We start from the raw sequence: 57,671 nt of genomic DNA, 5'->3' as shown, positions 1-57,671 counted from the left end.
ACTGTTTGCATAGCAGCAACAGTACAAGCGGCAAGCAATGTGAAAAAGAGAATCTTTAAAAACTTTACGTTTAATCCAATAGCACGTGCGTGTGTTTCATCAAATAAAGAAACAAGGAGATCTTTCCATTTCAAAAGCAATATAAATAAAGAGAAAAAACCAATAAAAGCCAATTGTATAATATCTGACGAGCTGACTGCTAAAATATTCCCCAAAACAATCGTATCAATATTAACAGCCATTGGTTTTAATGATTTGAGAAACAAGCCAAAAGCAAAAAAGGAAGAAAAAATGAGACCAATAATAGTATCTTCTTTGAGTTTTGTCCTCTGATTAAAAAACAACATTGCTGCTGCAGCAAGTCCACCAGAAAAAAAAGCTCCAACTGAAAAAGGTAAACCTAGAAGGTAAGCTCCCGCGACACCAGGAACAATGGAATGGGAAAGTGCATCGCCAATGAGCGACCAACCTTTTAACATCAAAAAAGCAGAAAGAAAGGCACAAACACAGCCAACTAACCCAGAAACCCACATCGCATTAACCATATATTGATAGCCCAGTGGCTCAAGCAACCAAGAAATCATGCGACATGCTCCATTTTTTGAATATTTTCATGAACAGCGGACCGTTTTTCCCCCATAAAAACATCCTCTTTGTTCACACCTTGAAGATCAAAAATGTGATGATGCAAAGAACCACCAAAAGTTTTCTCCAAATTTTTCTTGGTAAAGACAGTTTCTGTTAGCCCTGAAGCCAAAACCGTTCCTTTGATTAAAACCGTGTGATCACAAAATTCACGAACAGAGCCTAAATTGTGGGTAGAAACTAATATTACAGCCCCCTCTTTACGAAGATCTTGTAACAATGCAATGATTTTATCTTCTGTTGTGACATCAACACCTGTAAATGGCTCATCTAACAAAATAGCTTTTGCTTGCTGTGCAAGAGCGCGCGCCAGAAAAACGCGCTTTTTTTGCCCACCAGAAAGTTCACCAATTTGGCGCTTAGCAAATGGCAACATATCGACACGTTCTAGTGCAACACGGACAGCTTCATAATCTCGTGCCCGCGCATAACGAAAGAAATTCATGTGACCATAACGTCCCATCAAGACAACATCTTCAACAAGAACAGGAAAATTCCAATCAACATCTTCACTCTGAGGAACATAAGCAATGAGGTTTTTTTTCAAAGCCGTATCAACAGGCAAATCAAACATACGAATTTTTCCTTTTGAAGGGCGCACAAACCCCATAATCGCTTTAAATAATGTCGATTTACCCGATCCGTTCACGCCAACCAATGCTGTAATAGAACCTGTCGGACTCTCAAAATTTACTTCTCGTAAAGCTGTATGTCCATTACGATAAGTTACTGTTACCCCTTGGGCAAATATTCCAGATTTCTTCATTGGCTTTTCACTCCCTCTAATAAAGCATTGCTAATGCGCCCACTTGTAACACGTAATAAATCAATATAAGTGGGTACCTCACCATTTTTCTCACTCAGGGAATCAACATAAAGAACACCACCGTATTTAGCCCCTGTTTCTCTGGCAACCTGCTTAGCAGGTGCAGGGGAGATAGTGCTCTCAGAAAAAACTGCATGAATATTGTATTTGCGAACCATATCAATAACGTGCTTAACTTGCTGCGGTGTTCCTTGCTGATCAGCATTAATTGGCCATAAATAAAGTTCTTTTAGATCAAAATCACGCGCCAAATAGCTAAATGCACCCTCACTGGTTACAAGCCAACGCTTCTCTTGCGGAACTCCTTCTAATGCAGCCCGAATGGGATCAATCGTTGCGCGAATCTTCTGCTTATAAATTTCAGCATTTTCCTTATAAATAGCAGCATGTTCAGGATCATATTTTACAAAAGCATCGCGAATATTATCAACGTAAATCAAAGCAGAGGTTGGTGACATCCATGCATGAGGATTTGGCTTTCCACTAAAAGGACCTTCACCAATTGTAATTGGTACAATACCTTTTGAAACAACAACACTTGGAACATCTTTGATATTTTGAAAAAACTTTTCAAACCAAAGTTCCAATTCTAATCCATTCCACAAGACAAGATTTGCACCTTGGGCGCGCATAAGATCGCGCGGGGTGGGTTGATATTCATGAATTTCAGCACCTGGTTTTGTAATGGATTCAACATCAGCGGCATCACCTGCTACATTGCGCGCCATATCAGCAATGATCGTGAATGTCGTAACAGCTTTAAATTTACCAGCACACAAAGCAAAATTTGGCGTGAAAAAAATAATACCCCCAAAAACTATGGTGAAAAACATTCTTATGTTCATTGATTTTCTCTTTCCTTTATATGCTTTCTCTTTATTGCGAATAATTCGCATTATCATTTAGCAATAGCAGTTATCTTTTATATATGCAATGAAGGATTCTGACAAAAAATAACTTTTCAAGATGTTTTAAAAATGTTTAAAAGAGCCTTTTTAACCTTGAAGAAATTGGGAATTTAAAGAAGTTCGCTTGTTTTGATAAAAAACCTTTTTCAAGAAACTCTACAGCTCTTGAATGCTAAGCAAAACGCGAGCATTCAAAAATGCTCCCACTTTATGAAAGTACCTTGCAAAAAATGAGAATATTCAACCGCGTAAACACGCACCTGTCACCTTAGTGACATTTTCTACCACTTTCAAAGCAAGCTCTTCTAGATCTTCATCCGTTAAGGTCCGTTCAATGGGTTGAATAGCGACTTCAATCGCAACAGATTTTTTATCTTCACCAAGGCTTGAATCTTCAAAAATATCAAAAATCTGCACTGAATGAATAAGTTTTTTATCCGCTCCACTTGCAGCACGTACGATAAGAGAGGAGGCAACCATTTTATCAACCACAAATGCAAAATCACGCCGCACTATTTGAAAAGGCGATAGTTTCAATGGAGAACGACTTTTGGTTACCTTTTTCTTAAACTCCGGAATTTTATCAAGAAAAATTTCAAACCCACATAAAGGACCATTTATATCTAACTTTTCCAATGTAGCAGGATGAAAAACGCCAAAAAAACCAAGAATAATCTTTGATCCAAGCTTCATAATCCCTGAACGACCAGGATGATACCAATTAGGTGCTCCAACTTCAATTTGAATCTTGCCTATATCCATACCACACGCTTCTAAAACAGCCAATGCATCGGCTTTGGCATCAAAAACATCAACTGTTGCAGCATCACCATGCCAAAAACGCCCTGCTCCTTCAAATCGTTCTGTTCCTCGGCGAACGCCACCAGCAACACATTGCTGTTTATCAGGTGTATCGCCTTCATAGATGCTGGACACCTCAAACAAAGCAAGATCTGGAAAACCACGATCAGCATTTCGTTGTGCTGCCATCAGTAAACTAGGTAAAAGAGAAGGACGCATCACGGACATGTCAGCAGAAATAGGATTTACCAATTTAAGCTGTTCTTGACCACCACCAAAAGCAAAAGCCTGACTTTCAGAAATAAAGGACCATGTCACGGCCTCCTTCATACCACGATGCGCTAAAGCTAAACGCGCAACGCGTGAATGAACCTGTGCGCCTGTCAAAACTGAACCTTTTCCCGCTGTAAAATCTGCTAACGGAATGGGTTTAATTTTATCCAACCCATAAATCCTCATCACCTCTTCTACTAAATCAGCTTTATCAGCAATATCAGGACGCCATGTTGGTACTTTAACGGTAACCACATCTCCTTCCCCTTCAATACGAAATCCAAGCTGTGTCAAAATAGTAATGGCGTGTTCCCGCTCTATTTCTAAATTTGTCAAACGCTTCATTTCAGAAAAAGGAAAAGCGATTTGTTTGATTTCCGGTTGCTGATAACCAACAACCTTCGTCTTGGATACCTCACCACCACAAAGGCGTAAGATTAATTCTGTTGCAATCTCAAGCCCTTTTTCCATAAAAGTCGGATCAACACCTCGCTCAAACCGATAACGCGCATCACTGATGATTCCTAATACACGTCCTGTCTGCGCAATACTCTTTGAATCCCAAAGTGCTGACTCAATAATAACGCGACGCGTCTTCTCATCACAGCTCGTTCTTTCACCACCCATAATACCGGCAATCGAAACAACTCCCTCTTCATCTGCGATGACACAATCTTTGACACCCAAATTATAGATTTTTCCATTAAGCGCTTGAAGTTGTTCATCTCCACGGCCACGACGTACACTCAAATTCCCTTTAATTTTATCTGCATCAAAAACATGAAGCGGACGACCAAGATCAAAGCTTATGTAATTGGTCATATCGACCAACGCATTAATAGGTCTCAAACCAATTGCACTCAAACGCCGCTGCATCCATTGCGGAGACTCCCCATTTTGAACATTACGTACTTCACGCCAAGCAAAACCTAAACATAGCGATGAACCTTGCAAAAAATCTAAAGAAACATGAAGCGGTGTTTCAAAAGAAGCGTCAAATTGTGGCAACGATAATTCTTTTAATCGCCCGATTCCAGTAGCAGCTAAATCACGCGCAATACCGCGAACACCTGTACAATCAGAACGATTGGGAGTTAAACCAATATCAATGACTGGATCATCTAAACCTGCATAAGTAGCGAATGAACCTCCTATAAGCGCATCCTCTGGGAGTTCGATAATCCCATCATGCTCACTTGATAATTCAAGCTCTGCCCATGAACACATCATTCCAAAACTTTCAATCCCACGAATTTTGCCTACAGACAAGGTCACATTAAGTCCCGGCACATAAGTGCCTGGCAATGCAAGAACCCCAACAAGTCCAGCACGTGCATTTGGTGCCCCACAAACAATTTGCATAGGCGTACCAAACCCCGTATCTACCGATAAAATCTGTAATTTATCTGCGTCAGGATGTTTTGTTGCTGTTAAAACTTTTGCAACCACAAAACCTTTTAAAGAAGAACGGTCATCAACATGATCAACCTCGAGACCGATCGCCGTTAGTTTATCACAAATTTCATTCAAAGATGCATCTGTCTCTAAGTGATCTTTCAACCAGGACAATGTAAATTTCATTTTAAAACCTCACATCAACGCTATGATAAGATCACACATTATTTAAAGCAGGAAAAAAAGCAGGCATATCAAAACAACGAAAGCCGTAATGATCTAACCAACGCAAATCAGCATCAAAAAAAGCCCGCAAATCAGGCATACCGTATTTCAACATGGCAATGCGATCAATACCCATTCCCCACGCAAATCCCTGATATTCATCGGGATCTAAACCAACATTCTTCAATACATTAGGATGCACCATTCCGCATCCTAAGATTTCCAGCCAATCCTGTCCTTCACCGAATTTTACTTCTGAACCAGAACGGTCACACTGGATATCCACTTCCATAGATGGTTCGGTAAAAGGAAAAAAAGAGGGACGAAAACGCATCTTCACAGATGAAACTTCAAAAAAAGCTTTACAAAAAGTCTCATGAAGCCACATCATATGTGCAATGGTAGAGGTTTTATCAATCACAAGACCTTCCACCTGATGAAACATTGGTGAATGAGTCGCATCTGAATCCATACGGTAAGTTTTTCCAGGAATAATGATACGTATCGGTGCTTTTTGTTTTTCCATCGTACGAATTTGCACGGGTGATGTATGGGTGCGCAATAATTTGCGCTCTCCTGCTTTATTGACATCAAAAAAGAAAGTATCATGCATTTCGCGCGCTGGATGACCTTCAGGGAAATTCAATGCCGTAAAGTTGTAATAATCTGTTTCAATATCTGGTCCTTCTGCAAGTGAAAAACCCATATTCGTGTAAATAGCTATAATTTCTTCAATCACCTGTGAGATAGGATGAATACGCCCCCGTTCTATAGGTGAAGAACGAACAGGTAAGGTTACATCAACCGTTTCGCTAGAAAGGCGCGTATCCATTGCTTGCTTTTTAAGAAGATCGCGTTTTTGCATCCATAACTCTAAAACACGATTTTTTAACCCATTAAGAGCAGGCCCCATTTTATGACGTTCTTCAGCGGTCATCTTCCCTAATGTTTTTAATTTTTCAGAGATGCTCCCTTTTTTGCCTAACGCCGCAATACGCACTGCTTCAAGTTCCTGTTCATCACCCGCTGCTTCTAAAGCTAAACAAATTTCTTGTTCCAGACGCTCAACATCGCTCATCTTTTTGCCTATGTTTTTAATAAAAAAAACCCGCACTCGTAAAAACCAGTACGGGACCCTGAATAAATGAATGCTTTAAGAGAACACGACTGGCTTACTTGACAGCGCTTTCAAAAGCATTAGGTGTCGTGTCTTTTAAATATTCCAAAGCCTTCTTTGCAGACACAACTAAAGTAGAAAACGCTTCTGTTTCGTGAATTGCTATATCTGAAAGAACTTTACGATCAACCTCAATACCAGCTTTCGATAAACCATCAATAAAGCGCGCATAAGTCAAACCTTCTGCACGAACAGCGGCATTAATTCTTTGAATCCACAAAGCACGGAAAGTACGTTTTCTATTTTTTCGATCACGATAAGCATACTGCTTTGAACGATCAACCGCCGCTTTAGCTGCACGAATAGTATTTTTGCGCCGGCCGTAAAAACCTTCAGCCTGTTTCAAAACTTTTTTGTGCTTAGCGTGCGCTGTCACACCTCTTTTTACACGTGCCATGTAATAATCTCCTAAAAATCAAAAGCGTAAGGTTTAAACACCATTTGGCAAATAATGCTGAATAACTTTTTTGGCATCTTGTTCGCATAAAACCATTGTTCCACGGGCATCGCGAATAAATTTATTTGAACGTTTAATCATGCCGTGACGTTTGCCTGCAGCTGCTACTTTAACTTTGCCTGACGCAGTGATTTTAAACCGCTTCTTAGCGGACGACTTGGTCTTCATCTTGGGCATTTTGCTACTCCATACAATTTTATTCATTCAAGTGGATCTATTCATTCAAGCGAACTAACGCCTGAATAAGCATTCAAACAGCCACGGCATGCCCTGCCGGGCGGCTCTAACAGCGTTTTCATAAGCTAGTATACACGAAATAGCAAGACCATATCAAAAAAAATCGGAGGTCCATTGCCTTGAACTTCAACCAAAGGTGCTGGAATTGAATTTGTTTTGATGGCTGCTTTACAAAGATCAGCAATAATACATTGTGTACATTGTATTTTACGAGCTTGGCAAATATAACGCCCATGCAAAATAAGCCAATGATGCGCATAGCGAAGATAATGTACTGGTATAATCTTTAGTAACTTTTCTTCAACAATCTCTGGTGTTTTGCCAAACGCTAACCCAAGACGGTTTCCAAGGCGAAAAATATGCGTATCCACCGCCAGTGTAGGCTGACCAAAAGCAACATTCAAAACAACATTAGCCGTTTTACGTCCTACTCCAGGAAGTGCCATAAGTGCTTCACGTTTATCAGGCACCTGACCACCATAGTGATCAATTAAAAAGTTGCAAAGTGCATAAACATTACGCGCTTTTGCACGCCAAAGACCAATTGTACGAATATGACGTGCAATTTCTTCTTCTCCTAATGCAACCATTTTTTCCGGTTGATCAGCGAGGCGAAACAATTCCTTTGTCGCTTTATTAACGCTCGTATCTGTAGCCTGAGCCGAAAGAACAACCGCAACCAAAAGAGTAAAAACATTGGTATAGATAAGATCACTCTTAGGAAGCGGACGTTGAACAGAAAAACGACGAAATATTTCTTCAATTTCGTCTTTACTATATAATATTTCAACAGATTTTCGTGTTTGTAACAATTTTATTTTTATTGTTCTTTGAGTCATTATTGAAGTCTCTATAATCTTCTCTCTTGAAGTTATCACCCACACTCGCCATATGAAAGAAATGTAGAAAACACTTTTTATAAAGTTTGGTCAAATAAAGCCGCTTTAAAGAGGATATTCACAATGACACATGTGACGCCTTTCTCCAATCCCTTTCTTTTAGGATTTGAAACGATAGAAAAAACACTGCGGCGTATTGGTAAAACCGATGAAGCTTATCCAGCTTATAATATTGAGCGTTTGCACAAAAATGATGAAGCAAATCATATACGCATAACTTTAGCTGTTGCTGGATTTAAAGTCGATAATCTCAATATTCTGCTTGATGACAATCAACTGATCATTCATGGTAAACAAACAGACAATCAAAATCACCAATATTTATATCATGGTATAGCAGCACGCCAATTCCAACGTATCTTTGTTCTCGCAGAAGGAATGCATGTTACAAATGCTGAGTTGAAAAATGGACTGTTATCAATTAACCTACATCAACCAAAGTTAAAAAAACAAACAAAACAGATTCCAATTAAAGTTAGCAATGGTGAGGTATAAAAGTTAAGGTGTAAAGGAATAAGAAAATGGGAGAACATAAACAGAACTTGTCTTTACAAAATGCGTTCTATCCTGATGCGGGGCAGATTGCTTATTTAAAAAAAGTTTGTACAGATGATTTGGCTAAAAATTTTCCAGATCTTCCGCCAATGACTCCAGGTATTACAATATGGGCTCTCTTTGGTGAAACGGGTTATCCAATTATTTTGTCTGATGAGCGCTCTATCGCTCTTGCAGGAGCTAATGAACATGAGCTACAAATTGTAACTCTACACTAAATTGCTTAATGAAAAACAGCGGAAACTATTGTCATAAATTTTGTCCGTTGTTTTTCGTACTATAGTATGGTGTCAGTTTCATTGGAGGTATCTATCTTTACAGTTGTGAGAGTATAAGAGACATATCACTCTTTTATTTGCCAACCCTAAATGTTGTATATTTCTTATTCAAAATATAAACTTTACTATGTACCGTTATCTTTACACTTATGAAGATACAATACCATTATTCTCTTTTTCATTTAAAGTGAATCTCATTCCTTGATTGGACTCTTCATAATCCTTTCTAACGCCACCCACATGCCCTTAATTGCCTATCATATTTTTGAGATATTTCTGCCATACGCTGTGCCGCTTGTGCAAGTGCACTACTATTTGCTTGTCCCCTACTGCGCGCATAAGCACCATGCCCCATATGATAATTTAAATAAAGGTTATACGCATCATCAAACCTCACACCATTGCGTTGAACACTTTGGCGATGGTACCAAGCAACAAAATCAGCGGCATCTGCAAAATTAGTTCTCCATGCAAAAGACCGTCCCGTAGAGCGGAGATACATTGCCCATGTACTGTCAAGCGCTTGAGAATAACCATATGCTGTCGATCGACGTTTCCATGGAATAAAACCAAAAAGTTTTGTGCGTGGAGGACGTGCATTGTGACGAAAATTTGATTCCATCTTAATGGTTGCAAGAATAATCGGCATAGGAATCCCATAGTGCATTGCTGCGCGTTGAGAAGCTTTTCCCCAATTATCAAAAAAACTATTTTTTTGTGCTAAAATAGCGCAAGCATTGTTTGTATAAATTGGGGAGGTTGTTGCACATCCCTCTAGCAGAAACACCAATGCCCCTAAAAACAAAAGGTGCCGCATATCTTCTCTTCCTCTCATTAGGAAATTAATAAGATATGGATACTAAAAAATTATTACCAATCAATAAAGAATATAGACATATTTGTAATTATTGGGAGCCTTGTTTTACTCCTCATCCACCAAACGCAATGTTTGAGATGGAATAGAGGCTGTCATTTTTGTTGGCTCATTTGTTGGCTCAAAGTTGTTCTCTTTTAACTCAAAAGTTTCAATGCGATTAGCTCGTTTCATAATTTTGGAGGATGATATTAAAATCCCCTCTATATCTTCACCTGCTTTGTAAAAATGCTTCTGTAACGCGCGAACACGCGTATCCATTCGTCCAAAATCTTCCATTAATTTTGCTACTTCTGACTGAATCAAATGTGCTTGTTCACGCATCCGCGCATCTTTCATAATAGTTTGTACAACCTGAACAGATAACATCAACAAAGATGGTGATACAATAATCACATGTGCTCGATTGGCTTTTTGTACCAATGGCTCAAAATCTTCATAAATTGTTGCAAAAACCGATTCCGAGGGTACAAAGAGAAAAGCAGTGTCATGTGTTTCTCCAGGAATTAAATATTTCTGTGCAATATCGCGAATATGAACTTCCATGTCAGTACGGAATTGGCGTTCTGCTTCCTGACGCTCTTGCGCTGATGTTGCTTTACGCATGGCATTCCACGCCTCTAGAGGAAATTTTGCATCAATCACAAGAGATGGTCCTTTATTTGGCATATAAATGAGGCAATCTGGGCGCTTTCCATTAGAGAGAACTGCCTGAAAAGCATAAGCATTTGGTGGTAGGGCATCAGCAATAATTGCTTCCATCCTCCCCTGACCAAAAGTGCCACGTGTCTGCTTATTGCTTAAAATAGCCTGTAACTGAACAACCTGTCCTGTAAGCGACTGAATATTATTTTGCGCCGCATCAATTACCGCTAAACGTTCTTGCAATCGAGCCAGATTTTCATAAGTAGATTTGGTCTGCACTTGAAGCGTTTGACCCAAATTGGCTGTCATCCCATTGAGTTGCTCACTGAGTGACTTATTCAACTCAGCCTGCCTTTGACCAAAAATTTCTGCCATAGTCTGCATTCGCCCTTGCATTTCAGCTTGTGTCTTTAGCAATGTATCCATCTGCATTTGTGCTTCACGAGCACGTTCAGCAGTTTTATTTTCCCAAAATGCCTTTTTCCGATGAGAATGTATCAGCATAAAAAATATCAAGCAAATGAGTATCAGTAAAAGCAGAGCACTTAGTTTAGCAAAAGACTGATCAGCGAGCATAAAAGAAAAAAACGAATCAAACATACCAAATAATATAATCCTCTTATCATAAAAAAAGCGCAAGAATCCGTTATTCAATATTGACCCATAACAAACCATTGATTAATCTATACTTATGTCAATTAAACCTTTAATTACTTTACCTGATCCGATTTTACGGAAAGTCTCCAAACCCGTCGATCATATTGATTCAACTCTCCAAAAGCTTGCTGATGATATGTTGGATACGATGTATAATGCCCAAGGTGTTGGTCTTGCTGCTATTCAAATTGGTATACCGCTGCGTATGTTGGTCATAGATGTCTCCAGAGATGATATCCCAAAAAATCCGCTTGTTGTTATTAACCCAGAAATCTTATGGCTTTCAGATGAGCGTAATATTTATAAAGAAGGCTGCCTCTCTATTCCTGAATATTACGCGGAAGTTGAACGCCCTAAACGCCTTTATGTGCGCTATCAAGATCGCCAAGGGAAACAAACAGAAATCGAGACAGATGATCTCCTAGCTACTTGCTTACAGCACGAAATCGATCATTTAAACGGTTGCCTTTTTATAGATCACATTTCAAAAATCAAACGTGATATGGTGATACGAAAATTTAAAAAACGCGCAAAAGAAGACAACGCACAGGAAGCACTTTTGTAATGGCATTACGGTTAAGTTTTATGGGAACACCTGATTTTTCTGTTCCCATTTTACATGCTTTGTTGAATGCGGGACATGATATTGTAGCTGTTTATAGCCAACCTCCTCGCCCAGCAGGTCGTCGTGGTCTTAAATTGATCCCCTCACCTGTTCAAAACGCAGCACAAGCAAAATGCATCCCTGTGTTCACTCCTCTAACGTTCAAAACGGTTGAACAACAAGCCCAATTTACAGCTCTTGGTGTTGATGCTGCTGTTGTTGTTGCCTATGGACTCCTCTTACCGAAAACTATTCTTGAAACACCACGTTTTGGTTGTTTTAATGCTCATGCTTCACTCTTACCACGTTGGCGTGGCGCTGCTCCTATTCAGCGTGCAATTATGGCTGGTGATAGAGAAACGGGAATGATGATTATGAAAATGGATGAAGGGCTTGATACAGGACCTATTGCTCTCTCCCACTCCATCCCTATTACTGATAACATGACGACCTGTGAACTTTCAGATAAACTTTCACATATAGGCGCAGAACTCATGATAAAAGCTCTGTCAGCTCTTGAAAAAGGTCAGCTTAAACTTACCCCACAATCAGCAGAAGGCATAACCTATGCCTCCAAAATCAAAAAGGAAGAAACCCGCATTGATTGGACAAAATCTGCAGAACTTATTCATAGGCATATTCGTGCACTTTTTCCCTCTCCTAGTTGCTGGTGCAACATGAATATCGGCGGACGAGAAGAGCGCGTAAAAATTCTTGGAAGTCGCTTAAAAACGGGAGCTTCTCTTGAAATTGGTCGGATAGAGCCAAATTCTTTGATCATCCACTGCGGACAAGGACGTTTAGAAATAACCCATCTCCAAAGATCTGGTGGTAAAATTCTTGATAGCGCCACATTTTTGCGAGGTGCTCATATTTCTGCTGTTTTTTAATATGCCACGTTTTAAACTCACCCTTGAATATGATGGCTCAAATTACGCTGGCTGGCAGCGCCAAACAGACCTCCGCACCATACAAGGAGCTCTTGAACAAGCTATTTTTCACTTTTGCGGCCAACAACTAACCATTACGACAGCTGGTCGAACTGATGCAGGTGTGCATGCTATGGGGCAAGTTGTACATGTTGATTTTGAAAAAAACTGGTACACACACACTATACGTGATGCGCTCAATGCGCATTTACGAAAACAAGGAGAAGATATTTCGATCTTAAATGTACAAAACGTCCCTGATGACTTTGACGCACGATTTTCCGCAATCAAACGCCATTATCTTTTTAAAATTCTCAATCGCCGCTCCCCACCAGCTTTAAACGCCAAACGCGTGTGGTGGTTGCCAAAACCCCTCAATGCACAAGCCATGCATGAAGCTGCCCAAAAACTTGTAGGACAACACGATTTTACTACTTTCCGCTCAGCTCATTGCCAAGCCAAAAGCCCTATTCGTACCCTCGAACGCCTTGATGTTCAAAGAGAAGGAGAAGAGATTTTCCTCTATGCACAAGCCCGCTCTTTTCTTCATCATCAAATTCGTTCATTTGCGGGAAGCCTCATGGAAGTTGGTATCGGTCGCTGGACAACACAAGATCTTGAAGCAGCTCTTCATGCTAAAGATCGCACACGTTGTGGTGTCGTCGCACCACCTTCAGGACTTTATTTGACTAAAGTGGAATATTAACTATCCTGCAAAAATTACTTCTTCAAAAGCAATTAAGGAAGCTTATAAAAGGAACGGATTTCTTCAAAAGCCTCCGCTGCGGTATTAACAAATGTCATCAGGGTGAGATCAGCAGGAGAGATCGTACCTTGCGCTGATAAATAATCAAAATTAATAACGTTTGCCCAAAATTCTTTGCCAAACATTAAAATTGGAACCTGTTTCATTCGCCCCGTTTGCATTAAAGTTAAAGTTTCAAACAACTCATCCAGAGTACCAAATCCTCCAGGGAAAACGGCCAATGCCTTCGCCCGCATTAAAAAATGCATTTTACGCATCCCTAAATAATGAAAATTAAAACATAAATGCGGAGTCACATAAGAATTAGGCATTTGCTCATGCGGCAAAACGACATTTAAGCCAATCGTTGGTGCACCAACATCAGTAGCACCACGATTTCCTGCTTCCATTATCCCTGGCCCTCCCCCTGTGACGACCACAAATTCACGATACTCCGTCGTAGCAGAATAGCATGAACATAAACGCGCAAATTCCCTTGCTTCATCGTAATAATGTGACATAGCATGTAAATTTTTCTTTTGTGTTCCATTTTTTGCTGCCCACGCTGCTTGCCCAGATTCGGGAATACGCGCACCACCAAATAAAACAATTGTTGATTGAATATTATATTCTTGAAGCACTATTTCTGGCTTCAAAAACTCAAGACCAATACGTTGTGAGCGTAACTCAGGACGCATCATAAACTCTTGGTCGATATATGCCAAACGATAAGTAGGTGAATGCATTTGTGCTGAATCGGGAACTTCATGCACCTGTTGTAGAGCATCTTTTACATGGAGAAGTGGCGCCCAATTTTTTTGTTCTTTTTCTCTTTTTTCTTTGTAACCTTTTTTCATGCACTTGTCCTACTTCCTCATCGTTTTATTGACTGAAAACATTTCTTCGCGTAGGTCATAAAGAATAAATCTTGAAGCTTTCAACTTGTTTAACGGAAACTTTGATCATGACCCATCTCACACAACTTGAAATGATTATTGAAAAAGCATTTGATGATCGCGATTCTATCGATATTATCACAAAGGGTGAAATTCGTGAAAGTGTTGAATATGCATTAAACCTTCTTGACAAAGGTGAAGTCCGTGTAGCGGAACGCCAAAAAAATGGACAATGGCATGTTCACCAATGGTTAAAAAAAGCCGTCCTTCTCTCTTTTCGGCTCAATCCTATGCAAATTATTGCCGGTGGGATAAATGGAACATATTGGTGGGATAAAGTCCCTTCGAAATTTTCTGGTTGGCAAGAAGTTGACTTTAAAAAAGCTGATTTCCGTTCCGTTCCTGGAGCGATTGTACGCCATTCTGCCTATATTGCTCCCAATGTTATATTGATGCCATCCTTTGTAAATCTTGGTGCTTTTGTCGATGAGGGAACAATGGTTGATACATGGACTACTGTTGGTTCCTGTGCACAAATTGGCAAACATGTTCATCTTTCTGGTGGCGTCGGTATCGGAGGTGTTTTAGAACCACTGCAAGCAAACCCAACGATTATTGAAGATTATTGCTTTATCGGTGCACGCTCTGAAGTCGTTGAAGGTTGTATTATTCGTGAAGGTGCAGTTTTAGGAATGGGAGTTTTTATTGGAAAATCTACAAAAATTATTGATCGTACAACAGGCGAAGTTTTTATAGGCGAAGTGCCTGCCTATTCCGTTGTAGTTCCAGGCTCTCTCCCTGGAAAACCATTACCAAACGGTGCAGCAAGTCCAAATCTTTATTGTGCTGTCATAGTGAAACGCGTTGACCAAAAAACACGAGAAAAAACATCTATTAACGATCTTTTGCGTGATTAAAAATACTCTTCCAAAGCCTTAAAAAATCAACACAATACCAAAGCGCTCTCAACGAAAGAAATTTCATTATTTACTCATTTTAAGCGCTTGAATAAAAGCCGACTGTGGAATTTCTACTTTTCCGAATTGGCGCATTCGTTTTTTACCTTCTTTTTGCTTTTCTAAAAGTTTGCGCTTACGCGTCACATCACCCCCGTAGCATTTAGCCGTTACATCTTTACGCAAAGCACGAATTGTTTCACGCGCAATAATTTTACCCCCAATTGCTGCTTGGACTGGAATCTGAAACATATGTTGAGGAATAAGATCTTTTAGTTTTTCGCACATAGAACGCCCGCGCCTTTCCGCAATAGTGCGGTGCACAAGCATCGACAATGCATCAATAGACTCTCCATTCACTAAAATAGACATTTTAACTAAATCGCCTTCTGCATAATCCGTCATCTGATAATCAAAGGAAGCATAACCCTTTGAAATTGATTTTAAACGATCATAAAAATCAAAAACAACCTCATTCAGCGGCAAATCGTATGTCACCATCGCACGCGTCCCGACATAGGACAAACTAACCTGTATCCCTCGCCGTTCTTGGCAAAGTTCTAAAATTGATCCAAGATAGTTATCAGGAGTCATAATTGTAGCCCGAATCCATGGTTCTTCAATGGAAGAAATTTTAACAATATCAGGCATATCTGCTGGGTTGTGTAATTCTTTAACAGAACCATCATTCATATTCATACGATAAACAACTGAAGGTGCTGTCGCGATTAAATCCAAATTAAACTCGCGCTCTAACCGCTCTTGAATAATTTCAAGATGAAGAAGCCCTAAAAATCCACAACGAAAGCCAAACCCTAAAGCCGCGGATGTTTCCATTTCAAAGGAAAAGCTTGCATCATTTAAGCGCAGTTTGCCCATAGCTGCACGTAAATCTTCAAAATCAGCCGCATCAATGGGAAAAAGTCCACAAAAAACAACAGGTTGCGCAGGTTTAAACCCAGGTAACGCTTCTTCACAAGAGCGGCGTTCTTCCGTAATGGTATCACCAACCCGTGTATCAGCAACTTCTTTGATAGAGGCCGTTATAAAGCCAATCTCCCCTGGTCCTAATTCATCAACTTGGATCATTTTTGGGGTAAAGACTCCAACCCGTTCAACTGGATATTTTGCTCCTGTACCCATCATGCGGATAGTTTGACCTTTTTTCAATATACCATCAATCACCCGCACCAAAACAATGACACCAAGATATGCATCATACCAACTATCAACTAACATCGCTTTTAAGGGCTCGTTAACATCGCCAGTATGTGGAGGTGGCAGTTGCATCACAATTGCTTCTAAAACATCAGGAACTCCTAAACCTGTTTTTGCTGATATTTCCACTGCCTGAGATGTATCGATGCCTATCACGTCTTCAATTTGTTCTTTAACACGCTCAGGTTCTGCCGCTGGAAGATCAACCTTATTGAGCACAACAACCAATTCATGGGAATTATCAATAGCTTGATAAACATTCGCCAACGTCTGCGCCTCTACCCCCTGGCTCGCATCCACTACCAAAAGTGAACCTTCACAAGCAGCCAATGAACGCGAAACCTCATAAGCAAAATCAACATGACCAGGCGTATCAATAAGATTTAAAATATAGGTTTCACCACTCTTCGCTTTATAGTGCAAACGTACCGTTTGTGCTTTAATAGTAATTCCACGTTCACGCTCAATATCCATGGAATCAAGTACTTGCTCTTTCATCTCACGTGACTCAAGCCCTCCCGTCATTTGAATCAAACGATCAGCTAAAGTTGACTTTCCATGGTCGATGTGTGCCACGATGGAAAAATTACGGATATAATTACGATCTACAGTCATACGGGCGATTTAGCAAAGAATAGCACAAAACGCAAAGACCAATTACACCTCTTTGAAAACCTTTCAAGAAAATATAAATGAAAAGAGCTTCTCAAAACACAATTCCCCATAACTTAAAAAATGAAGCTTTTGTTTGCTAAACGCAATGCCCATGATTAAAAGTGATGCTCTTCATTTTTTCATATTCGTTGATCTTATCACTCAATATGCCCGTACAATATTAGAAATATGTATAAAATTCAGGCTTGTGATAGAATTTGTAAAAAGCGTTGTTTTCTATTTTTTTACACAATAACTCGCTTTTTTATCAATTTTATACAAAATAAAAAAAATATACTCTTTAAAGGGGCTTTTTCTTTTAAAAGTGAAAAAGTACCTAGAGCTTTTTTAACTTCTTTGAAAAAAAGCAAAGTTAATCAGTTTTTTCTCACTTTATCTTTTTTTCGCCATTGTGAAGGTTGTAATTCAGCCACGACAATCCCAATCAAGATGAGCACTCCCCCAAACAAGGCTAAAGGAGATAAACGCTCACCAGCTAAACGCCCAACAATGCCAGCCCATACAGGCTCACCCGCGTAAATGAGTGTTGCACGTGTAGGCGAAATAGATTTTTGTGCCCAATTCATCGCCAATTGAATGATAGCACTCATCAATGCCAATCCTATACCGATATTCAGCCATACCCACGAAAATTCAGGAATGCTTTCACCCATCAACGGCATACAAAAAAACGAAAAAAGACCACTAAAAAGTAACTGTATAATTGTTACGCGCCGACTATCAACCTTGTTAGCAAAAATTCCGATAAGTATAACCTCTGCAGCAATTGCTAAAGCACCTAACAAAGTTAGAATTTCACCTTTTGAAAAATCAAAACTTCCTGGCTTTTGCCCAGAAATAAGTACAAGCCCAATAAAAGCAAAAATGATACCGATCCAACAAGCTAAACGAGGTGGCTTTTTAAAAACAATCCATTGCAATATTGGAACTATAGGGACATAAAGCGCCGTGATAAAAGCCGACTGACTACTCATAATGGTTTGCAGCCCCATGGCTTGCAAAGCGTAACCCAGAAACATTCCCACACCAATAGCCATTCCAGCAAAAATTTCATAAACAGTTATACCTTTCATAGAACGCCAAAAAATTGCCCCACATATAAGCGATGCAACAACAAAACGGAATCCCACAAAAAAGAGAGGACCGCTATAACGTACTGCGATATGAATTACTAAAAATGTAATGCCCCACAATATTGTTGCAATAAATAATGCTAATTCTGGTTTGCTTAGTAAAGAGTGTTTCAACTGTTTTATATTAACCATGAAAGGTGTCTTCCTTCAATTCTTCTCTATACCTCATGAAACAATAAGTGTTCCGACTCCTTGTTCGGTAAATAATTCTAGCAAGACAGAATGGGGAGTTTTGCCGTTTAAAATAACAACACCTTCCACACCATTTTGAAGGGCTTTTATACAAGTTTCCACTTTCGGAATCATACCTCCTGAAATTATTCCATTTTTAATAAGACTTTCAGCTTCAGAAATTGTTAACTCCTTTAAAAGTTTACCCTGTTTATCTAAAACACCAGGAACATCTGTTAGAAACAAAAGGCGTTTGGCCTCTAATGCACCGGCAATGGCTCCAGCAAAAATATCGGCATTAATATTATAGGTTTTGCCATCACGACCTGGAGCGACAGGAGCAAGAACTGGAATCATCTCAGAACATGCCAAGAGATCTAACAATGTACGATCAACTTCAACAGGTTCACCAACAAAACCTAAATCTAAAACACGTTCAATATGTGAATCGGGATCAATGACCGTTTTATAAGCCTTTTCGGCAAAAACCATATTGCCATCTTTGCCGCACAACCCTATTGCCCATTCACCCTCTGCATTGATAAGAGCGACTATTTCCTTGTTTATGGAGCCTGCCAAAACCATTTCAACCACTTCCACGATCCGCTCATCGGTTACGCGTAAACCATTTTCAAACCGTGACTCGATTCCCATTTTCATCAAAATTTCTGCAATTTGAGGTCCACCACCATGAACGACAACGGGGTTAATTCCTGATTGCTTTAACAAAGCAATATCACGCGCAAAAGCTTGCCCCAAAGCAGGATCACCCATAGCGTGACCACCATATTTTACAACGACGGTTTCATTTTCATATTTTTGCATATAAGGTAAAGCAGACGATAAAAATGCTGCTTGTTTTTCAAAAACATCTTCAATATTATTTTCAACTTTATCCATCAAAAGAGCCTCCTCATTACTTTTTATCTCCCCTTAAGTAGAATTCAAAAAAAGTGAAAACAAATTTTATTCTATCCATCCCACTGAAAAAGCTTATTTTTTTAAATTATTATCAAAGCTATAATGAGATGAATAAGGCAGCTTTCTTAAAACAATTAGAATCTAAAATTAAACAAAATATATGTATAAAATGTCATTGTTGTATGACCTTATGTTAAATGAAAGCAGCATTCAGAAGAACTTTTAAGTCACGTCCATATAAATTAAACTTCCTGATTTACTCTTGGATCTTTAACAATGAATAAGAAGATATACAACCATTGATTTTATAAGATGAAAATGACTCTATCGTTTATCTATCTTTCTTTTTTCCCCAATCATTGAAAACAAAAAATATCAATTAAATGATTTATTTTCACGAATGTTATAGAAAGATACAATACATTGATTTATCATGATAAATTATCATTTTTAACTTAAATGTGACCTCGCATGCAGGAATATTTTCTCCATTTCCAATTATTTTGATGATGAATCAATAAAAGTAGTTGCAACAATGGAAAGTCTTTAAACAAATAATCGTATCGATTTATTATAACATCACATTAGAAAATCTGTAACGAGATCTTGCTTTGTACTCTCATCCAAAATAGACAAATTCCCTTGAAAAGAGCCGTAACATTATCTCAATCCATAAATAACAATAAAATAGCATCCTAAAATATCCGTCCCTTTTTTCTTTAAGAAACTTCAAAAAGAAAAAATGCTAATCTTTGCAAAGATTAGCATGCAATAGAAAACTTAATGAAAATAACCTTATCAGCATACTTTTTTCCATAATAAATGCTCGCGCATATTCATTAATTTTGTCTAGAAATATTTTCAAAAAATTCCTTCATACGTGAAAAGAAACCATGGGATTGTGGTGAATTCTCATGATTTGAAAGCGTTTCAAATTTTTGCAATAATTCACGCTGTTCTTGTGTTAATTTCTGTGGTGTCTCAATCGTGATATGAATATAAAGGTCACCCCTTGTCTGCTGACGACGCAACATGGGCATACCTTTTCCCTTAAGTCGGAATTGACGTCCATTTTGTGTCCCTTCTGGAACCTTCACACGCGCCTTGATACCATCAAGGTCAGAAACCTCAAATTCACCTCCTAAAGCAGCGGTAACCATTGAAATAGGAACACGACAGTGAAGATCTGCTCCTTCTCGCTGAAAAAATTCATGTGATTTAATGGAAAGAAAAATATAAAGATCACCGCTAGGACCACCACGAATGCCAGCATCTCCTTCACCAGAAAGGCGAATACGCGTACCATCTTCAATACCAGCTGGAATATTTACGCTCAATGAACGTTTTTTTTCCACTCGTCTTGTCCCCTGACATTTCGGACATGGATCTGTAATCGTTTCACCACGTCCATGACATGTAGGACATGTTCGCTCAATAGAAAAAAAACCTTGGGCAGCACGCACACGACCAGCCCCATGGCAAGTTCTACAAACTTGTGGCTTAGAACCCTTTTTTGCACCCGATCCTTCACAAGCGTCACAAGTAACAGAACTAGGAATATTAATTTGTGCAGTTTTTCCTGAAAATGCCTCTTCCAAGGTCACTTCCATATTATAACTCAGATCTGCACCACGCTCGCGCCCATCACTACGCTTACGGTGCGCGCCTCCCATAATTTCGCCAAAAAAATCTTCAAAAATGTCAGAAAATCCACCACTGGCTGCAAAACCACTAAAGGGATTTGCTCCCTCGTGGCCATTATTTTCAAAAGCCGCATGACCAAATCGATCATAAGCAGCACGCTTTTGAGGGTCTTTGAGAACCTCATAAGCTTCGCCGATTTCCTTAAATTTCCGCTCTGCCTCTTTATCTCCTGCGTTGCGATCAGGATGATATTGCATCGCTAACCTACGAAAAGCAGATTTCAGCTTTTTATCATCACATTCGCGAGTCACGCCAAGAATTTCATAATAATCAACCTTCATCATGTATTCCTGATAGTTTTTTGTTATCCATCTTCATGGATAAGGTTTGTTTTCAATTTATATTTTTAGCTACAAAGTTGCAACTTATCTCAAATAACAAAGCCCAGCCTTATATCTCAAAGGCTGGGTTTATTGATTGATCAATACATTTGCTTACACTATTTCTTCTTATCATTAATTTCTTCAAAATCAGCATCAACAACATCGTCATCTTTGGCATCTGTTTCAGTGTTATCTGTTGCTGCTTGTGAAGCTTCATACATCGCCTGTCCAAGCTTCATACTGACTTCTGCCAATTTCTGCATTTTTGCTGTCACTTCTTCAGTATCACTGCCATCAAGCGCAGACTTTAAATCAGATATCGCAGTTTCAATCTGTTGCTTTTCTTCAGTTGATACCTTATCGCCATATTCATTTAATGACTTTTCAGTTGAATGGATAAGAGTTTCCGCTTGATTTCTAGCTTCCACACCTTCACGGCGCTTTTTATCCTCAGCCGCATGCTCTTCCGCATCCTTTACCATTTTTTCTATATCAGCATCACTTAAACCACCTGATGCCTGAATACGAATTTGATGTTCTTTACCGGTTCCTTTATCCTTAGCCGAAACATTTACAATACCATTCGCATCAATATCAAAAGTAACCTCAATCTGAGGCATACCACGCGGTGCTGGTGGAATACCAACAAGATCAAATTGGGCCAACAATTTGTTATCGTTAGCCATTTCGCGTTCACCTTGGAAAACACGAATAGTCACAGCATTCTGATTATCATCAGCTGTTGAAAAAACTTGCGATTTTTTCGTTGGGATAGTGGTATTGCGTTCAATAAGACGCGTAAAAACTCCACCCAATGTTTCAATACCCAAAGATAAAGGTGTTACATCCAAGAGCAATACGTCTTTTACATCACCCTGCAATACTCCCCCTTGAATGGCAGCTCCCATTGCAACAACTTCATCGGGATTAACACCTTTGTGTGGATCTTTGCCAAAGAAGCTCTGCACAACTTCTTGAATCTTGGGCATACGTGTCATACCACCCACTAAAACAACTTCGTCAATCTCGCCCGCTTTTAATCCTGCATCTTTCAATGCGGCTTTACATGGCTCAATAGTGCGCTGAACCAAATCATCAACGAGAGATTCAAATTTTGCTCGCGTTAACTTCATCGTTAAGTGCTTGGGACCAGATTGATCAGCGGTAATAAATGGTAAATTGATTTCCGTTTGTTGTGAAGAGGAAAGTTCAATCTTTGCTTTTTCTGCTGCTTCTTTTAGGCGTTGCAATGCAAGTTTATCATTCTTCAGATCAATCCCTTGTTCTTTCTTGAATTCATCGGCAAAATAACCGACCAAGCGCATATCAAAATCTTCACCACCTAAAAAGGTATCTCCATTGGTTGACTTAACTTCAAAAACACCATCTCCGATTTCAAGCACAGAAATATCAAACGTGCCGCCACCAAGGTCGTAAACAGCAATAGTTTTTCCGTCTTTTTTATCCAAACCATATGCTAAAGCAGCGGCTGTTGGCTCATTGATAATCCGCAAAACTTCAAGTCCAGCAATTTTACCTGCATCTTTAGTAGCTTGACGTTGTGCATCATTGAAATACGCAGGGACCGTAATAACCGCTTGCTCGACTTTTTCACCAAGATAAGACTCGGCTGTTTCTTTCATCTTTTGCAAAATCATCGCTGAGATTTGTGAAGGAGAATATTTCTTACCCGCTTCTTCAACCCACGCATCACCATTGTCACCTTTAACAATCTTATAAGGCACGAGCGCTTTATCTTTTTCAACCATTGGGTCGTCAAAACGCCGACCAATCAATCGCTTAACTGCAAAAACTGTTCCTTCAGGGTTTGTTACCGCTTGCCGCTTAGCAGGTTGCCCAATAAGCCGCTCTCCCCCATCAGTAAAGGCAACGACCGAAGGCGTTGTCCGCGCTCCTTCTGAATTTTCAATAACCTTTGCATTTTTGCCATCCATGACAGCAACACAAGAGTTCGTTGTCCCTAAATCAATACCAATTACTTTTGCCATATTATATTCTCCATTTCAGCAAGCTACCTCAACCTTCATCAAGCATTTCTCGAAGACAGCTCCTTATAACACTAAAAGCCTGCACCTCACTTCAAATTACACAAACATAAACTACAAGTCGCAACAAGCCTTTCTGCCTCGTATATAAGAACAGGCTCTTATCGCTACAAGAGAGTCAAGAAAGAAACATTCTTAAAATAAAAATTTTCTTTTAAAAGAGGCATCCTACTCACACGCGAACGCCCTTTTTACTGATAAGGTGAGCATCGTAACATATTTTTCTCACTATGTTCACAAACATATCAACCTACTAGAATTGGAAAAATAATATTGCACCTTTTTCCTTAATCCTTCATAGCCATATGGGATCATGATAGGGAATTTAAATATCACAAGCTCTCTTAAAAAAATATCTAGAATAACCATTTTTTATATGATTCATAAACGTAATATTTTTATACAACCTCATCTATAATGTTAAACCCTATCTTTCTCAATATACCGTTTGTTAAGATATTATCTGTTAATTTACTCTCCAACAATTCTGCTTTTGAAAGCTTAAGTTATTGCTCATTCAAAAACTAAGCTTTGAATATACCCAATCTTACCTTATTCTGCAGATTAAATCCATAAATAGAGCGAAAAATTCCCTTTTTCTTCAATGTACCATTAAAATCCAAGAGCTCCATACCTCCTCTCTTTGATTCATATAACTCTAATAATTCTTTGTTTTATTTTGAATAAAAACTCTGCTAAAAATAAAAGAGAGTGTTCAAAAGTGAATCTGAAAAGGAGGGTGAATCAATGATAATATTTATCATCGAGAAAACAAAGAAACTTGTATCCCAATATACAACTTACGCACAACATCTATTCAAAAAAGTTGTTACAAATATCGTGTGGGTTCTTTTTTTTGCTTGTATAGCCTACCCTGCAACCGCGCAACAATATAAAGTAGGAGACATAGAAATCCTTCATCCTTGGACACGTGAAACACCTAGAGGTATAAAAGTTGGCAGCGGTTATCTCTATATTATTAATCACAGTAATCTGCCAGATCGCTTAGTTTCTGTTTCAACAAAAGGGGTACAGACAACAGAAATCCATTCTATGGCAGTTGTTAATGACATTATGAAAATGGAAAAAATGCACTATGGTATTGAAATTCCAGGCAATGGTGAAATCACCCTTAAGCCTGGTGGTGATCATATTATGTTCATGGGGCTTTCAAAACCATTCAAACTCGGTGAAAAAATCAGTGCAAAATTGACGTTTGAGAAAGCAGGAACAATTGATGTTGATTTCTCTGTAAACGCTATAGCAGGAAAAACATCTGCAAAATCAGTGCATCATCACTAAGTTTTTTCATTTCTATTCAATTAATTAAGGAGCGTGAGAAAATTTCCATGCTCCTTATTTCGTTTAATAGTATAAACAAACTGTAAAGAAATAAAAAGTTTATTCTCTTTCTTCATTTAAGCGCGATTAAGTTCAGGAATACGCAAAACTTGTCCAGGATAAATTTTATCAGGAGATTTTAGCATCGGCTTATTGGCTTCAAAAATAAATGTGTTTTTATCACCTTGCCCTTTTCCATAAACCTTTTCGGCAATCTTCCAAAGATTATCACCAGATTTAACCTCATAAAAGTGAGAAGCTTTTACAGGTACAGCATCTGTAACCTTTAATTGATCAATATCAACAGAAGATATACCTTGCGAATTACCAACAACCAAAAGCGCTTTTTCAAGTGTTTCTCTATCTGGAACTTCACCACTTAAAATAGCTTTACCATTTTCAACCTGAATGTCCACTCTTTCTGTACCAAGTTGGAAATTCTTGAATGCAGCTTTAAAATCCCTTTCTTCTGGTTCATGATTTCCAATACCAAGCTTTTCACCAACTGTTTTAATAAAATTAAATAATCCCATTATGGTCTCCTTTCGTGTAGTGGAAATAATTTTTTTGCATATATGTCACTATACTCTTTTCTTTGCTGTTAAAAAAAGATAGGCGATTTTTCTAAACTTCAACAATCAAAAACAAACTTGTTTAATTCTGGAATAAAACAATACTAAATTTTGTAAAAAACACATCGACGCAAATTTTCTTTTAAACGAAGGGATCTTTACATGCATAAAAGCATTATAAAATTGCAAAGATAAGACAAGATTTTACCGTAAAAGTGAAAGGGGGTTTACTTTGCTACAATTTGTACCACATTTGTTTTGCAAAAAAAATGTGAACTCCCATATAAATAGCGTGGATAGTTTGCTATCATAGCAATAGAAAGGTCTAAGAAGCCATGAAAGATACACCAACGATCACGCAAACGATTGTACTTGTTGATGATGATCGCAATATTTTGACATCTTTATCTTTTGCGCTTGAGACAGAAGGCTATCGGGTTGAAAGCTATACAGACGGAGCATCTGCACTCAAAGGTTTAACACTCCATCCCCCACATTTAGCTATTTTTGATATTAAAATGCCCCGAATGGATGGAATGGAGCTTTTGCGTCGATTGCGTCAAAAATCTGATATCCCTGTTATTTTTCTCACTTCTAAAGATGATGAAATTGATGAACTGTTTGGTCTTAAAATGGGAGCAGATGATTTTATTACAAAACCTTTCTCCCAACGTCTTCTCATTGAGCGTGTCAAAGCTATTCTGCGCCGTTCCAATGCGCGCAATCAACCTCTTGCAACAGGAACTTCTCCCACGTCTTCTCTCAAGCGCGGAGATCTGGTGATGGATCAAGAGCGTCACACCTGTACATGGAAAGATAAACCTGTTATTTTAACCGTCACAGAATTTTTGATTCTACAGACCCTAGCACAAAGACCAGGAGTAGTAAAAAGTCGTGATGCTTTGATGGATGCTGCTTATAGTGATCAAGTCTATGTAGATGACCGCACCATTGATAGTCACATTAAACGTCTGCGTAAAAAGTTTAAACAAGTGGATGATGATTTTGCGATGATTGAAACACTTTATGGTGTAGGCTATCGTTTCCACGAGGTATGAAACTATTTTGTCGCAAAAGTTTGAACAGCGATCAAATCGATGACAAAAGATTCTCAACTGGAAACTCTGCAAAAAACAACAAAAAAAAGTGGTATTTCACCAACGCTGTTTCCTATGTCTGCCCATTTGCATCTTCGAATACAGCGTCTTCTTAGGCAATTGTTTTTTTCCAGTCTCACACGACGCATTGTCATATTAAATATTGCTGCTCTTGCTGTTCTGGTTACAGGGATTTTATACCTGAATCAATTTCGTGATGGGTTAATCGAAGCAAAAGTTAAAAGTTTATGTACCCAAGGAAAAATTATCGCTGGAGCCATTGCCGCTTCTGCAACAGTCGATACCAATTCTATTCTTATTGATCCTCAAAAACTTTTAGAATTACACGCTGGAGAAAGCGTTACCCCAGCACCTCAATCAACCGACTCTTGGGACTTTCCTATTAACCCTGAACAAGTTGCTCCCCTTTTACGACGCCTTATCGCACCCCAAACAACAAGAGCGCGTATCTATGATCGTGATGCAACTCTCCTTCTTGATTCGCGCGTTCTTTATTCTAGTGGTGAAGTTTTTAGCTATGACTTACCTCCACTTAAAACGGAACAAAACATGTGGGAACGCCTCACTTCATGGTTTTCACGTACATTTGAGGGCAATAATATTGCTCTTGATAGAGAACAAATAAAAAACAATGGTATTGCTTACCCAGAAGTGTATAGAGCATTAAACGGATCTCTTGCTACTGCTAAACGACGTAACAGACAAGGTCAATTAATCGTTTCTGTTGCCGTTCCTGTTCAGCGCTATCGTGCAGTGGTTGGAGCACTTCTTCTTTCAACAACGGGTTCAGATATTGATAACATTGTAAAGGGCGAAAGACTGGTTATTTTTAAAGTTTTTGGTGTGGTAGGGAGTGTGCTTTTGGTCCTTTCTCTCTTTTTAGCTCATACGATTGCCCATCCCTTAAGCAAATTATCTGCCTCTGCCAACCGTGTGCGTAATGGCAACAATAAGCGTGTAGAAATTCCTGATTTTTCAATGCGTGAAGATGAAATTGGTCATCTTTCTACCTCTATTCGTGATATGACCAATGCCCTTTATATGCGTATTGAAGCCATTGAACGCTTTGCTGCTGATGTAAGCCATGAATTAAAAAATCCGCTTACCTCATTACGAAGTGCTGTTGAAACACTCCCACTGGCTAAAAATGAAGAAGCACAGGAACAGTTATTTGAAATTATTCAACATGATGTGCGTCGTCTTGATCGTTTGATTACTGATATTTCTGATGCTTCACGGCTGGATGCAGAGCTTGCTCGCGAAACCGCACAGATCGTTGATATGACATTGCTCTTGGAAAGCCTTGTTCATGCTGTCCAAGAAGTATATCGTAATACGCAAACTATTGATATAAGCCTTAATATTGTCCCGCGTCCTCATGGAAAAGCCTATCTCGTATTGGGACATGAACTCCGTTTGGGACAAGTTATGTCTAATCTTATTGAAAATGCCCGTTCCTTTATTCCCCATGAAAGCGGTAAAATTTGTATCACTATGAAAAGTCATGGTTCAGCCCTCATTTTAACTATTGAAGACAATGGACCTGGTATTCGCTCAGAAAATATTGAACGTATTTTTGAACGTTTCTATACTGATCGACCAAATGAAGATAGTTTTGGTCAAAATTCAGGCCTTGGCCTTTCTATTAGTCGGCAAATCATTGAAGCCCATAATGGGACAATTAAAGCTGAAAATGTTTTTGATCCAGAACTTGGAAATAGTAAAACTGGTGCGCGTTTTATTATTATGCTTCCTCTCGCTAAATGAATCTTTATCCAAAGAAAAAGCATGACAACAAAAAATGAAATACTGCACGCAAATTGTCTTCAACTGGGAGGAAAAGGGCTGTTGATTATAGGTCCATCAGGATCAGGAAAATCAACCCTTACCCTTTCTTTGCTTGAACGTGCTGAATGGTCAAAACGTGAAGCAAAACTTATCAGTGATGATTATACAATGCTTCGTGTGGAAAACGGAAAACTTCACGGATATACTCCTGAAGGTTTGCAGGGTGGTATTGAAATTCGCGGTGCTGGCCTTTATATGATAGATTTTGAAAAACAAACGATTATTGATTGCGTTATTCTTCTTGGCCCTGAATATGAACGTTTTTCCACAAATAAAACTTTTCAATTTGCAGATCTACATATTCCTCTTTTGAAACTCCCAAGCCTTCATGAAGCCGATTGTACAGCTATTTGTCAGGCTATTGAAGCATTCTTTTTTAGAAAAATATGGCATAAATCGGTCTAATTTTATTCAAATATAAAAAAATCTTTACTTTTGCCTTTTTTTGTAAATTTTTCTTGGCAGCAGGATAAACCTTTGTAAAATATACTTTCCACCAATGCGGTTGGATTTTTAGTGAACAGGAGTTTGTGTACATGATTGGACTCGTGCTTGTAACGCACGGTGAACTGGCTATTGAATTTCTACATGCGGTGGAACATGTTGTTGGAACACAAGAAAAATTCGCAACAATATGCATCTACCCTGATGATGATATGGATCAGCGCCGAGGTGATATTATAGCCGCCGTTTCCTCTACAAATACAGACCATGGTGTCATTATATTAACGGATGTATTCGGTGGAACACCGTCAAATATAGCTATTCCTGCTATTGAAAAAGGACGTGTTGAAATGATTGCAGGTGTTAATTTGCCTATGCTTATTAAACTGAGCTCTATTCGCCAATGCCCTGATATTTCATTATCAGAAGCTTTAAAAATAGCACAAGAAGCAGGACGTAAATATATTAATGTACCAGTATAATTTTATAGCGGATAATTAAACACCAATGCTTTTCAAAGATCCTCTTCCCTCTAAAATAAGCCGTCATTTCAATATTTGTAATAAACGTGGGTTGCATGCACGTGCTTCTGCAAAATTTGTACAAACTGTTGACAACTTTAACGCCATTGTTGAGGTTGAAAAAGATGGGAAAATTGTTGGCGGTTCATCCATTATGGGGCTTATGATGTTAGCAGCCTCCTCCGGTTGTAACCTTACTATCCGGGTATCAGGACCAGAAGCAACTGATGCTCTCGATGCTCTTGAAAAGCTTATCAACAATAAATTTGGAGAAGAAAACTAAAGCTTTTCACAAAAAAGGATGATGATTATTCTTAAAATAAGGAGAAATTTCTTCAATCATTGTATTGATTTGCGCCCCTATTTTTCCCTTTAAAATATCTGCGTTCATATCCATTATAGATTAGCTGTATAGTTATCATAAGCATAACCCGTTTTGTATACAATATTTGTGTTCACAATCTTTCCCAAAAATATATGATAAATTTGAATATTTACCGTGTATTATGGTTGTGATTACAATCTAACACATATGCTTGAATATTTACAAAAAAGAGAAACATTCACTTTTTGCTGGATATGCCAGCTTTTAAGCTGCTTTAGACAAATATAAAGATAATCACATAAATCAGAAGTTTATCAACTTTCCTTATCTTAGATTGTATTTGTAGTGTTTATCATGAAAGTACAAAGCAATCCTGCACTGTACATCTTTGTAATAAGACGCATGCAAATATGGCCTTTGTTGGCATCATGGCCATTCTTTTAAGATTCATAAGCTTTACGCAATTTAATTATTGTAGACATTTTTTAAACATTATTTTTCTACATCATTGCCTTATAATTAGCGCTATACACCCTTTACACTTATTGTTTGTCATTGTGCTTGTGGTAACGTTTTTTTACTGTAAGGAGATATCATGGACCGTTTGTTTAGTGCTCTTCAGATTCCTCAACAAACAACAGAAGAACTCATATCGTTGCAAAATGGTCTGCCAAACGCGCAGTGGATTAATCCGCAAAATTTTCACGTCACTTTGTCTTTTTTTGGTGAAGTTGAAAGTACTACAGAAGATGCATTTATGCGCGCCTTCGACACAATAAAGCTTCCTCCTTTTATGCTACAAATGAAAGGTTTTGAGGTTTTTGGTTCAGAAAATGCACCGCATTCCCTTGTTGTTCGTATTGAGCCTTGTGAAACTCTTAGCCTTTTACATGAAAAGATGCAATCTATTCGGAGCAGCCTGCACTTAATGCCTGATGAAAAACCATTTACTCCCCACATTACTATTGCGAGATTGCTCGATATTAAAGTTGAAGATCTTCCTCCTTATCTGTCTTCTCGGGGTGATTTTTTGTTTCCTCCTTTTGAAGTCAATCATTTTGTTTTATTTTCATCGCCATCTCCCTCAAGCGATGCCCCATATATTGTAAAAGGACATTGGATACTTCAAGGGTAAAGGGTGTTTTAACACCCTTTAAGAGCCCTTTTTTTAACAAGTGTCTTACGAATGAGAAATTCGTTTTTTAAGATCTATTTTTTTGTTAGAATATTTGATGTATTTTAAGCTGAATCAGATTCACTAGAAGGGTTTTTTGTTCCTCCTTTGGCTACACCCACTATAGCTGGGCGTAGAACGCGTTCACCGATAACATAACCTGCCTGTACAACTTGCTGAACAGTATTATCTGGCACATCAGGATTAGGAATTTCAAACATCGCTTGATGAAAATGAGGATCAAATTTTTGCCCTTCTGGGTGAATTTTCTGTACTCCGTGGCGTTCTAGAGCTGCTATCATCGCACGTTCAGTCATTTCTACACCTTCAGCTAATGTTTTCAAACCAGCATCATTCTCCTTTGCTCCTTCTGGAATCGCTTCCAAAGCACGATTAAGGTTATCTGAAACAGATAGCATGTCACGTGCAAAATTAGCAATTGAATAGGTCCTTGCATCCGATACATCACGCGCGGTACGGCGTCGAAGATTTTCCATATCTGCAGCAAGACGTAAAAGCTGATCTTTCAGCTCTTTATTTTCTTCCTGTAAAGCAATTACAGGATCAATAAATTCACTTTTTTCTTCTTCAACCTCTGCGCACGCCTCGGCTTTACGTGTTTTTAAAAACGCATCAGCGGCTTTTTTAAGTGCATCACGATCAGCTGGATTTTTTAAATCGCAATTTTCAAATGAAGCGTCAGTTAATTTGTTTTTTTCTTCAGACATAAAAATTCCATTCCTTCATAAGATTTGTTATTCTCGATATCGAAATTTTGCAGACAAAAATCAAGGGGTATCTACGTATCTTAATATAATGGGCATTTATAATACAAATGTTCACCTGAATGTTTAACGCAACAGTTGTGATACAAGTTGTGCCGTATAATCAACCATAGGAACAATCCTTGCATAATTAAGCCGTGTAGGCCCAATAACACCTAAAGCACCAATAACTTTTTGTTTTGAATCACGATAAGGTGCTACTACTAAAGATGAACCAGAAAGCGAAAACAATTTATTTTCTGAACCAATAAAGATACGCACTCCTGAACCTTCATCTGTTAAATCGAGAAGCTGCGCCATACTTTCACGTGTTTCAAGATCATCAAACAAATGCCGTAACCGCTCTAAATCTTGCTCTGCCTTCACATCTTCAAGCAAATTGCTGCGCCCACGCACAATAAGGTGTATTTTATGATCAGCATCTTCTCCTCCCCAAAGAGCTAAACCCGTTTCAACAAGATGATGAGACAAATGATCAAGCGCAGCTTGTGTTTCTGCACATAAACGCGCAATTTCTTCTTTCGCTTCACTTAATGTGCGTCCCTGAATATGAGCGTTGAGAAAATTCGTTGCTTCTGTCAATTGTGCATGGGTAACTCCTTCCGGTAAATGAACAATACGATTTTCAACCTCTCCTTGTTGCGTGACTAAAACAGCAAGAGCATGTTCTCTATCGAGGCGTACAAATTCAATATGCTTTAATGTCCCTTCATATTTTGTTGCTAAAACAAGCCCTGCCCCACGTGAAAGATCTGAAAGAACCCGACTTGCTTGAATGAGAAAATGTTCAACAGATTGTGCATGACCAGCCTCCTTGACTTGCGCTTCAATATTTTCGCGCTCCTCGCTTGGCAAGTCACCCGCTTCCATAAATGCATCAACAAAAAATCTTAACCCTGATTGTGTTGGCATTCGCCCCGCAGATACGTGCGGTGCATAAATCAAACCAAGATGTTCGAGATCACTCATCACATTGCGAATCGTAGCAGGCGACAATGTCTGTTGCAAAAGCTTTGAAAGATTTCGTGATCCTACAGGTTCACCATCATTCAGATAAGCCTCAACAATATGACGAAAGATATCACGCGAACGCTCATCAAGATATTTTAGTTCTTCATCAATAGGCTTGTGCTTCATTACAATTAATTCACTACTCTAAAAATACTTCCTTCTTATATAAGTTTTGTCAAGGTTTGGTCAAATAATCTAAAGTAGTGCAAAGGCACAGTATATATTTATCATAAAAAAATGCTATCATTAAAAATTAGAGTCTTTATGACTTTCCAATTATTATCCTTATCAAATACAAAAGATTTCATTTAAATGGAATAGCAATAAACATGCAAAAAGATCGGGTCTTGTAAAATCTTTTAAGATCCCTATCATGCGGTCACTTAAGCTAGTTTTCAGCATAAAAATAGCATCCCCCTTTCATTTCTGGAGAAATGTATATGAGAAGAATAGCAACAAAAAAACTCGTCATTGCCACACATAACAGCGGAAAATTGCATGAAATTACCACATTGGTCGCTCCTTTTGGTTTAACGATACAATCAGCAAAAGAGCTCGGATTACCGGAACCAAAAGAAACAGGAACAACATTTGAAGAAAATGCCTACATTAAAGCTTTTGCAGCAGCAAAAAATACAGGACTTCCGGCTCTTTCTGATGATTCTGGCATGGAAGTGGATGCATTGGGTGGTGCACCAGGTGTTTATACAGCTGATCTCGCTCTTCAACCCGATGGCACACGTAACTTTTCAAAAGCTATGCAAAAAGTAGAAGACGAACTCCAAAAAGTTGGAGCATATGAAAAAAGCCAACGGAAAGGTCGATTTATATCAGTTATCTGTATTGCATGGCCCGATGCTCATGCAGACTATTTCCGTGGGTGCGTTGAAGGTACTTTCATTTGGCCACCACGTGGAGACAAAGGTTTTGGCTTTGATCCTATTTTTTTACCAGATGGATATGAAAATACCTTTGGTGAAATGTCAACAGAGCAAAAACATGGCTGGAAACTCAATGATAAAATACCCCTCTCGCACCGTGCGCGTGCTTTCAAGCTTTTAGCAGAAAACCTTTTAACGCTCTCATGAATGAAGCTTTTGGCATTTATATTCATTGGCCTTTTTGCGCTACTAAATGTCCTTATTGTGACTTTAATTCACACGTTCGCGTCCGTGGCGTTGATCAACCACGCTTTGTAACCGCTTTTGAACGCGAAATAGAAACGCAATATTATAAAATAGGTCCACGTCATATTACAAGTATCTTTATTGGTGGGGGTACACCCTCTCTTATGACCCCTCAAACTGTTGATGCTTTATTGCAAGCACTTGCAAAAAAGTGGACGGTCGATGATAAAGTTGAAATCACACTGGAAGCTAACCCATCAAGTGTAGAAGCAGAACGCTTTCGCGGATACAGAGCGGCAGGAGTTAACCGCTTATCCTTGGGTGTACAAGCACTCAACGACAAGGCACTACGACAACTTGGCCGTCTCCATGATGTAAAACAGGCTCTTCACGCTATTGCTTTGGCGCGGAAAATCTTTCCACGTTTATCCTTTGATCTCATTTATGCCCGCCCCGAGCAAACACTCGAGCAATGGAAAGATGAACTTTTTCAAGCCATTGACTTGGCAGCAGATCATCTTTCTCTTTACCAACTGACTATCGAAGAAGGAACAGCTTTTAAACGGCTTCATGCCGCAGGAAAGCTTATCCTCCCCGCTTCAGAACTCGCAGCAGACCTGTATCATCTTACCCAAGAAATAACTACTACACATGGACTTCCAGCCTATGAAATCTCAAATCACGCAATCCCCGGTGCCGAATCAGTACACAATCTTCTCTATTGGCGTTATCATGAATATGCAGGCTTTGGACCTGGAGCTCATGGTCGCTTTATTGAGCACACACCAAATCACTCCTCTACCTCTTCAAAAGCACTTTCCTTTTCCATTGAAAGTCATGAACGTTATGTCACAATTAATGAAAAATACCCTGAACATTGGCTTGAATTAGTAGAAACTACGGGGCATGGCTGTGTTGAAACAGAACACTTGACCAGAGAGCAACAAGCAAATGAAATGCTTCTCATGGGATTGCGTCTTTGCGAAGGTTTGAATCTCACACGTTATACAACCTTAAACCCCAAGGGTTTACCAATGGAAAAGCTTATCGATTTACAACAACAAGGGCTAGTAGAAATGCTAGGAAACCAGCGCTTAAAAGCGACAAACAAAGGGCGTATCCTTCTTAATCACATTATCAACCAATTGGCAAACTAAAATTCTTATGAATTTGAGCTGCCTTCCCGTCAATTGCTATATAATATTCACGGTTTTTAATTTGTGGTAAAAAAATGTTTTAAAAAATAATCGCTTCTTTGTTTACGCAAAAAAATCAACAATGAAACGCTCATAAATAACGGTGAGAATTTCCAGTGCATCAAGAGTTACACACTCATCCACCATATGCATTGTTTGTCCCGGTAAACCAAATTCAACCACTGGGCAATAATCTTTGATAAATCGCGCATCTGAAGTTCCCCCTGAAGTTGAACATTCTGGTATACTCCCTGTTACGCTTCTAATAGCATTTGATAAAAGCTTAACGAGTTTATCATTTTTTGTCAAAAAAACATCTCCCAAACTTGGAATCCATTCCAGCTGATAGGAGGGGTATTGATCAGATTTGTTTTTTGGTTGTATTGAAGCAAGACGTTTTTCAATTTCTGCCATAAGCGTTTCTTTTGTCCAAAGATCGTTGTAGCGTATATTAAAATGGACAATTGTCTGTGCTGGAATAACATTTAATGCAGAATTACCCGTGTCAATGGTTGTTAATTCCAAATTACTTGGTTGAAAATTCTCTGTCCCTTGATCTAAAGCTGTTTGCGTCAAGGCTTGAATAAGTTTACCAGCTAAAGGCAGTGGGTTGGCTGCCCGCTCAGGAAAAGCAACATGCCCTTGGCACCCTTTAACGGTAATGACACCAGAAATTGATCCTCGGCGTCCAATCTTGATCACATCTCCAACAACTTTTACGCTTGTAGGTTCACCCACAATAGCTGCAGCCCATTTTTCACCTTTTTGTTCAGCCCATTTGAGAAGTTTGACTGTACCGTTAACAGCAGGACCTTCTTCGTCACCAGTAATCAAAAGGCTTACCATTCCTTTAATGGAGCGTTTTTCAAAAACTCGAGCAAGTGCTGCAACAAAACAAGCAATACCGCCCTTCATATCAACAGCGCCTCGTCCGTATAATTTCCCCTGATCTATAATAGCTTCAAAAGGAGGATAGGTCCAGTACTCTAATGGCCCTGGTGGCACAACATCCGTATGACCTGCAAACATAAGATGCGGCCCCTCTTCACCCATTTTGGCATAAAGATTTTCAACATCTTCCGTATTTTTATCGGAAAAAATAGGACGTTCAACACAAAAGCCCATTCTTTTTAAAAATTGTTCCAAAGTTGATAAGACACCCGCTTCATGCGGTGTAACAGAAGGGCAACGAATAAGCGCCTGTAATATCTGGAGTGGATCTGTAAGTACAGGCATAAGTGCTCTTTCAATCTGAATTTTAAGAATGCATAGAGATTATTAAGCTAAATTACAAAAAAGATAAAGTAAAAACATTGAAGACACTCAGCAAACCAAGCAGGGGAAGACAATATTGCTGAGGCTTCAATGAAATGCTCATCATGCGATGAGATATCTATACAATGAAATGCTTAGTAAAAAGTTCCGCTGAATATTATCTTTTTCAAATTTCTTTTTATACTCCCAACTTAGAGGAATGAAAATTGATTGCTTGCAGCTTATAACCATTTTCTTTTAGCCAAGTACGATATGTTTTACTGTTTGGGCAAAGTCTTTCACAAAGGTCCCAAAATTTTGGTCCGTGATTCATTTCAATAAGATGAGCAACCTCATGTGCAACAACATACTCAACAACTTCTTTTGGTGCCATTATAAGACGCCACGAGAAAGAGAGGTTTCCTCTTATTGAACAAGAACCCCAACGACTTTTCGTATCTTTATAACAAATTGACTTTACTTTACGCTCTACTTTATGTGCATAATGTCCCACTAATGGCGTTATAATGAGCGCGGCTTGTTTTTTTAACATATCAGCAACACGTCTTGGCAAATATTCTAATTGACCATAAACAATAATTTGAGGCTCTTGTCCCATATTCCCTGTAACGATTTCTGTTATCCCACGTCCCCTTTCATGCCTTATAGTATGTGCAACACCTAATATAGGAATCGTTGTTCCTTCTTTGAGATAAAAATTTTCATGAAAAATGTGTACGCGAGAAAGACGCGCCTCAATCCAAGATCGACGTTTTTCAATAAAATCTTGAATCAAACAAGAGCTTATTGCTGGCGGAGCTGTTACACAAATTTTCTGACCATTTGCATCAATCCGTAATGTAAGACGACGCGCATGCTTATGTTCGCGTACTCGTAGAGGTATCATGCGATTAGAGAAAATAAAATGTTCATAAACGGTCATATATTATGTCTTTATTATCAGTAAATATGCTCCTTATCCTGCATCAATTTGGTCTATTAATGACCTCAATACTGTCTCAAGGCGCTCTAAATCTTGTGGACGCGAAAAACGGTGATCGGCATCACGGACAAGTGTCAATGTCACATCATGTAAAGGCAAATGATTAAGTAAAGTTAATGTATGCTGATAGGGTATCTTGTCGTCTTCCATCCCTTGTAGAATGTGAATCGGACAGCCAACATCAAGGCACCCTCTCATAACACAATTGTCTCGTCCATCTTCAATTAACGCTTTTGTAAAGGGCATTGGCTCCTCATCATCATTATCCGCAGGTCGTTCAATATATCCCTTTTCTTCTAAAATTTTCCATTCCTCTGGCCCTAACTCTGGTTCTACTAAAGTTTGTGTAAAATCAGGAGCCGGTGCAATCAATACCATGCCAGCCAGCTTTTTGTTTTTCTGTGCTAGCATCATAGAAAGTCTTAATGCAATCCATCCCCCCATAGAGGAACCAATCAAAATTTGTGGTCCTTCACAATAGGTTTCAAAAATCGCTAAACTTTCGTTCACCCAACGCGAAATCGTACCTTGAAAAAAATCACCCCCCGATTCTCCATGACCAGAATAATCAAAACGCAAACAAGACAAATCACTCTTTTGAGCAAACTGATCAATCAACATCGCTTTGCTCCCCAACATATCGGATTGATAGCCAGAAAGCCAAACTAAACCAGGAGAATCATGGCCTTTGCGGTAGCGTACTGCAAGAGAAGTGCCTTCAAATGAAAAAAATTCGCAAGAAATATTTTGATCCATGATTTTTCTCCTTTATAAAACATTCTCATTAATAAAGGAAAAACTCCTATCCTCAAAATCATAAATCAAATATCAAAAAATCACGAATTTTAGTTGTTTTTCTGTGTATAATTGTATATCAAATAGTATTGTAGATGAATCAAAATTAAGGAGCATAAACCATTCGCAAACCGTTTAAAATAACACCTACCCAGAAAGACGGACCACGTTCAAATCAAGACATTCGGGTTTCTCGTGTTCAACTTATTAATGATGAAGGACAACATCAGGGGGTTGTTGCAATACAAGAAGCGCTTGCTATGGCTGCAGAAGCTGGGCTGGACTTGGTTGAAATTGTACCAAATGCTGAGCCTCCCGTGTGTAAAATTATTGATTTGGGTAAATTAAAATATCAGACCCAAAAAAAAGCAGCTGAGACACGTAAAAAACAAAAAAATATTGAAATTAAAGAAATTAAGATGCGTCCAAATGTGGATGTTCATGATTATGGCGTAAAGCTCAAGGCTATTCATCGCTTCATTAATAATGGTGATAAAGTGAAGATCACTTTGCGTTTTCGTGGTCGTGAAATGGCTCATCAAGATCTTGGATTAAAACTTCTTCAGCGGGTTAAAGAAGATACAAGTGAAATCGCTAAAATCGAATCTGAACCAAAACTTGAAGGCCGTCAAATGATGATGGTAATAGCAGCTAAGTGATTTTTTGTTGAAATTGTATATAGAATATCTAAAGTTGCAAATATAGCACGTTGTATAAGCATCACAGGGTTTTGTTGTGGTGCTTTTCAATTTTATAGTGAATGTGATTAACCTTTTGACTTCAAAAGAATATTTTCTCGAAAAAATTGAATAGCTTGAAGTTAGAATGCTTCGAGCTTGCATAAAATAATGATAAAATATAAAAACCTTTCATGATAAGAAAACAAATTTCTGCTTTTGATAAACATCTCATTATTCGTCTTTTACGAGAAAATTTTCATAAACATGCACGTTGGTATGGTGCTGCTATTTTTTCAATGATTATTATTTCTTGTACAACTGCTGCCAGTGCATGGATTATGCGTGATGTTGTCAATTATATCATTGATGGACAGAATTTTACCATGATTGCTTTGATTTCTAGCATCATCGCTTTCATTTTTATTCTCAAAGGAATCGCTACTTTTGCTCAAACTTACTTTTTAAGCAAAGCAGGCAACAGTATCGTGGCTGAACAACAGCGTAAAATTTATTCGCGCCTTATGGAACAGGGAGTCTCTTTTTATCATAATAATACTTCATCTGATCTTCTTGTCCGTGTGACCCATAATGCTACAGCAGTACGTAATATCATTGATACAATTATTACAACTTTTGTGCGTGATTTACTTTCCGTTAGTGGCTTATTGTTGGTCATGTTTATTCAAAATTTTACTTTAATTGCCATTACTTTAATAATAGGACCACTCGCTTTTTTAGGAGTCCGAATGGCTTTAAAACGTGTTCGCAGTCTTGTTGAAAAAGAACTCCTTTCGCTTGGTGAAATTATCAAAATTATACAAGAAAGTTCCACTGGTATTCGGGTTATCAAAGCTTTTTCATTAGAAGATCTCATGAAAAAACGTATGAACAGTGCCATTAATAATGTCGAAAAACAAGCCAACACTATTGCAACACTTCAAGCCATTACAAATCCGATTATGGAAACACTCGCTGGTCTTGCTATTGCGGGTATTATCTGTTTTTCTGGTTATCTTGCAACCAAACGTGCAGGCGTTCAAGGGGAATTTATGTCCTTTATTGTCGCATTGCTTCTCGCTTATGAACCTGCAAAAAGGCTTGCAAATGTACGAGTCAAAATTGAAGCTGGTTTGGTTAATATTCGTACAATGTTTGAGGTACTAGATCATCCTCTTGTGGTTATAGAACATGAAAATGCTAAAGATCTGGATAAAATTCAAGGAAGTATCCGTTTTGAAGATGTTTCTTTTGCATATGCAGATGAGAAAATGGTGTTGAAAAACATCAATCTAGAAATAGAACCTCAAAAAATGACAGCCTTGGTAGGGCCATCGGGTTCAGGAAAATCAACTCTTATTAACCTTATTATGCGCCTTTATGACCCAACAAAGGGACGCATTTTGATTAATGATCAAGATATCCGCTACACAACATTTCGTTCCTTGAGAAAGCTGATGGCTTATGTAGGGCAGGATACTTTTCTTTTTCAGGGAACCATTAAATATAATATCGGGCTTGGCAGAGAAGGTGCTAGTGACAATGATATTATTGAAGCAGCAAAAGCAGCCAATTCTCATGATTTTATTATGGAACTGCCAAATGGCTATGATACACAAATTGGTGATAATGGTTGTAATCTTTCAGGTGGACAGAAACAACGACTTGCTATCGCTAGAGCAATGCTTCATGATAGTGAAATTCTCATTCTTGATGAAGCAACAAGCGCATTAGATTCGCATACAGAAGCACAAATTAATGAAGCGCTTCATCACCTCACCAAAGGACGTACAACTATCATCATTGCTCATCGCCTTTCAACGATTGCTCGCGCTGATAAAATTATTGTTATAAAAAATGGTCAATTAATTGAACAAGGTAGCCCAAGAGAGTTGCTGACGAAGGAAAATGGTTTTTACAAAAAACTTCATAATATCCAATTCAAAAAACAGAAATTCTAATCTTTAAGCCTTAAATAAAGTAAAAAGAGGATGATTTCTCTTTACAAAAAAGTCAGAGACACCATGGGAAAGTATTCTATTTAAGTACAGCCATGAAAAAAATAGGGAAAAAACTTATCATAAAACTTCGTGCTGTAAGAAATATTTTGAAGCAATTTGTACATTTTGTTTTCACATTTGGGAGGGAAAATGATATTATTTAAGTACCTTAGCTTCTTAAAATGTTTTAAAATACTCATATGATTACTGGTCAAAATATTGACTTATAATAATAATCTATCATTTGCAATTTTAATGAGAGATTCAAATACTGCAAAATTCTCTCATTGAAGCCTTCTTTTGAAAAATTAAAAAATCATTTAAGAAAAGAGTAAAAATGAACTTTTTCAATGCAAAAGCCATAACAACATTGAGATATAGAAAATAAAATTATGATGCCGTGTTGTATTTCCATAAGCGTAAAAAATACTCACGCCTAATAAATTTTACATTTGTTTATGGATAATTCTGGTGAGATAGATTTGGGAATAACAGGAAGTGTAAAATGAGTATATGAATGAAAAGTACAATGATATGTTATTTTTCATAAAGAATGTGATCCTTATTAAAGCAATACGGTCAATAAAAAAACCGAAATATTCCAAGTATAGCTGCTTCTGTTATGGAATTCTTAGTCTATATTTCAATCTTTCTTTGAACGAGAGAGTTAAGTATATAAAATTTAAGCAATTGAAATTTGAAAATTTTAATTTTTAATAATCTCTTTCATAAAATATACCAACACTAGAATTTTTTTCATTTCCTATAGCGCCTTTAGCCTTGAGATTGCGCGAAATATCTAAATTAATTGTTCCTTTTGTCTTGCCGTCCGATCCTGCTTCAAAACCTAAATAAACATTGTTGTGTATATAGCGTCCAATACGTAAGCCGGTATTCCCCTTTTCATCAACAATAACATCAAGATCATCAAGACCAATTTTAGCCCGTAGGGTGTTTAATAAAGATGTATTAGAAGCACCTGCAAGATCAGCTGCGGCTGCCGCAAGCTGGGCAATCTGAAATGGTGATAGTTCACTAAGAGAACGATTAAAAATCAAACGTGCTAAAATCTCATCTTGCGGTAAATTCGGTTGTGAAGAAAAATTAATGCTAAGATCATCAATCGTTCCACTTACAGTAACAGTGACGCGAATATCACCACTATTCTTATTTGACACAAAATAAACCGTGGGATTAAGATTACCGCTAAAACTTGCTTGCCCTTGATCAAAATTAAAACGCTGTGAGAGAATATCAAAACGTCCCCGAATCATCTGAAATTCTCCAACTGGATGTACATCATGTAATGGGCCCGCTATATTAATACGTCCTCCCAACTCAGCATCTAACCCTCGTCCACGTACGAAAAACTGATTGTGCGCCGTAATACGCATATTTGACAATACAACAGATGAAGATTCTTGAGAGATACCACGACTCGTGTTGGTATCTTTAACATCAGCACGTTCAAGTGTTTTCTGAATCGATTTTGTTAAATTCTTATTTTTAATATCAAGAAATTTTGCATTGCGAAAATGATCGGGAACAAAAATCTCAGCCTTTTCAACGGTGATATCACCACCAATAACAAGATTATCTAAAAAGTGACCCGTCATTGTCATCTTTCCTGATAATGTTGCAAGAATCATAGAACCATCATTATAATTAGCACGGTCAAGATAAAATACTAAATCTGGCTGAAGATCATTGGAGATACGGCCAGAAACGGAAACTCTCCCCCCTTCAGACGAAGAAGCTGAAGCTTTCTCTATAAGAATATAATCGCCGTCTAATTTGCCTTCAAGTGTTATATTATTCAATCCTAAATTTGTCTTTGAATCAAAAAAGCTACCGTTGGATATAGATAAATTTCCTATCAATTGCGGCTTACTTAATTTACCATTAAGGGTGGCATCAATTTTAGCCATACCCATCACATGCGCACCACGCTTTGCTAATAAGAGATCAACAAAACCAAGAGGCATGGTGCCCTGAACATTCAATTTTGCCCCTGAATCATGTAAAGGAACAGAGCCATTTATGGAAAGATCTAACCCTTTGTCTCCTGTTGCTACCATTTTTTCAATATGAAAATTTGATTTTCTATAAGAACCACGCGTATTCATATTGAATAACATCGGTCCTTTATGGCTCATAACAGTTAAGTTTTGACTAGAAAGCTCAAAATGAGCAGAGGGATCTTTCATTGTCCCCTCAATATCGACTTTGCCTACAATCGTTCCTCCAAGGGCTTGCCCTTCAATAAAACTATTAATAAAACGTGCAGGAAAATCTTGCAAATTAACATGGAGAGCAAGCTTGTTTTTATCTAAAGGCATATGCCCCTGTACTTGTGCTCTTACCCCTTCTCCTGTTAAATTTGCGTTTAAAGTAAGAGATTGATCTACCGTTTTACCTGTAGCAGTAAGCACAAATGGCATTATTTCTTTGTTTTGCAGTGCAATGGTTGTCAGCCCCTCACCTTTTATATCATAGGTAACATTAGGCCTTTCTAAATTACCACGAATCATGATTTGCCCTGTTACAGTACCGGCTGCTCCAAGATCAGATTTCCAAAGATTAACCAACGCAGCAGGAAATGCCTTCATTGTAAGGTTTAAATTAAGGCCATCGTGAATATTTCCCGCGAAGATAACTTGACCTCCGTTAATGGCAACTCCTAATCCATTTACTGTCATTCCCTTTTTGTCAAAAATAATCGTAGCTGCTTTAGGCAATGTCGCATGAAAATTGTGTTGTTTAATATCTATGGTTTCAATCTGCACTTCTCGCTTTATACCCTCTGGAAGCTCCAGCGCAGTCATGCGGCCAGAAAGCTGTGCATTTGTATTATTAGGTAATACCGCTTGAACCGTAAAAACCGTTTGTTCACCCTTACCATTGGCTTTAGCATTTAAACGGTTAATTATCATTAAAGGCGTTTGAATATGCTCTGCATTAATAAAACCTTCAAACTGTATCATGCCAAAAGAGTTAAAGATATCTCCTTTAATTCCCAACTTTTTAATCTTATTGTTTGCAAAACTTAAACGGTCAACATGTGCTTTTAAACTAGCTTTTTGTCTGCCATTTTGTTCATCAAAAACAAAATCTCCTTTTACGTTTCCACTTCCTTCTTGCAAAAATAATGCAGAAAGTTCTGAAATATCATCAGCATCAATATGCAAAGCACCTTTAACAAAACCTTCCGTTTGAAAAAGATTACCGGTTATTTTTGCATTTCCGCCTTTTATATCGATATTTTCAAGTTTGCGAATCTTATCAGAATCCTCAAAAGAAGCAGATAAATACAAAGGCTTCTTAGCAAGAGTCCCTTCCCCCTTTACAAAGCCCGTTATAGAAGTAACTGGAGATGTATTATCCATCAGTGTTTTCATTATAAGGGTTGTGTTTTGTAGCTTCTTTCCTGTTAAAACTGCTTCAGCAACATGAAGGCGTGTGTTAAGGTTTATAAGGCTATTATGTCCCCTAGCTGTACTTTGGATCGTAAGGGCACCTTTTATTCTGGGATCTAATCTAGAAAGATCAGATATTTGGGCATAGAAATCCATTTTAGCGCTCTCATTTGAAAAATACCCATCAGCCTTTATATTTGCATATTGGCTTTTTAAATTCAAACGATGCAGAATTAAACCCGTTGTATTATAAGCAGCACCACCTGAAAACGTAAAATTTCCTTTGAAAAAACGATCAAAAGGGTTCATGCCTATTTTCATATCATCAACTGTTCCTGATAATTGAAGATCGAAAACACCACTCATTAAACCAATTGTTCCTTTGGCTGTAATATCTGCACTACCAGAGAATGGTTGTTTACTCAAGCGGCTAAAAGGAGCAAGTGTTTGTGTTTTAAAACCAAGATCGCCCTTAAAAATAAAGTGTTCCATTTTTCCTTTTAACCAAGCAGAAAAACCTTGTCCCGTAATACTGAAATCATGAATCAAAACTGGTTTTTTAGAAAAAATATCCGTATCTAGGTGCACATGAACTGTTTGGCTTAAATTTTCTGCCAAAGTATTTTTACGTCTTTCAACTCCTTTAAGTATTCCCTTAACCTGAATACCAACATGACGAGAAGCTGCATTATCAAGATTTTCGCTTACGCCCCCCATATCAAAAATCGCATCACGAATATAAATATTTTCATCTCTCACATGATGAATAACAAGTCGTCCATTCCAAGATTGTTTCCCTTCACGACCATAATCAATGTTTAAAGCGAGATTATCCACATGTATTGGCGCTTCTGATAAGGAATGCGTGACTCCATTTTCTTTATCAAAAGCCATTTTTCCATCAACAAAAAGCCGTCGCAAAAATCCATTTGCTGTTATTTCAGCATTGGCTACAACGTTCATCGTTTCACTCTGAAGTACCATATGATCAAGATGTGTTACACCTTCTTTTGTCACCCTTGCCTCTGCTTTTAACGTTACATCAGATTGGAAAAGATTACGATATTGAGAAGGCATTAAAGGACCAAATGTACCAACCAGCTTTGTAGAAAGACTATGTCCTTCTGCAAAGTTTGCAAAAACAATATTACCATTTAAAACAGCATGGTGATCAATTTCCGAATAAAGTTTGACAATCAAATCATCAAAAGTGCCATCTCCTTTAATAGTGAGACTTAATGCTGGACGCTTTTCAAGTTTAAAAATATTTACCAAAATGCCATTTTGCGGTTCATCAGCAGAAATATCAATTTTAGCTGTACGGTTATTATCAGATATTTTCGTTAAAACAGAAAAAGATCCCTGCGCATCTAAACGGTGAGCTGCTATATCAATATTAAAGTCACCATTTGCTAAGGTTAAATTCCCTTTTAAGGACATATCAGTCGAAAAACCAAAAAGAGCTTTCTCAAACGCCACATGTTGCGCTGTAAGCGTGTTGATAGAAATGGCAAATGGTAATTTGGGTAAAGAAATTTTTCCTGCCTTAAGGAAAGAAATAAGAGAAAAACCGCCTTGTGGTTTGCGTAAAAACGTAATCTGTTCTACAGAAAGCTGGTTAATACTCATGCGCCCTCTTAACAATGCGAGGCGATTCCAATCCATTTTGGCATTGATAATTTTCAACCAAATACCTTTTTTATCACTCACCGTAATGGTATCAATTGACATTTGAGAAGACAGTACCCCTTGCACATTATGTAAACGCACTTGGCGATTAGGTGTTGAAAGTCCACGTTCAATAAGAGAGATAAACCATGAATGATCATCCTTTTGCGTTTGACTAGAAAGTGAATTGGCTTCTCGTACAAAAACAAAAGCACTTAGCAAAAAACAGGAAAATCCAAACAAAACAATCCCTAAACGCATAGTTTTTTTCATTAAAACGCTTGTCCTATACCTACGTAAAAACCAATGCGAGGATCACCTTTCTCTCGCTTAAGAGGAAAAGCTAAATCAACGCGTAAAGGCCCAACACCTGTCATATAGCGACCTCCAAACCCTGCTCCCCATTTCATTTTTTGAGAAAAATCAAAACGCGTCTTCTCCCCTACAAAACCTCCATCGACAAAACTGACAAGCCCTATCTTATCATTTAAAGACAAACGTAACTCTGCTGATCCTTCGACAAGCGTTCGTCCACCAATAACAGTATCATGTTTTGTTTTGATGCCAATATTGCGGTAAGCGTAACCACGAACAGACCCACCACCACCAGCAAAAAAAAGCGTATCAGAAGGAAGTTGTGCTGTATTATTACCAATAATTGTACCAAGCTTTGCTCGTGCAGCAAAAACAAAACGATCCTTTTCATCCAATGCCCAATAAGAACGACCTTCTACAGTCATTTTTGTCACTAAATTGCTCAAGCGCATTTCATAAAAAGGTTCAACAATTACTTCACCATACAAACCTTTTGTCGCATTAAACTTATTATTACGACTATCGTAAATCAAACCACTGGATAAGCCAATTGTTGTAAAATTACGGCTTCCAAAATGGATATCGCGTGAATAGCCATTAGAAACTTCTATAGCAATCTGCCCCGATAGATGACCATTAAAGATATGCGTTACACCAAACTTCCCTTTGATAGCTTTTATTGTATAGTTTTCTAGGACATCTTGCTGCATTTTTAATTCTGTCCTAAAGTCTGTATCAGGGGTCAGTATGCCAGGCTTTATAAATGTGGCACCAAGAAGGTAATCAAAATTTTTCAGATTATACGATTTTTCTTTGTTGCTGCCAATACCACTGATTTTTGTTTCAATCTTAAGGTTCTCCGCATGGCCCAAAAGGTTATTATGCATCCAATAAGCTTCAAAACCGGCACCATCTAATGTTGAATAACTACCACCTGCACCAAAACGGCGAGGTTTGCGTTCTTCTACAACAAGCGTAAGCGGTAAACTGCCATCAGGGTTAATCGTATCTGCCTCATATATATTCACAGCACGAAAAACATTAAGCCGTGCAAGTCTTTCATTTGCTTTGTTTAGCGCATAAGAATCATATTTTTGACCTACCTTTAATCCTGTCATCCAAGCAATGTAATCTGAATCTACGCGCGGTTTCTTACTAACATTACGCACAGTTAAGGGACCGTAATAAGTTACTTGTCCAGGTTCCACTACAATCTGCGCATCAATAAGACGTGCTGCATGATCAGCAACAACCTCACTCTTTATAACTTTAGCTTTAGCATATCCTTGTCGACGCCATCCTTCAACCGCCCATCTTTCTGCTTTTAAAATGGTTTCAGATTTGGCAACGGTCCCAATCTTATAATTTAATTTCTCAATTGTTGGCATTCTATTGGTTTTATATTTTACGAATGGAGCAACTTTATTGATACCCGCAATACTAAAAACATATTGTGGACCGGCGTCTATGGTAATAACAATTTTGGATTGTGCTGGCAACTGTGTTACAGGACTTAAATCAGCAGCTTCTAAACCATTAATCTTGATACTAATAACACCGCCATAGCGGCCATCAGCATAAAGAGCAGAAAGAATGGCCCGATAATCTGAACGGGCTTTCGCTAACAAACCAGAAGAACTAAATGCTTTATCTTTATCCGCAACAAGAGAAGAAACAGATTTGACTATTTTAATACCTTCTGAGGGTGCTCCTAATGGTGTAACTATATCAACTTTATAAAATTTCTCTGTACCACTGATATGATGTGAAAAGGAACTTGTATTCTTTTGAGAGAAAAAAGGAATGCCAAATAACTCAAATGCCGCAAGTGGCTGAGGAAAAATACAAAAAAAGCACAAGCTTATACATACATTGCGTATGGTTCCTGATTTAAAAAAACTCCCGTCTGGTATACCATCAAATCAGATACCTTCAATAGATTTTACATCACTTTGTACTATAAATAACATCAAACAAGAAAGATAAATATGCCTACTCTGGCTATTTTACATGTTTGATCACATAAAATAACAGTTTTGTTTGCAATGCATAACATTGCCCTCCCCTTGAACATTTTAAAATCTCGCACTGTTTTGTAACAAAATAGTCACGCTCCTTTTTTCCTACCATATTCATCTAACTCATTATAAATGTTTTATTTAGCCGCATATAATTATGGTTAAATTTATGCAAATGCCCCTTCATAAGAGCACTACAAAATCTGCGCATGTATATAGATCTCCCTCTCTAAAAAACCATATAGATATTTCTTGATTTTTATGTGCAAATATGATTGTCTTTTTCGAATTAAAAAGGGGGGGAATAACCAATGATCGCGCGTGTCACAACTGTTGCTTTTCGCGGTCTAGAAGCAGTACCTGTTGATGTACAGGTTATGATTTCCTCTGGTAAAATAGGAATGGCTATTGTTGGATTGGCAGATAAAGCAATCGCAGAAAGCCGTGAGCGTGTGCAAGCAGCTTTTCATGCTTGTGGGCTTTCTATGCCGAACAAACGCGTTACTATTAATCTTGCACCAGCTGATCTGCCTAAAGAGGGATCACATTATGATTTGCCCATCGCCGTAGGCTTAATGCTTGTTATGGGAATTCTTCCTCCAGAAGTTGCACAAGATTACGTCATTCTAGGTGAATTGTCACTCGATGGTTCACTCACTGCTGTCAATGGAGTTTTACCAGCTGCAATGACAGCTTTATCACTCGATAAAGGACTCATTTGTCCCTCTCAATGTGGACCTGAAGCAGCATGGGCAAATGCAGAGATGAATATTCTTGCTCCCGAAACTCTTCTCACCATGGTCAATCATTTTAAGGGAACCCAAATTCAAAAACGTCCACAACCGCGCCAATATACGATCCAAACTGAATTGCCAGATCTTTGCGAAATTAAAGGACAAAAAACCGCTAAACGTGCATTAGAAGTTTGTGCTGCTGGACGGCATAACTTATTGTTTGTCGGTCCTCCTGGCGCAGGAAAATCTATGTTAGCACAACGCTTACCTTCTATTTTACCGCCCCTTGATAGCCGGGAGCTTTTGGACGTCTCTCTGATAGCTTCTATTACAGGAGAAACAATCCATAATACTCTTTCACTCCACTGCCCTTTTCGCGCTCCCCATCATTCTGCTTCTATGGCCGCAATGATCGGTGGTGGACTTAAAGGACGACCTGGAGAAGTTTCACTTGCACATAATGGCATTCTCTTTCTTGATGAATTACCTGAATTTTCTCCACAAGTTCTCGATTCCCTTCGTCAACCTTTAGAGAGTGGAGAATGTGTTATTGCTCGGGCTAATCACCATATCAGCTATCCCGCACATTTCCAATTCATTGCTGCCATGAACCCTTGTCGATGTGGTATGGCTGGCGAAAAAAACCATGTTTGTGCTAAAGGAATACGTTGTCAAATCGATTATCAGTCCCGTATTTCTGGTCCTCTGCTCGATAGAATTGATTTACGGATTGATGTCCCTGCGCTAACAGCTATGGACCTTATGCAACCAGAACAATCAGAAAAAAGCTGCAATGTTGCAAAACGCGTTGCACGTTGTCGTGCTATTCAAGTCAAACGTTTTACAACATTGGGTCTTGACCATATCCGCACCAACGGTGACTGTCCTGCCAAAATTATCGAAAAAATTGCCATACCTGATAAAAATGCCGCTAAACTTTTACGGGATGTGAGTGAAAAGATGCACCTTTCTGCACGCGCCTATCATCGTATTCTCAAAGTTGCACGCACCATTGCTGATCTCGATGAAGCAGACCATCTTGCACGCCATCATCTTGCAGAAGCTATTTCTTATCGGTTGGGTACTGAAAGGTTAACTGCTCTTTCTTAAAGAAAATATTTATCAATAAAAACTAATCGGAAAATAACGTAAATAAAGTTCTGTAAGCTTACCATCATCTTCTAAAGCTTTGAGAGCATAATTGAGTATAGCAACCAATTTATCGTTCTTTTTTGCAACAGCAAGCTGCATTCCTGGACCTAATAACTGTGGAGCCGTATATGCTCCTCCAACAAAATGGCAACAATTGGCGGATTTTGGATCATTTAACCATAAAGATAAAGCAAATCCATCATCAAAAATAACATCAATTTTGTGATTCTGTAACGCTTTATAGAGCTCTTCCCTATTTTTAAACCCTTGATATTTTGCTTCCGGAAAATAACTACGAAACAGCTTCTCATGAACAGTTTTAAACAAAACGCCACTTTTTAAATGTATTAGTTTATTGCTTATTGAGTCGTCCATATTTACAAATTGGGAGGCAATAAATTGAGACGCAACAAATCGCGCTGGAAAACGTAAATACGACCTTGTAAAAACAAGATCTTGATAAGTTTTAATTGTTTCTTTTAAACCTGCAATAATGACTTCTGCATCACCATTCTTAACATGATCTACCAGCTCTTCCCAAGGAACAACTTCTACCTCACAGAGTTTTTCAAGATTTAGCTTTGAGCAAATAGCACGCAATAAGTCGATATGATAGCCTGCAAGCTTTCCTGTTTTGTCAAAGAAATTAAAGGGGGGAAAATCAAAAGTTGTTACAAAACGTAAACGGATTATGTCTGCTGTATCAGGCTGCATAAAATGCTCATGCGAAGCGAAAAATGAAGGAAGTTTTTCAACCATTTCAGCTTCTGCAAACGAGAAAAACAAAAATCCCCACACTGCAAATAAAATTCTAATAAAAGCATTGAATCTCTTTATCGATTTTTTTACTTTCAAAATCTTCACCCCCCTCCATTTTCAAAGTTAAAAGATAACTCTGCTCAACCATCATATTTAATGCATTGAACTGAAAAATCCGCTCCAATAAATTAAAATTTTCACTGAGATACTTCATGAGAGATCTTTTGACGCTTTAACCTTTTTATCCACATACAGCCTCTTTTGACATGCAAGAAATTTATTATTATCAATCAATGCATGCAAATTTTCCGTTCATGTTTTGTGGTATTCTCCAATATTTCACTGCAACCCTCTGCCTGCTAACAACATGAAGCAAAAATACCTCATTCTTTGCATCATAGTAAAATACAGGTAACGATCTCCTACAAATATTAATGCTCTATGGAGTGAATTTTGACAGATCAATTGCCTATATTTGCTGCATGTAAAATTTTCTGCATGTAACAACATTGTGTGCAAAATTCATTCTCTCTAATTATCTACTAACAGATGTTGAATATAAATCTGATATACGATAAATGTTTAGTATGGTTATTCCGTAAATAACTGATCAAAATATTAAGCTTTAAAAAAGCTTTTGGGGTATCGCAAATTGAATACAGAAGTGGATTATCTTATGAGTGATGAAATAACTTCACCGATCTCTAGAAATGACTACGATGCCGCTTCTATCAAAGTTCTCAAAGGTCTTGATGCTGTACGTAAACGTCCTGGTATGTATATCGGCGATACAGATGATGGTTCAGGCTTGCACCACATGGTCTATGAGGTTGTAGATAATGCTATTGACGAAGCTTTAGCCGGTCATGCTACTCTTGTAAATGTCACGCTCCATGCTGATGGTTCTTGTTCTGTTCGTGATAATGGACGTGGAATTCCAACAGATATCCATCCAACAGAAGGCATTTCAGCAGCTGAAGTTATCATGACGCAGCTTCATGCTGGTGGGAAATTTGATCAAAATTCTTATAAAGTTTCAGGGGGCTTACATGGTGTTGGTGTCTCTGTTGTGAATGCATTATCCGTTTGGCTTAAATTGAAAATCAAACGTAATGGTAAAATTCATGAAATGTCATTTACCCATGGAATTGCCGATTCTCCGCTAAAAATTGTTGGTGATTGCGATAGAGAAAGTGGAACAGAAGTCAGTTTTTTACCAAGCTCTGAAACCTTTACAATGGTTGAATTTGATTTTGAAACGTTGGAACGCCGGTTACGAGAGCTCGCTTTCTTAAATTCTGGCATACATATTCTTCTCGTTGATGAACGCCATGCTGACATTCGATCCGTTGAATTACATTATGAAGGTGGATTAATTGAGTTTGTCAAATATATTGATCAAACAAAAAAAGCGCTCTTAGATACCCCTATTTACATCACCAGTGAAAAAGACGGCATAAGTGTTGATGTTGCTCTATGGTGGAATGATTCCTACCATGAGAAAGTTTTATGTTTTACCAATAATATTCCGCAACGTGATGGTGGAACGCATTTGATAGGTTTCCGGAGCGCTTTGACGCGCCAAATTAATGGTTATGCTGAATCTTCAGGCATTGCAAAAAAAGAAAAAGTTAACTTAACCGGTGATGACTGTCGTGAAGGTCTCACAGCTATTCTTTCTGTCAAAGTTCCTGACCCTAAATTTTCTTCACAGACAAAGGACAAATTGGTTTCTTCTGAAGTACGCCCTGTTGTTGAAAATTTGGTCAATGAAGGTCTTTCAACATGGCTGGAAGAACATCCTAATGAAGCCAAGCTACTCATTAGTAAGGTCGTAGAAGCTGCAACAGCACGTGAGGCAGCACGCAAAGCACGTGAACTCACAAGACGAAAAGGCGCTCTTGATATCACTTCTCTACCGGGAAAACTTGCCGACTGCCAAGAACGTGATCCCGCAAAGTCGGAAATCTTTATCGTTGAGGGAGATTCTGCTGGTGGATCAGCAAAAAGTGGACGTTCTCGTCAAAATCAAGCAATTTTGCCGCTGCGTGGTAAAATCCTTAATGTTGAGCGAGCACGATTTGACCGCATGCTTTCCTCTGATATGATTGGAACACTTATCACCGCCCTTGGTACCTCCATTGGTAAAGATGAATTTTCACCGGATAAATTACGTTATCATAAAATTATTATTATGACAGATGCGGATGTTGATGGTGCCCATATTCGCACCTTGCTGCTCACTTTCTTTTTTAGACAAATGCCCGAGTTGATTGAACGTGGACATCTGTATATTGCGCAACCTCCCCTCTATAAAGTATCGCGTGGCAAATCTTCCCAATATATTAAAAATGAAGCAGCCTTTGAAGAATTTTTAATCGATACTGGGCTAGAAGAAACAGCTCTAGAGCTCTCCACAGGAGAAGTTCGTGCCGGTGCTGATTTATATCAGCTTGCTAAAGATGCTCGTGTATTACGGCAACTTTTAAATGGTCTTCACACCCGTTATGATCGTAATATTGTTGAACAAGCAGCGATTGTTGGAGCTTATAATCCTGAAGCTTTAACAACAGCAGAAAAGGCGCAAAAAACAGCCGATATCATCGCCCAACGCCTTGATTTGATTGCTGATGATATAGAACGCGGTTGGAGTGGTCAGCATACACCAGATGGAAGTTTATGTTTTGAACGTGTTTTACGCGGCGTTAAAGATATTCTTACCCTCGATACAGGACTTATAAATTCAGCTGATGCACGCCAAATTGACCGCATTTCTAAAAATTTCATAGAAATATATAATCCTCCTCCTCTCTTACACCGCAAAGATAAATCAGAGCGTATTTTTGGCCCCATGAGCCTTTTAGAAAGCATTTTTGCAAATGGTAAAAAGGGCATTACGCTCCAACGTTATAAAGGCCTGGGGGAAATGAATGCCGAACAGCTTTGGGAAACAACGCTTGATCCTAATGCGCGCTCTCTTTTACAAGTTAAAATCAACGACGCAACAGATGCGGATTCACTCTTTTCTCGTTTAATGGGTGATGAAGTGGAACCTCGGCGAATTTTTATTCAAGATAATGCCTTAAACGTTGCCAATCTCGATATCTAAAGGTACTCTTTCGTTTCTGGCTATATAAACGTCGTGGTTTTATGCGTTGTTTTTTCGTATTTGAACATTCTCTCTATTTTCATTTACGATAAAAAAATAAGGAAGGTCATGTATATGGCAATTGAAACAGATCGTGTAGGAGCCAAGGGTGGTATGGAGCACTCTTTTGGCTTTACAAGAGTTGATGAAACGCAAAAACAGTTCATGGTTGATGGTGTATTTCACTCTGTTGCCGGAAATTATGATAAGATGAATGATATCTTATCATTAGGGCTGCACCGTGTGTGGAAAAACTCTATGGTTGCATGGCTTTCTCCTCCATCAATTGCCAATTGGAAGGTTCTTGATGTAGCTGGTGGTACTGGTGATATTGCTTTTCGCATTCTTAATGCCTCATGCCAAAAAGCCCATGTTACAGTGCTTGATATTAATGGCTCAATGCTTAGTGTCGGTAAAAAGCGTGCGCAAAAAAATGGTCTTGCTTCTCGAATTGATTTTGTTGAAGCTAATGCTGAACACTTGCCTTTTGAAGACCAAAGTTTTGATGCTTATACTATTGCTTTTGGAATCCGTAATGTGCCCCATATTGATAAAGCCCTTAAAGAAGCTTTTCGTGTTTTAAAACCAGGAGGGCGGTTTTTATGTTTAGAATTTTCAAATGTCGAGATGCCTTTGCTCGACAAAATTTATGATCTTTGGTCTTTCCATGTTGTCCCTAAGCTTGGTAAAATCATTGCAAATGATGGTGATGCTTATCGTTATCTTGTTGAATCTATTCGTAAATTTCCTAAACAAGATGATTTTGCCCATATGATCAATGATGCAGGTTTTTCGCGGGTATTATACCGCAATCTTACTGGTGCTATCGCGGCACTGCATTCAGGTTGGAAAATTTAAAAATGGTGCAAATTTCCACTTACTTTCAATTAATGCGTGCAGGATGGGTTTTAGCGCGTGAAGGTGTTTTGAGTGCTCTGCCCCATGATGATCTTCAAGGATTTCTAGCATTATGTCATCGTATAGCAAGAAGACTAGCACGACGCAAAACGAAAAAGAAACGACGATCTGAAAATATTTCTCATGCTATTAATAAGCTTGGACCCTCTTACATAAAACTTGGTCAATTTCTTGCTACCAGGCCTGATATTGTTGGACGTGATATTGCGGAAGATTTAGTACAGCTACAAGATCGCGTCCAAACATTTTCTTGCTCTGAAGCTATTGCACAAATTGAAAATTCGCTTGGTCGTTCTATTAGTGATTTGTTCGCAAATTTTTATCCACCTATTGCTGCTGCCTCTATTGCCCAAGTTCATCCCGCTGAATATTATGATGAGAATGGCCATAAAAAAAAATGTGCTGTTAAAGTTATTCGTCCCAATATCAGAAGCCGTTTTGCCAAAGACCTTAGAGGATTTTATCTCATTGCTCGTTTACAAGAACGTTATATACCAGCTTCTCGGAGACTGCGCCCTGTTTGTGTGGTTGACACTTTGGCACAAAGCACACGAATTGAGATGGACTTACGGTTAGAAGCAGCTGCCATATCAGAAATGGCTGAAAATATTCAACATGATGTAGGTTTTCGGGTACCAAAAATTAATTGGGAAAGGACAGGACGCAATGCTCTCACAATGGAATGGATTGATGGTATAAGAATATCTGAAATTTCTGCTCTCAAAGAAGCAGGTTTTGATTTGCAAGCACTCGCTATTACACTCATTCAATCTTTTCTTCGTCATACATTGCGTGATGGTTTTTTTCATGCTGATATGCATCCTGGCAATTTATTTGTAGACTCTCAAGGATGTATTGTTGCTGTCGATTTAGGAATTACAGGACGACTTGGCAAAAAAGAACAGCATTTCCTTGCTGAAATCCTTTATGGTTTTATTACCCGTGATTACCACCGAGTAGCACGCGCGCATTTTGAAGCAGGATATGTACCTCCACACCACAATATTGAAAGCTTTGCGCAAGCAAATCGTGCCATTGGTGAACCAATCCACGGGCAATCAGCGCAAAGTATTTCCATGGCTAAATTGCTCACACTATTGTTTGAAGTCACTGAATTGTTTGATATGCAAACACGCCCTGAACTTTTACTTCTCCAAAAAACTATGGTTGTCGTTGAAGGTGTTGCACGCACACTGGACCCTCATTTTAACATGTGGAAAGCCTCTGAACCCATCGTTAGAGAATGGATTGGCAAAAATTTAGGACCGATAGGAATAGCAAAAGACTTTAGTGAAGGAGCACAAGCACTCCTTTCTCTAGCTCGCAAAACACCACAATTGATACAAAATTTCCAACGTATAGAAGAAGACTTTAACCAAATCAGAGAAACAGGATTTAATCTTTCTCCCACCACCCTTAAGAAACTTGCTATTGAACAAAGTCGTACCAACCGTTATGGCCGTTATAGCCTATTCATCATTGCATTTTGTTGTATTTGTTTTACTTTTTATCTTTTTCATCTTTTCTAATTTGCTCGATATGCTAAAAAACATCAATGATGAAATCATCGCAATCATTTTATTTTTTTGAGATATTTTATGGCTAGTCTTACCATTCGCAACCTCTCTTCTGAAATTAAGGAAGCTTTACGTATACGTGCCGCAAAAAATGGCATTTCTATGGAAGAAGAAGTCCACCGCCTTCTAAGCAATCTCACCACTCCAACAATATCCTCTTCTCAAGCGAGTATTATTGAAATGCAATCATTGCAATCAAAGTCTCTGCTTCTCATTATTGGTGGGAGTATTGCTTCCTATAAAGCGCTTGATCTCATTCGTCGTTTACAAGAACGTGGAGCACGCTTAAATATTATTATGACAAAAGCAGCGCAAAAATTTATTACGCCTTTAGCAGCTGAAACGCTCAGCGGTCATACTGTATATAGTGATTTATTTTCACGCGCAGAAGAACATGATATCGGACATATCCGTTTAGCACGTGATGCTGATCTTATTATTTTAGCGCCCGCTACAGCCAATCGCATTGCTAAAATAGCCAATGGCATAGGAGATGATCTAGCTGATTGCGTGCTTTTAGCAGCACGCTGTCCACTCTTAATCGCACCAGCTATGAATCCAGCGATGTGGACACATCCAGCAACCCTTCGCAATATTGCAACATTGCGCACAGATGGCATTCATATTGTTGGACCAGAATTTGGTAAAATGGCTGAATGCGATGAAACGGGATATGGACGTATGAGTGAACCCTTAACCATTGTTGCTGCAGTAGAAGCTCTTCTAGGAGTGCATGAACAGCCACTTTCTGGGCGCCATTTTATTGTGACTTCTGGCCCTACCCATGAACCAATTGATCCCGTGCGTTATCTTGCTAACCGCTCTTCTGGCAAACAAGGACATGCTATTGCAACAGCTCTCACACATTTAGGTGCTAAAGTGACACTTATTTGTGGACCTGTTCATCTTGCTAACCCACCAGCTGTAAAGACTATTCATGTTGAAACAGCACAACAAATGTTACAAGCCGTTCAAACCGCATTGCCTGCTGATGGTGCCATTTTTGTCGCCGCCGTTTGCGATTGGCGTAGCCAAACACAATCTTTACAAAAAATAAAAAAGAGTGCTCATAAAACACCACCATCTTTGCCTATGATCGCAAACCCAGACATTTTAGCAACAATTGGACATGCTGCAAACCGCCCACCACTGGTGATCGGATTCGCTGCAGAGACTTCTGACCTCATTTTTAATGCGCAAAAAAAATGTCTCGAAAAGGGTGCTGATTTCATTCTTGCAAATGATATTTCTCTTCATGCTGATGGCACAAGTGTCATGGGTGCTGATACAAATCAAGTTTATCTCGTTAGTAAAGGAAATATTGAACAATGGCCGCATATGAGTAAGCAGAAAGTAGCAGAAAAATTAGCAAAGGTTATTGTGTCATTTTTCGAATCCTATCCCCCTATTCATCAATAAGGCAAAAGATGCCTTATCCAAATGAAAATACAATTTGAACTGGGAACTGGGAACTGGGAACTGGGAACTGAGAACTGAGAACTGAGAACTGAGAACTGAGAACTGAGAACTGAGAACTGAGAACTGAGAACTGAGAACTGAGAACTGAGAACTGAGAACTGAG

46 protein-coding genes and 1 pseudogene (1 of these 47 only partly in view) are annotated in these 57,671 nt (G+C 38.5%); 22 read left to right on the top strand and 25 right to left on the bottom strand.

Annotated elements, in window-relative coordinates; all coding sequences use genetic code 11:
* The 8 genes from QWU_RS02935 to nth form a co-directional block, all read right to left on the bottom strand.
* Window positions 1–584: the 5' portion of a metal ABC transporter permease gene (locus tag QWU_RS02935; RefSeq protein WP_006590044.1), read on the bottom strand. Its footprint begins 283 nt before the window's first position; only the first 584 of its 867 coding nucleotides appear in the window; the start codon lies at window positions 582–584; its stop codon lies beyond the left edge, outside the window.
* On the bottom strand, window positions 581–1,411 hold the full coding sequence (locus QWU_RS02930) for a manganese/iron ABC transporter ATP-binding protein (RefSeq protein WP_006590043.1): 831 nt from the start codon (window positions 1,409–1,411) through the stop codon (window positions 581–583). The genes QWU_RS02935 and QWU_RS02930 overlap by 4 nt, the downstream gene beginning before the upstream one ends.
* Window positions 1,408–2,316 (bottom strand): metal ABC transporter substrate-binding protein, encoded by a 909-nt coding sequence (locus QWU_RS02925; protein WP_006590042.1) that lies wholly within the window; start codon window positions 2,314–2,316, stop codon window positions 1,408–1,410. The genes QWU_RS02930 and QWU_RS02925 overlap by 4 nt, the downstream gene beginning before the upstream one ends.
* 303 nt (window positions 2,317–2,619) lie before the next feature.
* Window positions 2,620–5,034 carry a phenylalanine--tRNA ligase subunit beta gene (gene pheT / locus QWU_RS02920; RefSeq protein ID WP_006590041.1) on the bottom strand — a complete coding sequence of 805 codons (2,415 nt, stop codon included), beginning with the start codon at window positions 5,032–5,034 and terminating at the stop codon, window positions 2,620–2,622.
* 31 nt (window positions 5,035–5,065) lie between these two features.
* On the bottom strand, window positions 5,066–6,151 hold the full coding sequence (pheS, locus tag QWU_RS02915; RefSeq protein WP_006590040.1) for a phenylalanine--tRNA ligase subunit alpha: 1,086 nt from the start codon (window positions 6,149–6,151) through the stop codon (window positions 5,066–5,068).
* A 94-nt stretch (window positions 6,152–6,245) separates the two neighbouring features.
* Window positions 6,246–6,647: a 50S ribosomal protein L20 gene (gene rplT, locus QWU_RS02910; protein WP_006590039.1), complete on the bottom strand. Its 402-nt coding sequence runs from the start codon at window positions 6,645–6,647 to the stop codon at window positions 6,246–6,248.
* Between the two features lie 33 nt (window positions 6,648–6,680).
* Window positions 6,681–6,884, bottom strand: a complete 204-nt coding sequence (gene rpmI / locus QWU_RS02905) for a 50S ribosomal protein L35 (protein ID WP_006590038.1) — start codon at window positions 6,882–6,884, stop codon at window positions 6,681–6,683.
* Window positions 6,885–7,009: 125 nt separating this feature from the next.
* Window positions 7,010–7,783, bottom strand: coding sequence for an endonuclease III (gene nth / locus QWU_RS02900; protein WP_017196157.1), 774 nt, complete (start codon window positions 7,781–7,783; stop codon window positions 7,010–7,012).
* A 123-nt stretch (window positions 7,784–7,906) separates the two neighbouring features.
* Between nth and QWU_RS02895 the strand changes: the two genes are divergently transcribed.
* Both QWU_RS02895 and QWU_RS02890 read left to right on the top strand, forming a co-directional pair.
* The gene (locus tag QWU_RS02895; protein WP_006590036.1) at window positions 7,907–8,338 is read left to right on the top strand and encodes an Hsp20 family protein; all 432 of its coding nucleotides are present in this window, start codon (window positions 7,907–7,909) and stop codon (window positions 8,336–8,338) included.
* Window positions 8,339–8,364: 26 nt separating this feature from the next.
* A complete protein-coding gene (locus tag QWU_RS02890; RefSeq protein ID WP_006590035.1) occupies window positions 8,365–8,616 on the top strand; it encodes a BQ00720 family protein in 252 nt (83 codons plus the stop codon).
* Between the two features lie 286 nt (window positions 8,617–8,902).
* On the opposite strand, the gene QWU_RS02885 is transcribed toward QWU_RS02890, so the two are convergent.
* Both QWU_RS02885 and QWU_RS02880 read right to left on the bottom strand, forming a co-directional pair.
* Window positions 8,903–9,493, bottom strand: coding sequence for a transglycosylase SLT domain-containing protein (locus tag QWU_RS02885; protein ID WP_006590034.1), 591 nt, complete (start codon window positions 9,491–9,493; stop codon window positions 8,903–8,905).
* A gap of 105 nt (window positions 9,494–9,598) precedes the next feature.
* A complete protein-coding gene (locus tag QWU_RS02880) occupies window positions 9,599–10,795 on the bottom strand; it encodes a DNA recombination protein RmuC (protein WP_017196156.1) in 1,197 nt (398 codons plus the stop codon).
* A gap of 91 nt (window positions 10,796–10,886) precedes the next feature.
* Between QWU_RS02880 and def the strand changes: the two genes are divergently transcribed.
* The 3 genes from def to truA are packed head-to-tail and all read left to right on the top strand — an operon-like array spanning window position 10,887 to window position 13,091.
* Window positions 10,887–11,417 carry a peptide deformylase gene (gene def, locus QWU_RS02875; RefSeq protein ID WP_006590032.1) on the top strand — a complete coding sequence of 177 codons (531 nt, stop codon included), beginning with the start codon at window positions 10,887–10,889 and terminating at the stop codon, window positions 11,415–11,417.
* Window positions 11,417–12,346, top strand: coding sequence for a methionyl-tRNA formyltransferase (fmt, locus tag QWU_RS02870; protein ID WP_006590031.1), 930 nt, complete (start codon window positions 11,417–11,419; stop codon window positions 12,344–12,346). The genes def and fmt overlap by 1 nt, the downstream gene beginning before the upstream one ends.
* A 1-nt stretch (window position 12,347) precedes the next feature.
* The gene (truA, locus tag QWU_RS02865; protein ID WP_006590030.1) at window positions 12,348–13,091 is read left to right on the top strand and encodes a tRNA pseudouridine(38-40) synthase TruA; all 744 of its coding nucleotides are present in this window, start codon (window positions 12,348–12,350) and stop codon (window positions 13,089–13,091) included.
* Window positions 13,092–13,123: 32 nt separating this feature from the next.
* On the opposite strand, the gene QWU_RS02860 is transcribed toward truA, so the two are convergent.
* The gene (locus QWU_RS02860; RefSeq protein ID WP_006590029.1) at window positions 13,124–13,987 is read right to left on the bottom strand and encodes an LOG family protein; all 864 of its coding nucleotides are present in this window, start codon (window positions 13,985–13,987) and stop codon (window positions 13,124–13,126) included.
* A gap of 107 nt (window positions 13,988–14,094) precedes the next feature.
* On the opposite strand from QWU_RS02860, the gene dapD reads away from it, so the two are divergent.
* Window positions 14,095–14,943, top strand: a complete 849-nt coding sequence (gene dapD, locus QWU_RS02855; protein WP_006590028.1) for a 2,3,4,5-tetrahydropyridine-2,6-dicarboxylate N-succinyltransferase — start codon at window positions 14,095–14,097, stop codon at window positions 14,941–14,943.
* A gap of 66 nt (window positions 14,944–15,009) precedes the next feature.
* Here dapD and lepA read toward each other — a convergent pair whose 3' ends face one another.
* The 5 genes from lepA to dnaK form a co-directional block, all read right to left on the bottom strand.
* Window positions 15,010–16,815, bottom strand: coding sequence for a translation elongation factor 4 (lepA, locus tag QWU_RS02850; RefSeq protein ID WP_006590027.1), 1,806 nt, complete (start codon window positions 16,813–16,815; stop codon window positions 15,010–15,012).
* Window positions 16,816–17,231: 416 nt separating this feature from the next.
* Window positions 17,232–18,140, bottom strand: coding sequence for a DMT family transporter (locus QWU_RS02845; RefSeq protein WP_006590026.1), 909 nt, complete (start codon window positions 18,138–18,140; stop codon window positions 17,232–17,234).
* Between the two features lie 33 nt (window positions 18,141–18,173).
* Window positions 18,174–19,079: an acetylglutamate kinase gene (gene argB, locus QWU_RS02840; protein ID WP_006590025.1), complete on the bottom strand. Its 906-nt coding sequence runs from the start codon at window positions 19,077–19,079 to the stop codon at window positions 18,174–18,176.
* 860 nt (window positions 19,080–19,939) lie between these two features.
* On the bottom strand, window positions 19,940–21,085 hold the full coding sequence (gene dnaJ, locus QWU_RS02835) for a molecular chaperone DnaJ (RefSeq protein ID WP_006590024.1): 1,146 nt from the start codon (window positions 21,083–21,085) through the stop codon (window positions 19,940–19,942).
* A 158-nt stretch (window positions 21,086–21,243) separates the two neighbouring features.
* Window positions 21,244–23,136: a molecular chaperone DnaK gene (gene dnaK, locus QWU_RS02830; protein ID WP_017196153.1), complete on the bottom strand. Its 1,893-nt coding sequence runs from the start codon at window positions 23,134–23,136 to the stop codon at window positions 21,244–21,246.
* Between the two features lie 804 nt (window positions 23,137–23,940).
* Between dnaK and QWU_RS02820 the strand changes: the two genes are divergently transcribed.
* Complete coding sequence (locus QWU_RS02820) at window positions 23,941–24,495, top strand: copper chaperone PCu(A)C (protein ID WP_017196151.1); 555 nt, start codon at window positions 23,941–23,943, stop codon at window positions 24,493–24,495.
* Window positions 24,496–24,611: 116 nt separating this feature from the next.
* On the opposite strand, the gene lysM is transcribed toward QWU_RS02820, so the two are convergent.
* Window positions 24,612–25,067 (bottom strand): peptidoglycan-binding protein LysM, encoded by a 456-nt coding sequence (lysM, locus tag QWU_RS02815; protein ID WP_006590021.1) that lies wholly within the window; start codon window positions 25,065–25,067, stop codon window positions 24,612–24,614.
* Between the two features lie 374 nt (window positions 25,068–25,441).
* Between lysM and QWU_RS02810 the strand changes: the two genes are divergently transcribed.
* The 6 genes from QWU_RS02810 to thpR all read left to right on the top strand — a co-directional run bounded on the left by QWU_RS02810 (window position 25,442) and on the right by thpR (window position 30,497).
* Window positions 25,442–26,164 (top strand): response regulator transcription factor, encoded by a 723-nt coding sequence (locus QWU_RS02810; protein ID WP_006590020.1) that lies wholly within the window; start codon window positions 25,442–25,444, stop codon window positions 26,162–26,164.
* 39 nt (window positions 26,165–26,203) lie between these two features.
* Window positions 26,204–27,991: a sensor histidine kinase gene (locus QWU_RS02805; RefSeq protein ID WP_006590019.1), complete on the top strand. Its 1,788-nt coding sequence runs from the start codon at window positions 26,204–26,206 to the stop codon at window positions 27,989–27,991.
* A gap of 21 nt (window positions 27,992–28,012) precedes the next feature.
* Window positions 28,013–28,477: an HPr kinase/phosphatase C-terminal domain-containing protein gene (locus QWU_RS02800; protein ID WP_006590018.1), complete on the top strand. Its 465-nt coding sequence runs from the start codon at window positions 28,013–28,015 to the stop codon at window positions 28,475–28,477.
* 131 nt (window positions 28,478–28,608) lie between these two features.
* Window positions 28,609–28,998: a PTS sugar transporter subunit IIA gene (locus tag QWU_RS02795; RefSeq protein WP_006590017.1), complete on the top strand. Its 390-nt coding sequence runs from the start codon at window positions 28,609–28,611 to the stop codon at window positions 28,996–28,998.
* 25 nt (window positions 28,999–29,023) lie between these two features.
* Window positions 29,024–29,320: an HPr family phosphocarrier protein gene (locus tag QWU_RS02790; RefSeq protein ID WP_006590016.1), complete on the top strand. Its 297-nt coding sequence runs from the start codon at window positions 29,024–29,026 to the stop codon at window positions 29,318–29,320.
* Between the two features lie 637 nt (window positions 29,321–29,957).
* Window positions 29,958–30,497, top strand: a complete 540-nt coding sequence (gene thpR, locus QWU_RS02780; protein ID WP_017196149.1) for an RNA 2',3'-cyclic phosphodiesterase — start codon at window positions 29,958–29,960, stop codon at window positions 30,495–30,497.
* Between the two features lie 104 nt (window positions 30,498–30,601).
* On the opposite strand, the gene grpE is transcribed toward thpR, so the two are convergent.
* Window positions 30,602–31,264, bottom strand: a complete 663-nt coding sequence (gene grpE / locus QWU_RS02775) for a nucleotide exchange factor GrpE (RefSeq protein ID WP_006590014.1) — start codon at window positions 31,262–31,264, stop codon at window positions 30,602–30,604.
* A 123-nt stretch (window positions 31,265–31,387) separates the two neighbouring features.
* Window positions 31,388–32,458: a heat-inducible transcriptional repressor HrcA gene (gene hrcA / locus QWU_RS02770; RefSeq protein ID WP_006590013.1), complete on the bottom strand. Its 1,071-nt coding sequence runs from the start codon at window positions 32,456–32,458 to the stop codon at window positions 31,388–31,390.
* A 314-nt stretch (window positions 32,459–32,772) separates the two neighbouring features.
* Here hrcA and rdgB point away from each other — a divergent pair, with 314 nt between their 5' ends.
* Together rdgB and hemW are read left to right on the top strand one after the other, a co-directional pair.
* The gene (gene rdgB, locus QWU_RS02765) at window positions 32,773–33,420 is read left to right on the top strand and encodes an RdgB/HAM1 family non-canonical purine NTP pyrophosphatase (protein ID WP_017196148.1); all 648 of its coding nucleotides are present in this window, start codon (window positions 32,773–32,775) and stop codon (window positions 33,418–33,420) included.
* Window positions 33,417–34,616: a radical SAM family heme chaperone HemW gene (hemW, locus tag QWU_RS02760; protein WP_006590011.1), complete on the top strand. Its 1,200-nt coding sequence runs from the start codon at window positions 33,417–33,419 to the stop codon at window positions 34,614–34,616. Before rdgB ends, hemW begins: the two co-directional genes overlap by 4 nt.
* Before the next feature lie 102 nt (window positions 34,617–34,718).
* Here hemW and dapE read toward each other — a convergent pair whose 3' ends face one another.
* The 3 genes from dapE to QWU_RS02745 all read right to left on the bottom strand — a co-directional run bounded on the left by dapE (window position 34,719) and on the right by QWU_RS02745 (window position 37,668).
* On the bottom strand, window positions 34,719–35,891 hold the full coding sequence (gene dapE / locus QWU_RS02755) for a succinyl-diaminopimelate desuccinylase (protein ID WP_006590010.1): 1,173 nt from the start codon (window positions 35,889–35,891) through the stop codon (window positions 34,719–34,721).
* A 217-nt stretch (window positions 35,892–36,108) separates the two neighbouring features.
* On the bottom strand, window positions 36,109–36,852 hold the full coding sequence (locus QWU_RS02750) for a M48 family metallopeptidase (RefSeq protein ID WP_006590009.1): 744 nt from the start codon (window positions 36,850–36,852) through the stop codon (window positions 36,109–36,111).
* A 33-nt stretch (window positions 36,853–36,885) separates the two neighbouring features.
* Window positions 36,886–37,668, bottom strand: coding sequence for an alpha/beta hydrolase (locus QWU_RS02745; RefSeq protein ID WP_006590008.1), 783 nt, complete (start codon window positions 37,666–37,668; stop codon window positions 36,886–36,888).
* Window positions 37,669–37,847: 179 nt separating this feature from the next.
* Here QWU_RS02745 and infC point away from each other — a divergent pair, with 179 nt between their 5' ends.
* Together infC and QWU_RS02735 are read left to right on the top strand one after the other, a co-directional pair.
* On the top strand, window positions 37,848–38,366 hold the full coding sequence (gene infC / locus QWU_RS02740) for a translation initiation factor IF-3 (RefSeq protein ID WP_026017278.1): 519 nt from the start codon (window positions 37,848–37,850) through the stop codon (window positions 38,364–38,366).
* Between the two features lie 212 nt (window positions 38,367–38,578).
* Window positions 38,579–40,345 carry an ABC transporter ATP-binding protein gene (locus tag QWU_RS02735; RefSeq protein ID WP_006590006.1) on the top strand — a complete coding sequence of 589 codons (1,767 nt, stop codon included), beginning with the start codon at window positions 38,579–38,581 and terminating at the stop codon, window positions 40,343–40,345.
* A 752-nt stretch (window positions 40,346–41,097) separates the two neighbouring features.
* On the opposite strand, the gene QWU_RS02720 is transcribed toward QWU_RS02735, so the two are convergent.
* Together QWU_RS02720 and QWU_RS08965 are read right to left on the bottom strand one after the other, a co-directional pair.
* Window positions 41,098–45,741 (bottom strand): translocation/assembly module TamB domain-containing protein, encoded by a 4,644-nt coding sequence (locus tag QWU_RS02720; RefSeq protein WP_006590005.1) that lies wholly within the window; start codon window positions 45,739–45,741, stop codon window positions 41,098–41,100.
* Window positions 45,741–47,701, bottom strand: a pseudogene (locus tag QWU_RS08965) (autotransporter assembly complex protein TamA). Before QWU_RS08965 ends, QWU_RS02720 begins: the two are co-directional and overlap by 1 nt.
* Before the next feature lie 411 nt (window positions 47,702–48,112).
* Here QWU_RS08965 and QWU_RS02710 point away from each other — a divergent pair.
* Window positions 48,113–49,645, top strand: coding sequence for a YifB family Mg chelatase-like AAA ATPase (locus QWU_RS02710; protein WP_017196144.1), 1,533 nt, complete (start codon window positions 48,113–48,115; stop codon window positions 49,643–49,645).
* Window positions 49,646–49,657: 12 nt separating this feature from the next.
* On the opposite strand, the gene QWU_RS02705 is transcribed toward QWU_RS02710, so the two are convergent.
* Window positions 49,658–50,542 carry a transporter substrate-binding domain-containing protein gene (locus QWU_RS02705; protein ID WP_026017277.1) on the bottom strand — a complete coding sequence of 295 codons (885 nt, stop codon included), beginning with the start codon at window positions 50,540–50,542 and terminating at the stop codon, window positions 49,658–49,660.
* Between the two features lie 580 nt (window positions 50,543–51,122).
* Between QWU_RS02705 and gyrB the strand changes: the two genes are divergently transcribed.
* The 4 genes from gyrB to coaBC all read left to right on the top strand — a co-directional run bounded on the left by gyrB (window position 51,123) and on the right by coaBC (window position 57,508).
* Window positions 51,123–53,555 (top strand): DNA topoisomerase (ATP-hydrolyzing) subunit B, encoded by a 2,433-nt coding sequence (gene gyrB / locus QWU_RS02695; protein WP_026017276.1) that lies wholly within the window; start codon window positions 51,123–51,125, stop codon window positions 53,553–53,555.
* A gap of 114 nt (window positions 53,556–53,669) precedes the next feature.
* Complete coding sequence (gene ubiE / locus QWU_RS02690) at window positions 53,670–54,452, top strand: bifunctional demethylmenaquinone methyltransferase/2-methoxy-6-polyprenyl-1,4-benzoquinol methylase UbiE (RefSeq protein WP_017196141.1); 783 nt, start codon at window positions 53,670–53,672, stop codon at window positions 54,450–54,452.
* A 2-nt stretch (window positions 54,453–54,454) separates the two neighbouring features.
* Window positions 54,455–56,041 (top strand): 2-polyprenylphenol 6-hydroxylase, encoded by a 1,587-nt coding sequence (gene ubiB / locus QWU_RS02685; protein WP_006589997.1) that lies wholly within the window; start codon window positions 54,455–54,457, stop codon window positions 56,039–56,041.
* Between the two features lie 69 nt (window positions 56,042–56,110).
* Window positions 56,111–57,508, top strand: coding sequence for a bifunctional phosphopantothenoylcysteine decarboxylase/phosphopantothenate--cysteine ligase CoaBC (gene coaBC, locus QWU_RS02680; protein WP_017196140.1), 1,398 nt, complete (start codon window positions 56,111–56,113; stop codon window positions 57,506–57,508).
* The last annotated feature ends 163 nt before the right edge of the window (window positions 57,509–57,671 follow it).

This window comes from Bartonella birtlesii IBS 325 (assembly GCF_000273375.1).
Classification (GTDB): Bacteria; Pseudomonadota; Alphaproteobacteria; order Rhizobiales; family Rhizobiaceae; genus Bartonella; species Bartonella birtlesii.
The sequence above is the reverse complement of the archived record's forward strand: the minus strand, read 5'-3'. Positions and strand labels throughout refer to the sequence as shown.

What these genes read in the sequence shown, in the direction of transcription:
- pheT (WP_006590041.1), bottom strand. Translation starts at nt 5,034, where the DNA reads ATGAAATTTACATTGTCCTGGTTGAAAGATCACTTAGAGACAGATGCA.
- ubiE (WP_017196141.1), top strand. Translation starts at nt 53,670, where the DNA reads ATGGCAATTGAAACAGATCGTGTAGGAGCCAAGGGTGGTATGGAGCAC.
- rpmI (WP_006590038.1), bottom strand. Translation starts at nt 6,884, where the DNA reads ATGCCCAAGATGAAGACCAAGTCGTCCGCTAAGAAGCGGTTTAAAATC.
- QWU_RS02800 (WP_006590018.1), top strand. Translation starts at nt 28,013, where the DNA reads ATGACAACAAAAAATGAAATACTGCACGCAAATTGTCTTCAACTGGGA.
- gyrB (WP_026017276.1), top strand. Translation starts at nt 51,123, where the DNA reads ATGAGTGATGAAATAACTTCACCGATCTCTAGAAATGACTACGATGCC.
- QWU_RS02820 (WP_017196151.1), top strand. Translation starts at nt 23,941, where the DNA reads ATGATAATATTTATCATCGAGAAAACAAAGAAACTTGTATCCCAATAT.
- fmt (WP_006590031.1), top strand. Translation starts at nt 11,417, where the DNA reads ATGGCATTACGGTTAAGTTTTATGGGAACACCTGATTTTTCTGTTCCC.
- QWU_RS02860 (WP_006590029.1), bottom strand. Translation starts at nt 13,987, where the DNA reads ATGAAAAAAGGTTACAAAGAAAAAAGAGAAAAAGAACAAAAAAATTGG.
- QWU_RS02810 (WP_006590020.1), top strand. Translation starts at nt 25,442, where the DNA reads ATGAAAGATACACCAACGATCACGCAAACGATTGTACTTGTTGATGAT.
- QWU_RS02720 (WP_006590005.1), bottom strand. Translation starts at nt 45,741, where the DNA reads ATGAAAAAAACTATGCGTTTAGGGATTGTTTTGTTTGGATTTTCCTGT.
- QWU_RS02890 (WP_006590035.1), top strand. Translation starts at nt 8,365, where the DNA reads ATGGGAGAACATAAACAGAACTTGTCTTTACAAAATGCGTTCTATCCT.
- rplT (WP_006590039.1), bottom strand. Translation starts at nt 6,647, where the DNA reads ATGGCACGTGTAAAAAGAGGTGTGACAGCGCACGCTAAGCACAAAAAA.
- dnaK (WP_017196153.1), bottom strand. Translation starts at nt 23,136, where the DNA reads ATGGCAAAAGTAATTGGTATTGATTTAGGGACAACGAACTCTTGTGTT.
- ubiB (WP_006589997.1), top strand. Translation starts at nt 54,455, where the DNA reads ATGGTGCAAATTTCCACTTACTTTCAATTAATGCGTGCAGGATGGGTT.
- QWU_RS02745 (WP_006590008.1), bottom strand. Translation starts at nt 37,668, where the DNA reads ATGGATCAAAATATTTCTTGCGAATTTTTTTCATTTGAAGGCACTTCT.
- QWU_RS02735 (WP_006590006.1), top strand. Translation starts at nt 38,579, where the DNA reads ATGATAAGAAAACAAATTTCTGCTTTTGATAAACATCTCATTATTCGT.
- QWU_RS02805 (WP_006590019.1), top strand. Translation starts at nt 26,204, where the DNA reads ATGACAAAAGATTCTCAACTGGAAACTCTGCAAAAAACAACAAAAAAA.
- argB (WP_006590025.1), bottom strand. Translation starts at nt 19,079, where the DNA reads ATGGATAAAGTTGAAAATAATATTGAAGATGTTTTTGAAAAACAAGCA.
- QWU_RS02925 (WP_006590042.1), bottom strand. Translation starts at nt 2,316, where the DNA reads ATGAACATAAGAATGTTTTTCACCATAGTTTTTGGGGGTATTATTTTT.
- thpR (WP_017196149.1), top strand. Translation starts at nt 29,958, where the DNA reads ATGGACCGTTTGTTTAGTGCTCTTCAGATTCCTCAACAAACAACAGAA.
- nth (WP_017196157.1), bottom strand. Translation starts at nt 7,783, where the DNA reads ATGACTCAAAGAACAATAAAAATAAAATTGTTACAAACACGAAAATCT.
- lysM (WP_006590021.1), bottom strand. Translation starts at nt 25,067, where the DNA reads ATGGGATTATTTAATTTTATTAAAACAGTTGGTGAAAAGCTTGGTATT.
- QWU_RS02895 (WP_006590036.1), top strand. Translation starts at nt 7,907, where the DNA reads ATGACACATGTGACGCCTTTCTCCAATCCCTTTCTTTTAGGATTTGAA.
- coaBC (WP_017196140.1), top strand. Translation starts at nt 56,111, where the DNA reads ATGGCTAGTCTTACCATTCGCAACCTCTCTTCTGAAATTAAGGAAGCT.
- QWU_RS02930 (WP_006590043.1), bottom strand. Translation starts at nt 1,411, where the DNA reads ATGAAGAAATCTGGAATATTTGCCCAAGGGGTAACAGTAACTTATCGT.
- QWU_RS02885 (WP_006590034.1), bottom strand. Translation starts at nt 9,493, where the DNA reads ATGCGGCACCTTTTGTTTTTAGGGGCATTGGTGTTTCTGCTAGAGGGA.
- lepA (WP_006590027.1), bottom strand. Translation starts at nt 16,815, where the DNA reads ATGACTGTAGATCGTAATTATATCCGTAATTTTTCCATCGTGGCACAC.
- QWU_RS02795 (WP_006590017.1), top strand. Translation starts at nt 28,609, where the DNA reads ATGATTGGACTCGTGCTTGTAACGCACGGTGAACTGGCTATTGAATTT.
- hrcA (WP_006590013.1), bottom strand. Translation starts at nt 32,458, where the DNA reads ATGAAGCACAAGCCTATTGATGAAGAACTAAAATATCTTGATGAGCGT.
- hemW (WP_006590011.1), top strand. Translation starts at nt 33,417, where the DNA reads ATGAATGAAGCTTTTGGCATTTATATTCATTGGCCTTTTTGCGCTACT.
- rdgB (WP_017196148.1), top strand. Translation starts at nt 32,773, where the DNA reads ATGAGAAGAATAGCAACAAAAAAACTCGTCATTGCCACACATAACAGC.
- QWU_RS02880 (WP_017196156.1), bottom strand. Translation starts at nt 10,795, where the DNA reads ATGTTTGATTCGTTTTTTTCTTTTATGCTCGCTGATCAGTCTTTTGCT.
- truA (WP_006590030.1), top strand. Translation starts at nt 12,348, where the DNA reads ATGCCACGTTTTAAACTCACCCTTGAATATGATGGCTCAAATTACGCT.
- QWU_RS02845 (WP_006590026.1), bottom strand. Translation starts at nt 18,140, where the DNA reads ATGGTTAATATAAAACAGTTGAAACACTCTTTACTAAGCAAACCAGAA.
- QWU_RS02750 (WP_006590009.1), bottom strand. Translation starts at nt 36,852, where the DNA reads ATGACCGTTTATGAACATTTTATTTTCTCTAATCGCATGATACCTCTA.
- pheS (WP_006590040.1), bottom strand. Translation starts at nt 6,151, where the DNA reads ATGAGCGATGTTGAGCGTCTGGAACAAGAAATTTGTTTAGCTTTAGAA.
- dapE (WP_006590010.1), bottom strand. Translation starts at nt 35,891, where the DNA reads ATGCCTGTACTTACAGATCCACTCCAGATATTACAGGCGCTTATTCGT.
- QWU_RS02710 (WP_017196144.1), top strand. Translation starts at nt 48,113, where the DNA reads ATGATCGCGCGTGTCACAACTGTTGCTTTTCGCGGTCTAGAAGCAGTA.
- grpE (WP_006590014.1), bottom strand. Translation starts at nt 31,264, where the DNA reads ATGTCTGAAGAAAAAAACAAATTAACTGACGCTTCATTTGAAAATTGC.
- dapD (WP_006590028.1), top strand. Translation starts at nt 14,095, where the DNA reads ATGACCCATCTCACACAACTTGAAATGATTATTGAAAAAGCATTTGAT.
- dnaJ (WP_006590024.1), bottom strand. Translation starts at nt 21,085, where the DNA reads ATGAAGGTTGATTATTATGAAATTCTTGGCGTGACTCGCGAATGTGAT.
- QWU_RS02790 (WP_006590016.1), top strand. Translation starts at nt 29,024, where the DNA reads ATGCTTTTCAAAGATCCTCTTCCCTCTAAAATAAGCCGTCATTTCAAT.
- def (WP_006590032.1), top strand. Translation starts at nt 10,887, where the DNA reads ATGTCAATTAAACCTTTAATTACTTTACCTGATCCGATTTTACGGAAA.